The organism is Actinomyces sp. 2119 (assembly GCF_003591215.1).
Taxonomy (GTDB): domain Bacteria; phylum Actinomycetota; class Actinomycetes; order Actinomycetales; family Actinomycetaceae; genus Actinomyces; species Actinomyces lilanjuaniae.
The window spans coordinates 288356-346026 of the sequence record NZ_QYRR01000001.1 but is presented as its reverse complement, the minus strand read 5'-3'; the positions used below and the strand labels follow the sequence as shown (position 1 = coordinate 346026).

Below are 57671 nucleotides of genomic sequence, written 5' to 3'. Positions count from 1 at the left end.
CATCCTGGCCCGGCACCTGACCAGTGACCTGCCCCTGGCCCCGGCAGAGGTGGCTGCGCACGGCGGTGACAGGGAGGCGGCGGCTGCCGCGATGCGCCGTGCCACCGTCGCCGCCCTCTACGCGCGCACCCCGGCAACTGCGGTCCTGGAAGTCACCTACGCTGACGCCACCACCCGCACCCTCCACCTGGCAGACCTTGCCAGCGGGGCCATGCTGGCTGCCGTCGTGGCTGGCGCCAAGACGGCAGCCGTCAAGGACGAGCTTGCTGGCGGCCAAGGGGGGTTGAGCACGCAACGCCTGTTGGAGGCTGTCTCGCTGCAGGCACGTCACAGTGAGGAGACGACCGGTGCGGCGACCAGCCCGCAGGAGTGGGAGCGCCTCGTGGACCGTGACGGACGGGGAATCCGTCACGTGCGTAGGCTGATACCCTCTGCCCCCGCCCCCGGTGGTCTCGGGGCGGGGGTCAGGACCCGTGCACAGGCCTGGCCAGGGGCTCACGTGGCAGCGGCCGTGACGTCGGGGGGCCGTCTGGACGGCCAGAGACTCCAGGACTACCAGGACCGGGTGCCGGGGACCAGGACGGAGGCTGGTTGTGAGACCAGCGTCAGCGACTGACCCTGCGCCTGGGGCGCCGCAGCCGCAGGACCGGGAGGACCAGGACGGGGCGCCGGAGCCGGTGGAGCGTCCGGTCGGCCTGGAGACGGAGTACGGTGCTCTGTGCCCCGGCGCTCCACGGACCCACCCTGTCGCGGTGGCAACTAGGGTGGTCCAGGCCTACGCCGCCTCGTCCCGTCGCGGCCTGGTCGGTGCTGACGGGGCCGCCGCCCCGCCTGTGCGCTGGGACTACGAGGGGGAGGACCCTCTGGCCGACCTGCGGGGAGGGCGCCTGGACCGGGCTTGGGCGCACCCCAGCCAGCTGACTGACGACCCGTCTCATCCCGCGCCGTCGGGAGAGCGTGGCCCGGCCCCTGTAGGAGAGCCCGGAGGTGCTCGGACCAGGGGAGAGGAGGGCCAGGGGCAGCCTGTGCGTGGAACCTGGAGCAGCCGACCCCGGCCCAGCGCCCAGATGGCCACGCTGCCAGCGGCGACGAACCTGGTCCTGTCCAACGGCGCCCGCTTCTACGTCGACCACGCCCACCCCGAGTACTCTTCCCCGGAGGTCCTGACCCCCCGCCAGGCTGTGGTATGGGATCGTGCCGGGGAGGTCGTCGCCCAGCGTGCCATGGAGACGCTGGTCCGGACAGGTCCGGAGCCGCCCGGACCCTCCGGGGCACCTGGGCAGGCTACGGTGCTGTCGGCAAAGACCAGGCAGGCAGGCGGGGAGGTCGTCCTGTACAAGAACAACGTGGACGGGAAAGGCGCCTCCTACGGCTCGCACGAGAGCTACCTGGTCTCCCGTGAGGTTCCGTTCGCAGACCTGGCGGCAGCCCTCGTCCCCTTTCTCGTCACCCGCCCTGTCTACGCAGGCGCCGGGCGCGTGGGAATCGGCCAGCGCAGCGAGGTGCCGGGGTTCCAGGTCAGCCAGCGTGCCGACTACGTGGAGTCTGTCCACGGCCTGCAGACTACCTTCAGCCGCCCCATCGTCAACACCCGCGACGAGCCCCACGCCGACGCGCAGCGCTTCCGCCGTCTGCACGTCATCAACGGGGACGCCAACCGCTTTGACGTACCCGTCTACCTCAAGGTGGCGACCACCAGCCTGGTGCTGTGGCTGCTGGAGCGACAGACCCGGCTCGGCCAGGGCCTGGGCCGCCTGGCCGACCTCCAGCTGGTCGGAGACCCTGTGGAGGAGCACTGGGCCTTCTCCCACGACACCTCGCTGACCCACAGGCTGCGCACGCGAGGTGGACTCATGACCGCGCTGGACATCCAGGGAGACTACCTGGATGCTGTCAGGCAGGCCCTGACTGAGGATCTCGGGGGCTGTGACGCCGGGTCCGTCGGCCGACAGACCGTGGAGGCGCTCGACATGTGGGCGGAGGTCCTGGCGGCCCTGCGCCGGTGGGCACGCGACCGCAGCGGTAGTGCGGCGTCCCTGGTGGAGTGGGTCGCCAAGCTGGAGCTGTGTCAGGCGCTGCGTCGGCGCCACGGCTGCGGCTGGGAGGACCCGCGGCTGGCTGCACTGGACATCCAGTGGGCGGACCTGCGCCAGGGCCGCTCCGTGGTGGACCGGCTGGACGCTGCCGGCCGCGTGCACAGGCTGGCCTCCGCCGAGGAGGTGGCGGCGGCGGCGGACGCTCCGCCCCGAGGGACCAGGGCACAGGCCCGTGGGCTGGCTGTCGCCCGCTACCCGCAGGTGGTGGCAGCGTCCTGGACGTGCCTGGTCCTGGACCTGCCGGGACGCGAGGGCCTTCTTCGGCTGGACCTTCCCGGCGGCGTGCGCGCCGACGACGGTGAGACCCTTGCCATTCTCCAGGCCGTTGGAGAGGAGGTGGCTCCTGGGGGAGACTGGGAGCAGGCAGGCGCCCGCTGCCTGGAGGAGGAGCCTCCTCCAGGCAGGGGCCGCATCCGTCACGGGGAGGAGACAGGCACATGACATCGTCGCACACCGTCCACCAGCAGGTCGGGACAGCCGAGGTCCTAGGGGACCCGCAGGCGCAGGCAGGTCCGCGTACCGTCGGTACCCAGGCCCAGGTCACCGGTGTCGATGAGATCCTGGACGAGATCGACTCCGTCATCGAGACCAACGCGGCCGCCTTTGTCCAGGGCTTTGTGCAGAAAGGGGGCCAGTAGGGATGAGGGGCGCCCGCCCCCCGGCCCGTCGCGTCTTCGGGATCGAGACCGAGTTCGGCGTCACCTGCGCCTCCACCCGCGGGGGCCCGCCTCCCCTGGACGCCGACCAGGCTGCCCGCGAGCTCTTTGAGCCGGTGGTCCAGCGCGGGCGCTCCTCCAACGTGTTTACCCGCTCCGGGGGGCGTCTCTACCTTGACGTGGGCTCCCATCCCGAGTACGCCACCGCGGAGTGCGATCGGCTGGAGGACCTGCTGGCCCAGGACCGTGCCGGCGAGCTGGTCATGGCCGACCTGGCGGACCAGGCCACCTCGCGCCTGAGCCGGGCCGGCGTTGACGGGCGTGTCCACCTGCTGAAGACCAACAGTGACACCCGGGGCAACGGGTTCGGCTGCCACGAGAACTACCTGGTGCACCGTCGGTCCAGCTTTCTTGACGAGGTTCGCGCCCTGGTCCCGCACCTGGTGACCCGGCAGCTGCTGGTGGGCTCCGGGCACATCCTGCCTGCTGCTGGCGGTGCCCCAGCACGCTACGTCCTCTCCCAGCGGGCTGACCAGGTGTGGGAGACGGTGTCGTCTGCCACCACCCGCGCCCGCCCCATGGTGAACACCCGGGACGAGCCCCTGGCGCGCGCCGAGGACTACCGTCGCGTGCACGTGATCGTGGGGGACTCCAACATCGCGCAGGGCTCCACGCTGCTCAAGGTCGCCTCCGTGGACCTCCTTCTGGACTACCTGGAATCCGGGGGGGACCTGTCCGACCTGGCCCTGGCAGACCCGGTGAGGGCCGTGCGCGACACCTGCCGGGACCTGACTGGGGGAGCACTGCTGGAGCGAGACATGGGAGGCACCATCACGGCGCGCGAGGTGCAGGAGGAGCACCTTCGCCGTGTGCGCTCCCACGTGCAGTACCACCGTGACCTCACCGGACTGCAGGCAGCCGCCCTGGACCTGTGGGAACGGGGGCTGCAGGCTGTCGCCGCCGGGGACCCTGACCTCGTGGCTGATGAGCTGGACTGGGCTGCCAAGCTCAGGCTGCTCACGCGTCTCACCGAGCGCCTGGGCACCGACCTGAGTGACCCGCGTGCGGCTCGCCTGGCCCTGGCCTACCACGACGTCTCTGCCACCGCGGGGCTTCGTGACCGGCTGGAGGCCTCCGGGGCACTCCGGTGCTACGTGGACCGGGAGGCCTGCCAGGCGGCAGTGGACACGCCTCCGGCGACTACGCGGGCGCACCTAAGGGGCCGGGCGGTGGCGCTGGCTGAGGACACACGGCAGGATCTCACCGTAGACTGGGTCAGTCTCAGACTTGACGACGGTAGCCTGCCGGTGATCTCGTTACGTGATCCCTTTGCCTCGGCTGACGAGCGGGTGGATGCCCTTATGGCGGAGATGGAGTCTCGTTCCGGCAGGCTTTCCGCCGGAGTCTGAGCCGTCATAACCAGGAGAACCTATGAGCACACCGAGCACGCCGCGCCCTGGGGGCGGCACGACGCTGACCCGCCGTCAGCGTCGTGAGCGTGAGCGCGCCCAGGAGGCGGAGCGTGCGCGGCAGTCGGGGCAGGCACCCGGGACTGGCTCCCTCCCCGACCGAGCTGACTCAGTTCCCAACCGACCTGCTTCTGTGACGGCTCCCGCAGCGCCTGTGTCGCCGCCCCGGGCCTCCACGGATCGGTGGGCTGCTCAGACCACCTCCTTTGACCAGGTCGTCACCGGGTCGGTCCCTGCTGCTCCTCGATCGGCCCCTCCGGAGCGGTCTGCTTCTCCCAGCCAGGGGGGTTCCCCCGCTCAGGGGGCCAGGCGCTCCCTGGACGCTCGTCGGAGGGCGGGGACACCTCGACGGGGAGGAACCTCGGTCGCGCTGTCCACACCTGCCCCTGCGGCCGCCACTCCTCCCGGTGCCGACTCTGCTCCTCTGGCTCCGGCAGCCGCTGTTCACCCTGCGGAGCCGGGCGTGCGCGATCGCGGCGCCGAGCCCGGAAGCGCTGCTGACCCAGAGGACTCTGAGAACTCTGAGAACGCGGTAGCGGCCGAGCCTGCCCCGGCCACCGGCCCCCAGCGGGTGCTGGGTGCGGCACTGGGGCGGCGTCCCCGGGGGCTGGCTGCCCTGGCCCTGGGAGGTCTGGTGGTGGCCGCCATGGTTCTGATCCCGCTGGCGGTGACCCACCTGGGCCTGGGCGGGCAGGGGGCCTCCAGCTCCGCCGGTGCCGTGGAGACGGTCCTGCCTGGCGACGCCGAGCTGAGCACGGTGGCGGAGATCGCGGGAAGGCAGGGGACCGTGCCGGTGGTGTCGGTCAAGGGGGTCCTGGCCGCTCCCTCCTCCCTGGTGACTGACGTCCTGGTGGAGGGGACGGGCCGCGCTGTCGCTGAGGACGAGCCGGTCATGCTCTCGGTGTCCACCTTCTCCGGGATCGACGGCTCCAACACCACCGGGACGGACTCAGGGACCTACCTGTACACGGGCAGGCTCACCGAGGAGGTGGGCCAGGACATGGACGCCGCCCTCCGCGGCAGGACAGAGGGCTCGCGCGTCGTCCTGCGCGCGCCCGCGCAGGAGGAGGACGGCACCAGGACCACGGAGATCACCGTCGTGGACATCCTGCCCACCACTGCCACGGGGGAGGAGCAGACGGCAGCCGATAACATGCCCGCTGTCACGGTGGAGGACAACGGTACCGTGTCCGTCTCGGTCGATGACCTCCCCGCCCCTACGAGCGCGGCAGCCTCCACCCTGGTCCGGGGCGGGGGACGGCAGGTGGGGCCGACGGACCGCGTCGTGGCCAGGTACTCCATCGTGAGCTGGTCCACCGGTAAGGACGTCACGGAGTCGACCTACGGTGACGCCGTCCTCCCCCGCGTGATCGATATGACGGACACCATGGCGGGGATCTCCCAGCTGCTGGCCGACGTCACGGTCGGCTCGCGCGTGGTCATGGCACTGCCCCCCGAGCTGGCCCGGGGGGAGGACGCCGTCGTCGCCGTTATTGACGTCCTGGCGATCAAGGACAGCGCAGCCTCCGGCCAGGAGGCCCCTGGCGGGGCGGGAGCCAGTGCCGTGCCAACGCCGTCACCGGCCGCCACACCAGCCGCCGCACCGACGGCGGCGTCAGGCGCAGCACCAGCTGCCACAGCAGGTTCCCCGTCCTCCGCCTCGGCCCGACAGGGCTAGGCGGGACGGGCTACGGAGGAGAGAGCCATGTGTGTTGCCGTTCGAGTCATTCCCTGTCTCGACGTCAAGGACGGACGCGTGGTCAAGGGGGTCAACTTCCAGGGCCTGCGCGATGCGGGTGACCCCGTGGAGCTGGCCTCGCGCTACGACCTCCAGGGCGCTGACGAGATCACCTTCCTGGACGTCTCGGCCTCTGCGGAGGGGCGAGCCACGATGGTGGAGGTAGTCTCGCGCACGGCTGAGCAGGTGTTTGTCCCGCTCACCGTCGGGGGCGGGGTGCGTAGTGTCGAGGACGTGGACCGGCTGCTGCGGGCAGGAGCGGACAAGATCAGCGTCAGTACGGCGGCCGTGGCGCGCAGCGAGCTGCTGGCCGAGGTGGCTCAGCGCTTCGGCAGCCAGGTCCTGGTGCTCTCTCTCGACGCGCGCCGCTGCCCGCAGGGCGCGTCTACCGACTCCGGCTACGAGGTGACCACTCACGGAGGGACCCGCTCCACCGGTATCGACGCCGTGGCCTGGGCGGTGCGCGCAGTCGGGCTAGGTGTGGGGGAGGTCCTCCTGAACTCGATGGATGCTGATGGTGTCGCTGACGGATTCGACACGGAGATGATCGACGCCGTGCGCCGTGAGATCACGGTTCCGCTGATCGCCTCGGGAGGTGCGGGCAAGCCCGAGGACTTCGCCGAGGCGGCCGACCACGGCGCGGATGCCGTCCTGGCCGCTTCTGTCTTCCATTACGGGGCCATGACTGTGGCTCAGGCCAAGGAGGCGCTGCGCGAGGCAGGGCACCCGGTGCGCTGACGGGGCACAGTCGCACAGTCGGCTGCGGGGCGGTGGGACGATCCGAGGAGAGCGCTGCGACGAAGAGGCCTGACAGAGCCGGGTGAGGCCTGATGAAGTGCCCGAGGAAACTAGCCTGACGAGGTGGTCCGAGGAAGCAGCTCAAACTGAGCTTCGGTTACCGAAGCGCTGCGAGGCAGTCACGGGTCGTGTAGCCTCGCACCGCCCTGCCACGTGGCGGGCGCTGGCTGGGAGTGCCTGGTGGCTCTATCCGGCAGCAGTGACGAGTGACCTGAGGAGTCTGTCATCGTGAGCACCTATGACCCGAACCAGCCCGGCGGCTACCCTGCTGGTCAGCAGCCGGGGGGCTACCCTGCCCAGCCCGGCGGCTACCCCGGCCAGCAGCCCGGGGCGTACCCAGCAGGCTACGGAGCGTACGGGGCGCGGCCGAACCCGACGGAGAGCAACTGGATGGGGGGCTGGTCGCTCGGCCTGGGGCTCGCCTCGATCTGCTGCGGGATCACGGGCCTGGTGTCGATCGTCTTTGGTATCCTCGGCATCGTTGCGGCCAACCAGGGCCGGGCGACTAACAGGGGGATGTCCATCGCCGGCCTCGTCATCTCTGTGATCGTTCTTGTCGGCAATATTGTCTGGGCCCTGTCAGGTGGATACGCCGAGATGATGGACCAGCTCGACAGCCTGCAGTGACGTGAGTCCTCTGCCGGTCCTTGTGCGCCGCCGCGCCCGTAGTGGCGGTCCAGACGCCTGGGGGCGGTCCGCTCTGGCTGAGACGGCCGCCTCCGGCGCCGCTGCCCCGGCTCGTGGGGCCGGGCCGTGGCGCGGCCCCGGTCTGGTTGTCCTGGGCGTGCTGGCGGCGGTGCCCGCGCTGCCCTCCGTCATTGTCCTCATGACCTCGTTGGGCAGGCCTGCCGAGGAGATGGACGGGCCGGACCTGTGTATGCTCCACCGCACCACCGGCCTGTGGTGCCCCCTGTGCGGGGGGACCCGGGCCACGCGCGAGCTGCTGTCCGCAGACCTCTCCGGAGCCCTGTCCTACAACCCCTTCGCCGTGGCCACCGAGGTCCTCATCGTCCTGGCCCTCGTGCGTTGGCTCGTGGCCAGGTGCTCGGGCAGGAGCCGCCTCCTGGCCTCCTCGGGCGAGATGCTGGCCTACAGCCTCGCTGCGGTCCTGTTCGCGGTGGTGCGTAACCTGCCCGGGCTGTGGGCCTACCTGGGACCGAGCCTGGGGCCGGGGGTGCTGGGCTGAGGTGAGAGGATACGACAGTGACTCTGCGTCCTGACATTGCCTCCCGGCTCAGGCGGGACCCTGCCGGGCTCGTGTGCGCCGTAGTCCAGCAGCACGACACCGGGGAGGTTCTCATGGTCGGCTGGATGGACGACGAGGCCCTGGACCGCACCCTGAGGCAGGGGCGCGTCACCTTCTGGTCACGATCCCGCCAGGAGTACTGGCGCAAGGGGGACACCTCCGGCCACGTCCAGTACGTGAGGTCGGTGGCCCTGGACTGCGACGGGGACGCGCTGCTGGTCACGGTGGACCAGGTGGGCGCCGCCTGCCACACTGGGCGTCGTAGTTGCTTCATGGCTGGCGGCGACCTGGGTGCGGTCGTCGGCGCCGCCCTGCACCCTGGCGCCCATGAGGAGCCCGGATCGCCGGGGGAGGGCCGGGCTGGGGCTGACCAGGGCTGAGGTGCTGGCCGACGACCCTGCGACATGGTCGTAGCGGCGTCGTGACAGGCAGCAGGTCCTGACGTGTCCACACCTCAGCAGGACGCAGACCCAGGTGTCTGCTGCTACCCGGATGCTGCCCCTGGTACTCGTGCCGACGCCGCCTCCCACCGGCCAGCGGTGTCCAGGCCCTGGGAAGATTCGATGAGGATTTGCTCTCGGGCGCGCTCCCGGGGACGATGATGCAGGCGACCTAGGAGTCCTGTGAGGTCCTGCCCTGGATCGTGAGTGCTGTAAAGGAGGTGTACGGAGGCAGTGTTCGGTCACTTCGAGCAGCGTGCGGTCGAGGCGCGCCGGGCCGTGGAGGAGCGGGAGCGCCAGGTCCCGCTGGAGGCCGTCAAGGAGCTCTCCCGCACCGTTCCCGGGGCGATTGACGCCCGCACCGCGATGCGGGTGGCTGGCCGCGCCGTGACGGTCATTGCCGAGGTCAGGCGCTCCACGGCCACCTTTGCCGACCTCTCCGGTACCGGGGACCCGGGTGTCCTGGCCCGGTTCTATGCCGCTGGTGGCGCCGCCTGCATCTGCGTGGTCACCGGGCCCACCGCCTCCTACGGGTCCCTGCGCGACCTTGACGACGTCCGTGCCGCAGTCGATCTGCCTGTCCTGGTCAACGACATCATCGTCACTCCCTACCAGGTACACGAGGCCCGTGCCCACGGGGCGGACCTGGTGGCGCTTGACGCCCGTCTCAGCCCCCTGGTCCTGGAGGCCCTGGTGGAGCGTACCCATTCGCTGGGGATGACCGCCGTCATCAAGGTCCGTACCCGGCGCGAGGCACTGACCGCCATGGAGCTGGGGAGCCTGGTGGTCGCCGTGGACGCCCTCGACCTGCAGACCCTGGCTACTGACCGCACCCGCTTCGAGCAGGTCGCCGAGGTCCTGTCTCCCGAGGTCATCCGGATCGCCTGCGGGGGCGTGCGTACGCCCCACGACGTCATGGACTGCGCTCGCAGCGGGGCGGACGTGGTTGTGCTCGGCGAGGCGGTCATGCAGGCGACTGATCCTCAGCAGCTGGTGGCCGAGCTGGTGGCCGCTGGCGCTCATCCCTCCCTCCTTCACGCCGTCCACCGAGAGGCTCCCTGAGTGCACCTTCTGATCCCCGGCCTGGCCCACGTCCCTGTGCCCCGCGACCCTGTCGTAGCGGCCCCGGCCTCCATCCCCAGCCCTTCTTCCAGCGTGTGGCACCTGGGACCGCTGCCCCTGCGCGCCTACGCTCTGTGCATCCTGGTCGGCGTCGTCATCGCTGTGTGGTGGGGGGACCGGCGCTACCGGGCACGGGGCGGCCCCGGGGAGGTCGTGCTGGACGTCGCTGTCCTCGCTGTCCCGGCAGGCGTGCTGGGCGCCCGCCTGTACCACGTTGTGTCCTCCCCGCAGGCCTACTTTGGCCCTGGCGGGGACCTCCGGCTCATCCCGCAGGTCTGGCAGGGTGGCCTGGGCATCTGGGGCGGTGTCGCGGCGGGTGCGGCGGCGGCTGCCTGGATGGTGCGCCGACGGGGCCTGCGCCTGGCTCCCTTCGCTGACGCGCTCGCCCCGGCCCTGCTGGTGGCCCAGGCTGTCGGACGGCTGGGCAACTGGTTCAACCAGGAGCTCTTCGGCTCTCCCACCACCCTGCCGTGGGGCCTGGAGATCGACGACGCCCACCTTCCCCCCGGCTACCCCTCCGGTACCCTTTTTCACCCGACCTTCCTCTACGAGGCCCTGTGGAACCTTGCCGGGGCGGTGCTCCTGGTGTGGCTGGGCCACCGGCTGGCGGCTCGTGGGACTGCTGCTGGGGGGCGGCTCATGTGGGCCTACCTCATGGTCTACACCTCGGGCCGGGTGTGGATCGAGATGCTGCGTATCGACGAGGCCCAGACGGTCCTGGGCCTGCGGCTCAACGTGTGGACCTGCCTGGTGGTCTTCGTCCTGGGCGCAGCGGGACTCGTCCTGACCTCGCGCAGGACGCCGAGTGACGCGGTCTACGCCGTGCCTCAGGCCGTGCCCCGGGAGGACTCCGGGCGGGCCGCGGGTGAGGGAGAACCGGCACCAGGGGACAGCGACGTCAGCAGCGCGTCCTAAGACGGTGCCGTCCCGGTGGCGGCCCGGTAGGATTGGCCCATGCGCAGAGCCAAGACCGTATGTACCCTCGGCCCCGCCACGGACTCTCCCGAACAGGTGCAGGCGCTCGTGGACGCCGGCATGAACGTGGCACGTATCAACCGCTCCCACGGTCGGGCGGAGGACCAGGAGGAGGTCATTGACCGTGTGCGTGACGCCGCGCGGGCCTCGGGGCGGGCCGTGGCGATCCTGGTGGACCTCCAGGGGCCCAAGATTCGTCTGGGCAAGTTCGTCAACGACCAGAAGGTCATGCTCAACAAGGGGGACGAGTTCACCATCACCACCGAGGAGGTACTCGGTACGGTCAAGCGGTGCTCCACCACCTTCAAGGGTCTGCCCGGGGACTGCCGCCCCGGCGACCGACTCCTCATAGACGACGGGAACGTCGCCGTGCGCGTCGTGTCCGTGACGGACACCGACGTGGTCACCAAGGTCGAGGTCCCCGGCTACGTGTCCAACAACAAGGGCATTAACCTGCCTGGCGTGGCGGTATCCGTGCCCGCACTGAGCGAGAAGGACCGCGACGACCTGCGCTGGGCGCTGGGGATCGGTGCCGATCTCATCGCCCTGTCCTTCGTGCGCAACGCGGCCGACATCGAGGACGTCCACGAGATCATGGACGAGGTTGGCGTGCGCATCCCCGTCATCGCCAAGATCGAGAAGCCTCAGGCGGTGGAGAACCTCTTCGAGATCGTCTCCGCTTTTGACGGCATCATGGTGGCCCGCGGCGACCTGGGTGTGGAGATGCCCCTGGAGGCGGTGCCGTTGGTCCAGAAGCGCGCCATCGAGCTCGCGAGGCGCCAGGCCAAGCCGGTGATCGTAGCGACGCAGGTGCTGGAGTCCATGATCCAGAACCCGCGTCCCACCCGGGCCGAGGCCTCTGACTGCGCCAACGCGATCCTCGACGGTGCCGATGCGGTCATGCTCTCCGGAGAGACCTCTGTGGGCGCCTACCCCATTGAGGCGGTGCGCACGATGGCCAGCATCATCGAGAACGTCGAGGAGAACGGCGGGGAGCGTATCGCTGAGCTCGGCTCCTACCCGCAGACACGTGGCGGTGCTCTCACCCGTGCCGCCGCCGAGATGAGCGAGCAGCTCGACGTGTCCTGCATGGTGACCTTCACCCACTCCGGTGACACGGCACGGCGCCTGTCCCGGCTGCGCTCCCCGATCCCGTTGCTGGCCTTTACCCCCCTGGACTCCACCCGCAACCAGCTGTCGGTCACGTGGGGCGTGACCACCTACCGTGTCCCTGAGGTGCGCCACACTGACGAGATGGTCGCCCAGGTAGACGAGATCCTTCAGGAGAAGCACCTGGCCAACCCCGGCGACGTCGTCGTCATCGTGGCTGGCATGCCTCCGGGCACGCCTGGCTCCACCAACTCCATCCGCGTCCACACGGTGGGAGAGAAGGCGGACTACACGGTCTGACGGTGGCAGGAGGCCTGGTACCGGAGTCGGCCCCGATGTTGGTTGCGCCGCACAGTGTCATCCAGGTGTTCATGTAACCCTTGGTTGAGCCCATGCCCGCGTTGTAGCCCTCGTCTCCCGCCGAGCGCAGGACGAGCACCGTGGGGGAGGCGTCCTGCTCGGTGGCAAAGGCCTCCAGGGACGAGATCGTCTGGTACATCCGATCCAGAGTCTGCTCGCCACGCTCCTCCTGCCTCAGCAGGGTGGCAAACATCTGGATCCACTATCCACTCCTCCAGCATCTCCTAGGTTCCGTACGTCAGGCCGATGACGGGGTACCCCGCGGCCTCGATAGGCTCGATGTAGGTGGCGGCGTCACCCTGGTCAGCCCACCGGATGACCACGTCGGGATTGATGCTGGTGATCTGCTCGATATCGGGGATGACGTCGGAGTGGGCCACGGTCCTGCTGGATACTGCCAGGGACCACTCCTACAGGGCCAGCACCCGGCCCGCGACCACGGTGGACAGCGGTCGCACGGCGGCCAGCGCGTCGGCACCCAGCCTCAGCGGGTCCTTCTCCAGGACGACCAGGTCCGCGCGGGAGCCAGGGCGCACCGGCCCCTGCCCGTCCACGGAGGCCGCCAGGGCCTCCTCGGTGGTAAGCCGCTGGTCGGGCGACCACACCTGGTGGTCTGGGGTGCTTCTGCCGACTGCGACCGACATGGCCAGCCACGGGTCCAGCGGGGCCACTGGGGCGTCCGAGCCCAGGTGGAGCAGGGCGCCAGCCCCCACCATGTCGGCAAAGGCGTAGACTCGCTGCCTGCGTCCGGGCCAGACCCGTTCCACGGCCTGCCAGTCGTCCAGGAGGTGAGCGGGCTGAACGGAGAGCTCGACCCCGCACGCGACCAGGCTGGCCAGTGCCCCGGTCCCAGCCTGGGCAGCGTCGCGCGGCAGCAGCTGGGCGTGTTCCAGCCGACCCCGTGCACCGGAGGCGGCAAAGGCGGCGGCGACCTCGTCCACGGCGGCGTCCCCGATGGCGTGCACCGCCATGTCGAACCCTGCCCGTGCGGCACGGGTCATCAGGGCGCTCAGCTCCTCGCGGTCAATGTTGACCACGCCGTGGGTGTGGCTCAGCCCCAGGGACTCGGGGTAGGGGTCGTGCACGTGGGCGCTGGCGGTGCCCATCGAGCCGTCGGCGATGACCTTGAGCGGTCCCTGGGTAAGTAGCGGCGCTCCGTCCTCACCCACGGGAGAGCCCTCCAGCCCCTGCCCGGTACGCAGGCCTGCGGCGATCCACTGGTCCAGCCTGTCGCGGTAGACGGCGGTGCGGATACGCGGTACAAGCGCAGACGTCCCGTCCCCAAGCGTCGTGGTGGCGCCGGCCTCAGCCATGGCAGCCAGGCGCAGCGGCCAGTCCTGCGGACTGGGTGCCCAGCTCATGTCCACCACCCCGGTGACGCCCTGGCGCAGCAGGTTGTCCAGCACCTGACGGTATCCGGACTCGCGCAGCTGTCGGGTTGCGGGGATGAGGTCCAGGCGGTCCATGACGGAGAACCAGGCGTCCTCAGTCAGCGGGGAGCCCGGGTCGCTGGTGGTGGCTCCGGGCAGTCCGAGGTGGCGCAGGGCCGCCGAGCTCAGCCACCCGGAGTGGGCGTCGCCGGAGACCAGAACGACTGGGACGTCACCGCACACGGCGTCGAGCTCGGCGACGGTAGGTACCCGAGGCCACAGGGAGAGTCGGTGGCCGAAGCCCTGCACGCTGGCAGGCGGGTGCTCACGGGGGTGCTTCCGAAGCGCCTGGGCCACCAGGGCGAGCGCGTCCTGGGCGCAGGTGGTGGCGGAGGTGTCGATGCGTGCTCTCCTGGCCGCCTCCAGGTCCAGGTGGACGTGGGCGTCCCACAGTCCCGGGATGACGTATGCCCCCTGCACGTCCAGGACCTGCTCGCCGTGATAGGGCAGGCCGGGGCCTACCTGGGTGACGCGCCCCGCAGTGACACGGATGTCGGTAACCGGTGCGCCCTTGTCCGGGCGGGTCTGTGCGCTGGCCGCACCAGTGGCGCCTGGGGGCTGCGGAGGGCCGGGTCGGGGTTCCGCAGCCGGGGAGTGGAAGGGGCGCGGAGCCCGTGCACGCAGGGCGGCGAGCACGGGACGGGAGCGGAAGGCGACGATGCGCGCATTGCGGATCAGCAGGTCGGGCATGCATCACTGTAACTCGCCTGCCACGAAGGGCCGTAGCGGACCGGTGGGTAGCACAGTTGGGCGCCTTCACTGCCCTGGTGCACTGCCGTGACCTGTTTTGCTGGGCGGGCACCGCAACAACCGGGCGGTGGCCTCCTCGCCCCGACCGACTGGCCCGCACCGAGGTAGTGGCTATGGAGGTTGCCGAGCCTGCAGGGTGCTCGCTGTGTGGACCGGAACGGCTGCGGGAGCGAGGCTGCACTGATAGTACTAGTGACGCAAGTGCCTGCTGAAGGAGCCGACGTGTCCGCACCCTCCTACGACACCCCCTACGGCTCAGACCAGCCTGCCGGCCATCTGAGGGTCTTCGGCGGTGGCGACCCGGCTGGGCCGACCGACGTCGGCGTGGTCCCGCCTGTCCCGGGTGGCGCGTCTGCCGACCTGCCCGCCTCCCTGGTGCGTCGCTCCAGCCCGCTCTCCCTCCTTGGCGCCAGCCTGCTCCTCCTCGTGGGGGTGGCGCTGGAGGGTCGTGGTTTTACCTTGATCACCTACCGAGACCTGGTCGGAGGGGCCATCCTCGTCTCTCTCGGCCTTCCTTTCCTGGCCCTCGGCGTGGTGCCCTGGGGGCGACGCACCGTCTTCGACGCTGACGGGATCCACTCCTCCACCTTCTTCAGCCATGCTGATACCGCCTGGCCTGACTCGCGAGCCGCTTTCACGGTCAACGTGTCGCGCAGCGGACGCAGCTCGTGGGTGGCCACCATGGAGGTGCCCGGTAGGAGGGGGAGTATCCGGCTGGTGGCCCCGCGGGTGAGTGCTGACAGCGTGCAGGAGGCCCTGGTGCGGGGTGAGGCTGAGGTTGACGACCTCTGGGCGTGGGCGCTGGCGCGCGGGTACGCCCGAGAGACCGTCTTACAGCTTCAGGGCGAGCCCGACCGGGAGGGCCGCCAGAGCGACTCCGTGCCTGTCGACTACGACCTGCTGAGACAGGACTCGTTGGTCTTCAGGGCATGGCCCAGGGAGTGCGCGGATGTCACAGGGCGCCTCCTTCTCAGCCTCCTGTTCGGGGGCTACGGAGCCTACCTGGTCACTCACCCCTACGAACAGTCCTTTGGCCGCGGCAGGATCTTCATGGGACACGGCGCGCTGACGCAGGCCTTCGGGGCCGCCTGCCTGCTTGCTGCCCTTGGGCTCCTGGTGGGGGCCTGGAGCAGGGCGCGCGCCCGTCTGGTGGCCTCTCGTGAGGGCCTCACCTACTTCAACGGCTTGTGGTCCAAGCGGCTGGAGTGGCCGAGGTCTCGTTCCTCCATCTTTGTCACGGCGCTAAGGGCGCAGGCGCGGACGGTGGCGACCGTTCACGTCATTGGTGCGGACGGCGGCGGGTTGCGTGTCCCTGGCCTGAGGTGGCGTGCCAAGGACGAGCGGGCGGTGCTACGGGCGGCGCTGCAGGCGGCAGAGACCATCTGGGTATGGGGCACTTCCCGCGGGGTCACCGTTGAGGACGACGGCTACGACATCGACCCCAGGGAGGAGACCCAGTTTCGGCGGGTTGCCACCGCCAGGCGCCTGGAGTACCTCATGTCCCAGCCTGGAGGGCTGGGGTGGGGCTGACCGCCTGGGACGGGCAGTCACCTGTGTCTGCCAGGGGCGAGCGCGTAGTTCCAACGAAAAAGGTCACCGCCCTGTGGCCGGTGCCCGGTGCCTCCGGTGGGACTCGAACCCACACTGCTCCGATTTTGAGTCGGATGCCTCTGCCAATTGGGCTACGGAGGCGCGCCGTCCGCTCAGCTGCGAGGTGATCAGCAGGATCATACTAGGATTGCGGCTGTGAGCAACGAGCCAGAACCCACAGAACTCTCCAGGTCCCGCCGGGTCCTCGTCGCCGAGGACGAGGCCATTATCCGCCTTGACATTGTCGAGACGCTCACTGACGCAGGCTATGAGGTCGTGGCGGAGGCCTCTGACGGGGAGGAGGCTGTCCGCCTGGCGGAGGAGAACAGGCCGGACCTGTGCGTCATGGACGTCAAGATGCCCGTCATGGACGGCATCACCGCTGCTGAGCGCATTCTTGACAAGCACTCCTGCGCCGTTGTCATGCTGACTGCCTTCTCCCAGACCGACCTGGTCGAGCGCGCTGGTGCCGCAGGCGCCATGGCATACGTGGTCAAGCCTTTTACCCCGGCCGACCTCGTCCCAGCCATCGAGGTGGCCTTCTCTCGCCACGAGGAGATCGTGTCGCTGGAGAACGAGATCAGCGACCTCACCGAGCGCTTCGAGACGCGCAAGCGCGTGGATCGTGCCAAGGGCCTCCTCATGGAGCGTATGGGCCTGAGCGAGCCGGAGGCGTTCCGTTGGCTGCAGAAGACCTCGATGAACCGTCGTCTCACCATGCGTGAGGTGGCCGACGCCGTCGTGGAGCAGGTGGGTTCAGCCAAGGAGTCCTGATCCGCCCGGCTCCTGCTCAGGTGAACAGGCTGCGCAGGCTGCCGCGCGCCACCTGCCGCCCCTGGTCGTCGCTGATGCTCACCTCGTAGACCACGGTGTGCCGCCCTCGGTGGACAGGGACCGCCTGTGCCGTGACCCACCCCTCCTTGACTGGGCGCAGATGGCTAACCGTCAGTTCGGCTCCCACCGGGAGCCTGCCCTGGGGCGCCCCCGCCCGCGCAGCCACGGAGGCGGCGGTCTCAACCAGGGCGGCACTGGCACCTCCGTGGAGGAACCCGGCTACCTGGCGCGCCCCGTCCACGGGCATGCGGACCACCGTGTGCTCGGCACCGCGGACCAGGACCTCCATGGCCAGGGTGTCCATGAGCGTCCCGTCCTGCGACTCCTCCGGGAGCGGCTGCTGGGCACTGGCTGCGGAGACTGCCGAGCCCGCCGGGCGCGGGTCCGGGTAGGGGCGGGGAGAGGCTGTCGGGAAGGCGACCGGTGCCGCGCTCACCTCGGCCAGGCAGGCTCCGGTGTCCTGGCCTACCGGTCCGCTGGGGCCGACGACGGCGGGTGAGGCTGCCGCAGCGGTGCCCTGGGTGCCTCGCGGGGGCGTGCCGCGGGCCGGGGTGTCGTCATGATGCTCAGTCATAGGCCTAGGCTGGCACGGTGAGCACCACCGCCACCAGTCCTGACCATAGTCCTGACCATGTCGGCCGCCTCCTGCTCGTTGACGGCCACTCCATGGCCTTCCGGGCCTTTTACGCCCTTCCGGCTGACGGGTTTACTACCTCGACGGGCCAGGTCACCAACGCCGTCCACGGCTTTACCTCAATGTTCCTGTCTCTGCTTGACAGCGAGAGGCCCTCCCATGTCGCCGTCGCCTTTGACCTGCCCGGGGGAACCTTCCGCACCCGCGAGTACGCTGACTACAAGGGGACCCGGGAGGAGACCCCGCAGGCCCTGACCGGTCAGGTCGAGCTGATCCAGGAGCTGCTGGGCGCCATGAGGGTGCCCACCTTGACCGCGCCGGGTTACGAGGCCGACGACATCCTGGCCACCCTGGCGACCGCCGCCCAGTGGGAGGGTATGGAGGTCCTCATCTGCTCGGGCGACCGGGACTCCTTCCAGACGGTGACGCAGCACTGCACCGTGCTCTACCCGGTCAAGGGGGTCTCCACGCTGCGCCGGATGACGCCTGAGGAGGTCGAGGCCCGCTACGGTGTACCGCCCCAGCGCTACCCGCACCTGGCGGCCCTGGTGGGTGAGCCCAGCGACAACCTGCCGGGGGTTCCCGGCGTGGGGCCCAAGACCGCCGCCAAGTGGCTGACCGCATACGACGGCCTCGACGGTGTCATCGCCAGCGCCGACCAGATCAGGGGCAAGGCGGGGCAGTCGCTGCGCGACCACCTGGACGACGTGCTGCGCAACCGCCGCCTCAACCGGCTGCTGACCGACCTTGACCTGGGCGTGAGCCCGAGCAGGGACCTTCGCCTGTCCGGCAGTCGTCGTGGTGACCTCGCTCGGGTCTTCGAGGCGCTCGAGTTCCGCACGCTGCACCAGCGCGCCCTGCGTACGCTTCCGCTGGCTGACGACGACCACGACCGTGCTGACGGTGCTGAGGGTGTCGGCCCGGGAACCGGGAGGCAGGACCCGTTGGAGGCGCTCAGGGCGCTGGAGGTCTCGGTCCTGGGCCACGACCTGCCTGCGGGGTCGCTGGGGCAGTGGCTGCGTCAGCACCTGGGTGCGGGTGCTGATGATAGTGATAGCAGTGACGGCAGTAGCGACAGTGACGAGCAGCCCCGGGATGGTGTCGTGGGGGGCTCGGGGGTCGTGGGACTGGACGTCGTGGGCAGTCTGCAGCCGACGCTGGGGGAGACCACCCTGCTGTCGTTCAGCGACGGCCGCAGGGCCGTGGTGGTGGACCCGTCCCTGGTCACGCCGGAGGATGAGGCTGCCCTGGCCCGGCTGCTCGCCGATTCGTCACGACCCAAGGTCGTGGCTGACGCTAAGGGGTCCTGGCACGCGCTGGAGGCCCGCGGACTGCGTCTGGACGGTGTGGTGGCCGACCCGTCCCTGGCGGCCTACCTGTGCCGTCCTGAGCAGCGCTCCTACGCGGTCAAGGACCTGGCCCAGCGCTGGCTGGGCATCGACCTGGACTCCTCCCTGGACTCCCCGGATCCCCTGCCCCAGCCTGCGGGCTCGGGGCGCTCGCACCAGCCTGACCAGACCGCCCTGGACCTAGGCTGCCTGGACAGCCCCTTTGATGACGGCCACCTCCCTGAGGAGGCTCTGGCCAGCGCCCGCCGGGCGGGGCTCCTGCCACGCCTCCAGGAGGTCCTGGAGGCCCAGATGGCCCAGCGTGAGAGCACGGGTCTCTTTACCGGGCTGGAGATGCCTGTGGCTGCAACTCTTACGATGATGGAGCACACCGGCATCGCCGTGGACGACGCCGTCTTGGCCCGCCGGGAGATCGAGCTGGAGGCCCGGGTCACCCATGCTGCCGAGGCCGCCTTCGCCGCGGCTGGCCACGAGCTCAACCTCTCCAGTCCCAAGCAGCTCCAGACGGTGCTGTTCGACGAGCTCAACATGCCCCGTACGAGGCGGACCAAGACCGGCTACACCACAGATGCCGAGGCCCTGGCCGCCCTGTACGCCCGGACGGGGCACCCCTTCCTGGAGCACCTCCTGGAGCACCGTGACGCCATCAAGCTCCGTCAGACCGTGGAGGGTCTGCGCAAGGCGGTCCAGCCTGACGGTCGTATCCATACCACCTTCCAGCAGACGATCGCCGCCACCGGACGCCTGTCGTCGAAGGACCCGAACCTGCAGAACATCCCGGCGCGCACCGAGGAGGGGCTGAGTATCCGGGAGGCCTTCACCGTGGGGGAGGGCTACGAGTGCCTGATGACCGCGGACTACTCCCAGATCGAGATGCGGATCATGGCGCACCTGTCGGGGGACGAGGCGCTGATCGAGGCCTTCCGCAGCGGCGAGGACCTGCACCGCTACGTGGCTGCCCTGGTGCACGGCACCACGGTCGCCGAGGTCTCCTCCCAGCAGCGCAGCCATATCAAGGCCATGAGCTACGGGCTGGCCTATGGGCTGTCTACCTTCGGCCTGGCCCGTCAGCTCGGGATCGGCAACGCCGAGGCCGCTGCCCTGAGGGACGCCTACTTCGCCCGCTTCGGACAGGTGCGCGACTACCTGGAGTCCGTGGTCGAGCAGGCCCGCAGGGACGGCTACACGCAGACCATGTTCGGCCGCCGCCGCTATCTGCCCGACCTCACCAGCGACAGCCGTCAGCGCCGTGAGATGGCGGAGCGGGCGGCCCTCAACGCCCCGATCCAGGGCAGCGCGGCCGACATCGTCAAGAAGGCCATGATCGACGTGGACCAGGCGCTGGCTGAGGGGGGGCTCGCAAGCCGCCTGCTGCTCCAGATCCACGACGAGCTGGTGGTGGAGGTGGCTGCCGGGGAGGCTGACACCGTCAAGGAGCTGCTCCAGGAGCGGATGAGCCAGGCCGCCGAGTTGTCGGTACCGCTGGACGTCGCCACCGGCAGCGGGCTCAGCTGGCGGGCTGCCAGCCACTGACACGTGCTTCTACCGATACATACTGGCGTGACTGGCGGGCTGCCAGCTACGTCTCCGTGTCGCTTCTGCTGTCTTCCTCGCGCTGTTCCTGGCCGAGCAGGCCAGTAGACGTGAATGTGAGCGATTGCACGTGTTCGGAGGAGCGTAGACGGGAACAGTCCAGTCACGGCTCCGTCACGTGCTGATAGGGTACTTTCGTGCGTTCCTGGGCATCTTCTTTACTCCGGTCCCAGCCGCGTCGTGAGCCGGTCCGGGCCGGCGCAGGGCGCGGGGGACGCACGGTCCCTGTCAACCCGAACCACCTATCCGTATTCGGAGCAACCACTCAATGACCACCACTCCGCCCAGCCCCACCCCGGTCGCAGTCAACGACATCGGTGCGACCGAGGAGATCCTCGCCGCCGTCGACGAGACCATCAAGTACTTCGACGACGGTGACATCGTCGAGGGCACTGTCGTCAAGGTCGACCGCGACGAGGTCCTCCTCGACATCGGCTACAAGACCGAGGGCGTCATCCTGGCCCGCGAGCTGTCCATCAAGCATGACGTCGATCCTGACGAGATCGTCGCCGTCGGCGACCAGATCGAGGCTCTGGTCCTGCAGAAGGAGGACAAGGAAGGGCGTCTGCTCCTGAGCAAGAAGCGGGCTCAGTACGAGCGCGCCTGGGGTACGATCGAGCGCATCAAGGAGGAGGACGGCGTCGTCACCGGTACCGTGATCGAGGTCGTCAAGGGCGGCCTGATCCTGGACATCGGCCTGCGCGGATTCCTGCCTGCCTCCCTGGTCGAGATGCGGCGCGTCCGTGACCTCCAGCCCTACGTGGGTCGTTCGCTCGAGGCCAAGATCATCGAGTTGGACAAGAACCGCAACAACGTGGTCCTCTCCCGCCGAGCCTGGCTGGAGCAGACCCAGTCGGAGGTCCGCACCAACTTCCTCCAGACCCTTCAGAAGGGCCAGGTCCGCTCCGGCGTGGTGTCCTCCATCGTCAACTTCGGCGCCTTCGTGGACCTGGGGGGCGTGGACGGCCTGGTCCACGTCTCCGAGCTGTCCTGGAAGCACATCGACCACCCCTCCGAGGTCGTCGAGGTGGGCACCGAGGTCACCGTGGAGGTTCTGGACGTGGACTTCGACCGGGAGCGCGTCTCCTTGTCCCTCAAGGCCACCCAGGAGGACCCGTGGCAGGCCTTCGCCCGTACCCACGCTATCGGCCAGGTCGTGCCCGGGAAGGTCACCAAGCTGGTTCCCTTTGGCGCCTTCGTCCGTGTCGAGGACGGTATCGAGGGCCTGGTCCACATCTCTGAGCTGGCACAGCGCCACGTTGAGGTGCCGGAGCAGGTCGCCAAGGTCGGTGACGAGGTCTTCGTCAAGGTCATCGACATCGACCTGGAGCGTCGCCGCATCTCGCTGTCGCTCAAGCAGGCGAACGAGGGCGTGGACCCTGTCTCGGAGGACTTCGACCCGTCCCTGTACGGCATGGCGGCCGAGTACGACGAGGACGGCAACTACAAGTACCCAGAGGGCTTTGACCCGGAGACCAACGAGTGGCTTGAGGGCTACGAGGCCCAGCGCGAGGCCTGGGAGGCGGAGTACGCCGCTGCCCTGGCTCGCTGGGAGGCTCACAAGGCACAGGTTGCCAGGGCGATGGAGGAGGAGCAGGACTCGGCCGCGACCGCAGCGGCCGCCAGCACCTCCTATTCTTCGACACCGTCCGAGGCCTCGGGCACTCTCGCCTCTGACGAGGCCCTTGCTGCCCTGAGGGAGAAGCTGACCGGTAACTGACACTAGCGCTGCGAGGTTCTCACCGACGTTCTCGGCCGCTGGTGAAAGGCGTGTGGGTCCCACCCGACCAGGTGGGACCCACACGTTTCGTACTGCCTGGTTGCGGCTTATCTTGGTCCGTAGCTGACCGGGAGCCTGGTGGAGGGCATCATGGGTCTATGGCTCGTGGTATCCGTCCTCCTCACCCGCCGGGAAGAGCGCTGCGTGTCGGCCTGACCGGGGGGATCGGCACCGGTAAGTCCACGGTGGCCGATCTCCTGGCCGGGCACGGTGCCACAGTGGTCAGGGCCGATGACATCGCCCGTGACGTAGTGGAGCCGGGAACACACGGCCTGGAGGAGGTGGTTGCGGAGTTCGGCCCAGATGTACTGACCGCGGACGGGACGCTAGACCGCTCGGCGCTGGGTGAGGTGGTCTTTGCTGACGAGCTGCGACGTGCGAGGCTGGAGGAGATCCTGCTGCCGCTCATCGCTGCCGAGGCCTGGGCACGTCTGGAGGGGGTACCTGCGGGACAGGTGGCCGTCTATGATGTGCCCCTGCTTGTCGAGGGTCAGATGCAGGACATGTTTGACCTCGTCGTCGTGGTGGAGGCTGACCTGGACACGCGCCTGGAGCGGCTGGCCGAGCGTGGACTGGGGGCCGAGCAGGCGATGGCCCGCATCGCTTCCCAGGCGACCGATGCTGAGCGGCGGGCCGTGGCCGACGTGGTCCTGCTCAACTCCGCCACGCTGGAGGACCTGGTCGTTGAGGTTGACTCCCTGTGGGAGGAGCAGCTGGCCCCCTGACCTGCTGTCGCGGCACTCGCGTAGCCTTGGGAGCATGCGTCCTGTCACTGACCTGCACCGTGCCGTCAAGCCCTTCGAGGTCGTCAGCCCCTACACACCCAGCGGCGACCAGCCCACCGCCATCGCTGAGCTGGCTCGGCGCCTGGAGGCCGGCGAGAAGGACATCGTGCTGCTGGGGGCCACCGGTACTGGCAAGTCCGCGACGGCGGCCTGGCTGGTGGAGAAGGTCCAGCGCCCCACGCTCGTGCTGGAGCCCAACAAGACCCTGGCCGCCCAGATGGCCGCAGAGTTCCGTGAGCTGCTGCCGGGCAACGCGGTGGAGTACTTCGTCTCCTACTACGACTACTACCAGCCGGAAGCCTATGTCCCCCAGACGGACACCTTCATCGAAAAGGACTCCTCCATCAACGACGAGGTGGAGCGCCTGCGCCACTCCGCCACCAACTCCCTGCTCACCCGCCGTGATGTCGTCGTGGTCTCCTCGGTGTCGTGCATCTACGGCCTGGGTACGCCCCAGGAGTACGTGGACCGCATGACCCCCCTGGCCGTGGGGGACCGGGTGGACCGTGACGACCTGCTGCGCCGCTTCGTGTCCATGCAGTACACCCGCAACGACACGGACTTCACCCGTGGCACCTTCAGGGTCCGGGGCGACACGGTGGAGATCATCCCCATGTACGAGGAACTGGCTATCCGTATCGAGCTCTTTGGTGACGAGATCGAGGCCCTGGCCACCCTGCACCCGGTCACCGGTGATGTCATCGACACCGCCGACCAGGTCTTCGTCTTCCCCGCCTCTCACTACGTCGCCGGGCCGGAGCGCATGGAGCAGGCGATCCAGGGTATTGAGGCCGAGCTGGCCCAGCGTCTGGCCGAGCTGGAGCGTGACGGGCGCCTCCTGGAGGCCCAGCGCCTGCGGATGCGCACTACCTACGACCTGGAGATGCTTCAGCAGATCGGGACCTGCTCGGGGGTGGAGAACTACTCCCTGCACATCGACGGGCGCGAGGTGGGTACCCCGCCCAACACGCTGCTGGACTACTTTCCTGAGGACTTCCTGCTCGTCATCGACGAGTCCCACGTGACCGTCCCCCAGATCGGCGGCATGTTCGAGGGCGATGCCTCCCGCAAGCGCACGCTGGTTGACCACGGCTTCCGCCTACCCTCCGCACTGGACAACAGGCCTCTCACCTTTGACGAGTTCAGTGAGCGCATCGGTCAGACCGTCTACCTGTCGGCAACTCCTGGAGACTATGAGATGGACCTGTCCGACGGTGTCGTCGAGCAGATCATCCGACCGACTGGCCTGGTGGACCCCAAGGTGGTGGTCAGGCCCACCCAGGGCCAGATCGACGACCTGCTGGAGCAGGTGCGTCAGCGTACCGAGCAGGACCAGCGGGTCCTGGTCACCACCCTGACCAAGCGGATGGCAGAAGACCTGACCACCTACCTGGCGGAGCGGGGTGTGCGGGTGGAGTACCTCCACTCTGACGTGGACACCCTGCGCCGTGTCGAGCTGCTGCGCGAGCTGCGGCTGGGCAGTTTTGACGTCCTAGTAGGCATCAACCTGCTGCGTGAGGGTCTGGACCTGCCGGAGGTCTCCCTGGTCTCCATCCTGGACGCTGACAAGGAAGGATTCCTGCGCTCGACCCGCTCCCTCATCCAGACTATCGGGCGCGCTGCCCGCAACGTCTCCGGTGAGGTCCACATGTACGCCGACCACATCACCCCCTCTATGGCTGAGGCTATCGAGGAGACGGAGAGGCGGCGGGCCAAGCAGCTGGCCTACAACACCGAGCACGGGATTGACCCCCAGCCCCTGCGCAAGCGGATTGCCGACGTGACCGACATGCTGGCGCGTGAGGACGTCGACACCGCCGAGCTCCTCGCCGGGGGGTACCGCGGTCACGAGGAGGCTCAGGTGCGTACCCGTCGTAAGAAGGCGGCGGAGGCGACTGTGCGCGAGCGGCTGGCTGGCAGCGCCCAGCAGGACCTGGAGGCCCTGGTCGCTGAGCTGACCGAGCAGATGCACGCTGCTGCCCAGGACCTCCACTTTGAGCTGGCGGCACGGTTGCGCGACGAGGTGCAAGACCTCAAGAAGGAGCTGCGATCCATGCGCGCGGCGCAGTAGCGCGTACCAGAAGGCGTCGGGCGATTGCGGCGCGGTCCGGCAGCACTAGAAATAAATGTAGTATCCTGGAACTATTCATCATAGTATTCGTTGTCGTGGTTCTATATTCATGATTGTGTTGCGTTGCTTTTCCGTGGTTCTCTCCCTACAATGATTTCTGCCACACGGTTGCCGGGTCGAGGTCGAGACTGGTAGAGGAGCGGAAGCGCGCATGAGCCCACACAGTACGCAGGAGTCTTCTGCCGCGGAGAGCCGTTCCCCCGCCCAGAAGGTTCCTTTGACGGCGCTGACGGCGCTGGTCGTCGGGTCGATGATCGGGGGCGGGATCTTTGGCCTGCCCCAGCAGATGGCCAGTGCGGCCGCCCCGGGACCCCTTGTCATGGGCTGGGTCGTCACCGGGGTCGGCATGCTCATGCTGGCCTTCGTCTTCCAGCGCCTGGCGCTGAGCAGGCCGGACATTGACGCCGGGATCTACGGGTACGCCAGGGCCGGATTCGGCAACCTGGTGGGGTTCTCCTCGGCGTGGGGGTACTGGGTCTCGGCGTGGATCGGAAACGTCGGCTATCTGGTCCTGCTCATGGCGTCCCTCGGTGTCTTTTTTCCAGGTTTCGGGGACGGAAACACGGCGCAGGCCATTATTATTGCCTCTGTCGTTATGTGGTTGTTCCACGTGCTCATTCTGCGGGGAATACGTGAGGCATCGATCGTGAACGCGGTCGTGACGGTCGGCAAGGTCTTGCCCCTGGTCGTCTTTGTCGTCATCGGTGTGTTTGCCTTCCGGCTTGACGTCTTCACCCAGGACTTCTGGGGTGCCGCCGACCCCTCTCTGGGCTCAGTGCTGAGCCAGGTCCGGGGCATGATGCTGGTCACCGTGTGGGTGTTCATCGGCGTGGAGGGGGCCTCTGTCTTTTCTGAGCGCGCCCGCTCCCGCACCGACGTGGGGCGGGCTACCATCCTCGGCTTCGTCTCCGTGCTGGCGCTTCTGCTGGCCATCAACATCCTGTCCTACGGGATCATGCCACGTACTGAGCTGGCCGCCCTGGGCGATCCCTCCCTGGCCGGGGTGCTGGAGGCGGCTGTCGGTCCCTGGGGCGCACGGCTCATCGCCCTGGGCCTGGTCGTCTCCCTGGTCGGGGCGCTGCTGTCCTGGTTCCTCATGTGCGCCGAGATCGTCCGAGTCCCGGCCCAGGAGGGCCTCATGCCCAGGATCTTCGGCCGGGAGAGCAGCAAGGGCGTGCCTGCTGCAGCCCTGTGGCTGACCATGGGGCTGGTCCAGCTCTTCCTGGTGTGGACCTACTTCAACGCCTCCACCTACACCACCCTTATTCTTCTGGCCTCCTCGCTCATCCTGCTGCCCTACCTGCTCTCCGCCTTGTACCAGGTCATGGTGGCGTTGCGGGCGAGGCGGGCCGGGAACGGGGCCTGGAGGGACCTGCTCGTCGGGCTGGGCGGAACCCTGTACGGGGTGTGGCTCCTCTACGCCGCCGGCCCGGTCTACCTGTTGTACACCGCGATCTTCTACGTTGTCGGCCTGCCCTTCTTCGTCGTGGCGCGTCGTGAGCGCGGGGCACCTGTCCTGACCCGGGCGGAACAGGTCCTGGTGGCCGTCCTGGTGGCGGCGTCGGCCTACGCGGTCTACGGCCTGGCTCGCGGGACCCTGTCCTTGTGAGGTGCCTGTGAGTTGTGCGGGGGAGCCGACCCTGGTGCCGGGGTACCGGGAGAGGACGCGCAGGTGCGGGGGCCGCTGAGCCACGGTTGCCGAGTCACGGTCCCGGGAGTGCACGAAGACGCCACAGACAGACACAGACAGACACAGACAGACACAGACGCTGACCGCTGCTAGCCAACAGACAAGAACCGAGAGGGAGAATCATGGCGACTGCTGCAACTACCGTCAGCCACGGAGTCTGGTCCGAAGTCGGCACGCTCAGACGCGTCATGGTGTGTCGGCCGGGCCGTGCCCATGAGCACCTGACCCCGACCAACTGCCACGACCTGCTCTTCGACGACGTCCTGGACGTGCCCAGGGCCCAGCGCGACCACGACCTGTTCGTCAGCCTCATGCGTGAGCGGGGCGTGGAGGTCCTGGAACTGCACGACCTGCTTTCCGACGTCCTGGACATCCCCGAGGGACGGGCCTTCGTACTGGACCGTAGGGTCAACCACGCTGCTATGGGGGTCGGGGTGGCCGAGGACCTGCGTGCCTGGATGGAGGAGATGCCCTCCGACCAGCTCGCCGACCTGCTCATCGGCGGGCTGGTGTCCGACCAGGTTCCCTCCGACGTGTTCGGTACGTGCATCGACCCCTACCACGTCAACAGCGACGACCCTGAGCTGCTGATCGCTCCCTTGCCCAACACCCTGTTCACGCGGGACAACTCGGCGTGGATCTACGACGGCGTGGAGCTGTCTTCCATGTTCTGGGAGGCCCGCCAGCGCGAGGTGCTCCTGCTGGCCGCGGTCTACAGGTTCCACCCGCTGTTCGACTACACCTACCGCACCTGGCTGAACACGCTGGACGAGGACACGGGCTACACCTTTATCGAGGGCGGAGACATCATGCCGGTCGGCAAGGGGGTTGTCCTGGTCGGAATGGGAGAGCGCTCCACCTTCCAGGCGGTCAGTCGGATCGCCAGCTCGCTGTTCCAGGCCGGCTCGGCGCAGCGCGTCATCGCCGCCCGCATGCCCAAGGAGCGCGCCGCCATGCACCTGGACACCGTGTTCACGCTGTGCTCGGAGGAGGTGGTCAACATCTACGAGCCCGTGGTCAGGGAGATGGAGGTCTTCTCCCTGCGTCCCGACGACTCCCAGCGCGGCGGCATCCGGGTCACCCACGACGGCGGGGACTTCGTGGGTACAGTCTCCCAGGCGCTGGGCGTCCACCTGCAGCCGGTCACCTCTACTGCAGGCCGCTACGGCGCAGAGTGCGAGCAGTGGAACGACGGCAACAATGTCGTGGCCCTCTCCCCGGGCGTGGTGGTGGCCTATGACCGCAACTACTCTGTCAACGCCAACTTGCGAGCCGCCGGTATCGAGGTCCTGGAGGTCCCTTCCTCCGAGCTCGGTCGTGGACGTGGTGGCAGCCACTGCATGACCTGCCCTATCGACCGCGACCCGGTCTACTGAGCGGCATGCGTGGGGCTGGCTGCGGTCTCCCGGCTTCATCCCGGCCTCACTGCCTGTGGGCCTCGCGTGAGGTGCCCGCGCGTGCGGCACAGGACACCTCGGCGTCGTGCACCCCACACTCCCTGTCCCCACGGTGGCGGGTACATCGAGGAGACGGCGGCTAGACTACGGCAAAACCATGCGGAGGGGAGTACTCCCACTAACGGCGACGTCGTCACCACGGGCGATCGGATCAGGTCCCGGCCCCGGCGTCGCAGGCCTCCCCGGGGGCACGCTGTCCCTAGTGAGGCGGGAGGAGACCTCTGGTACCCGATCCGTACCGGAGGTGCATTCTGTGGATGTCCACGCTCTTGGGTGGCTGGCTCTGGGAGCCGTTATTCTCGTCATGATCGCGATCGACATCGTCGGTCACGTGCGTACCCCTCACGAGCCCACGATAGGGGAGGCTGCCCGGTGGTCAGTGGCCTACATCGCCATGGCCCTGGTCTTCGGCCTGGTGGTGTGGGCCGTATGGGGAGGTGACTACGGCACGGAGTACTTCGCGGGCTACATCACCGAGAAGGCGCTCAGTATCGACAACCTCTTCGTCTTTGTCATCATGATCTCCTCCTTCCGGGTCCCCCGCAGGTACCAGCAGGAGGTACTCCTGGCAGGTATCGTCATCGCCCTGGTACTGCGACTGGTGTTCATCCTGGCCGGGGCCGCGCTCATCGAGAACTTCTCCTGGGTCTTCTACTTCTTCGGCGCCTGGCTCCTGTGGACGGCTGTCTCCCAGGCCCGCGAGGGCGTGGAGGACCCGGAGGACTCCTCGGCCACTGAGGAGTACCGGCCCAGCGGGTTCGTGCGGGCCGTGGCCCGGGTGGTACCCATGACCGATGGCTTTGTGGGCGGTAAGGTAGTCCACCGTCACGCCGGACGCACCATGATCACCCCCATGATGCTGTGCATCATCGCTATCGGGACCGCTGACGTCATGTTCGCGGTGGACTCGATCCCTGCTATCTACTCCCTGACCAGGCAGCCCTACCTGGTCTTCGCCGCCAACGCCTTCTCGCTCCTGGGTCTGCGCCAGCTCTACTTCCTCATCGACGGCCTCCTGGACCGCCTGGCCTACCTCCACTACGGCCTGGCCGCCATCCTGGGCTTCATCGGCCTCAAGCTGATCGTGCACGCGCTGCACACAAACGAGGTGCCCTTCATCAACGGCGGACGGGAGGTGGACGTCGTGCCCGAGCCCAGCATCCAGGTGTCCCTGGGGGTCATCGTCGTCGCCGTCCTGGTCACCGTGGTCGCCTCCGCCGTCCGGTCTCGTACCGACTCCAGGCAGGTCCAGGCCACGACTTCCTCGACCCAGCAGGACAACCTGGACCACCGGCAGGCCTCGCGCACCGCCGACCCAGCCGCCCCAGCGGAGGCGACCAGTCGCGCCCAGAGCGCCAGGAGCGCGCAGTGACTTCCAGGGCGGCCGGGCCAGGACCCTCCGCCACCACGGCGCGCGACAATGCGGCTGCGGGCCCCGGTGTGGGTGCCGGCGCCTCTACCATGACGGGAGCACAGGGACTGAGCGCCGCTGAGGTCTCCGACAGGGTCCGTCGCGGCCTGACCAACGCCTACGAGGAGAAGACCTCCCGCAGCGTGGCCCAGATCCTGCGCGCCAACCTCTTCACCGTCTTCAACGCGATCCTGGGGGTGGCACTGGTCCTGGTCCTCGTCTTCGGCCACTGGGCAGACGCCCTGTTCGGGATCGTGCTCCTGCTCAACACGAGCACCGGGACCGTCGCGGAGATCCGGGCCAAGCGCGCGCTGGACCGGCTTGCCGTGCTGGAGACTCCCCACACCACGGTGGTGCGCGATGGCGAGCAGCAGGAGGTGCCCGTCGCGCAGGTCGTCCTCGACGACGTCGTGCGGCTGCGGTCGGGAGAGCAGGTCCCTGCCGACGGCACCGTGCTGTCCTGCGAGGGGCTGGAAATCGACGAGTCCATCCTTACCGGTGAGTCCGCTGCGGTGCGCCCGGCCACCGGGGACCGGGTCATGTCGGGAACCACGGTGACTGCCGGGACCGGCCTGTTCCGGGCCACGGCGGTGGGGGCCGATGCCTACGCCCACCGTCTGGCCCGTGAGGCACGCCGGTACTCCGTGGCTGTCAGCGAGCTCCAGGCGGGCACCAACCGGGTACTGGGATGGATCTCCTGGGTGATCGTGCCTGTGGCCCTGCTGCTGGCGTGGTCCCAGCTGCGCGGGGAGGAGGGAGGTCTCGCCCATGCCCTTTCCTCCGGATCCTGGAGCGCGGCAGTGGTTCCTGCGGTCGCGGGAGTAGTCGGTATGGTGCCTCAGGGCCTGGTGCTGCTGACCTCGGTGAACTTTGCCACCGCTGCCCTGGCCCTGGCCCGCCGCAGCGTCCTGGTTCAAGAGCTGCCAGCGGTGGAGGTCCTGGCCCGGGTCGACACCCTGTGCCTGGACAAGACTGGCACCATCACGACCGGGCGGATCCGCCTGGAGCAGGTCTGCGACCTCCACGACCTTGGCGCCCCCAGGTCTGAGGTGCACGAGCCCGCTGCCGAGGTTCTGGCGGTCCTGGCCCGGCTCAGCGGGGGAGAGGACCCCAACGCCAGCGCCACCGCCATCAGCGAAGGCCTCAGCAGGCCCGAGCTGCTGGGACCCCGGGGTCTGGAGGTCGCCCGGGCTGCCCGTCCCCAGGCCCAGGTTCCCTTCTCCTCACGACGGAAGTGGTCGGCTCTGCGGGAGGAGGGGACGACCTGGGTCCTGGGTGCTCCGGAGATCCTCCTGGACGCAGCCCAGGTGGACTCCCCGGGACCACTGGTGGAGCAGGTGCGTCAGCAGGTCCGCCAGGCAGCGACGACCGGGGCCCGTGTGCTGGCCCTGGCCTCCAGCCCTCACCTGTGGGGTGATCAGCCCGGCGTGCCCGGTCAGGAGCCGGCGCTGCCTGCGGGCCTGTGCCCGCGCGCGCTGGTCGTCCTGTCGGAGGAGGTCCGCCCTGATGCCGCCCAGACCCTGGAGTACTTCCGGGATCAGGGCGTGGAGGTCAAGGTCATCTCTGGTGACAGCCCGGCCACGGTGGCTGCGGTGGCCCGTAGGGCCGGGGTGAGGGGACCAGGCGGAGAAGAGCTGGTCGCCGTGGACGCCCGGGACCTGCCGGAGGTAACGGGTGCCGGCCAGGACCCGGGTGCCCAGGACGGCCAGGACTCTGCGGAGGACCTGGGTCACCTGGCGCAGCTGGTGGAGCCGGTCACCGTCTTGGGACGGGTGACTCCGGAGCAGAAGCGCTCCCTGGTGCGGGCGCTGAGGTCGCGCGGGCACGTCGTGGCCATGACCGGTGACGGTGTCAACGACGCCCTGGCGCTGAAGGAGGCCGACCTGGGCATCGCCATGGGCAACGGGGCACCAGCGACCAGGGCGGTGGCCCGCCTGGTGCTGCTGTCCGGGGAGTTCTCCGCGCTTCCGGGAGTCGTGGCCCAGGGGCGGCGCGTCATGGCCAACACTGAGCGCATCGCCTCCTTGTTCCTGGCCAAGACCGTCTACGCCTCGCTCATAGCGGTGGTGGTCTCAGCGCTGGCGATCTCCTACCCCTTTGCCCCGCGCCAGCTGACGATCGTCTCCTCACTGACGATCGGGGTCCCTGCCTTTGTCCTGGCCCTGGCACCCAGCCACCAGCGTTACCGGCCGGGCTTCCTGGGGCGGGTCCTCACTCTGGCGGTTCCGGCGGGGCTGGTGGCGGGCACCGTGACGCTGCTGACCTGGACCTGGTTGACGCTGACCGGTGCTCCTGAGGCGCAGGTGACCACCGGGGTCACGCTGGTGCTGGTTGCCTCCGGGCTGTGGCTGCTGACGCTGACGGCCCGCCCGCTGCTGGGGTGGCGGCTGGGTCTGGTGCTCCTCATGGGCGTGGCGGCGGTCCTGGGGGTGGTCCTGCCTGCGGTACGTGCCTTCTTCCTCCTGAGCTGGCCCCAGCCGGGCGTGTGGTGGGTGACCGCAGCCATGGCGGCGCTTGCCGTGGGCGGTATCGAGGCGGTGTACCTGGTGCGTCAGCGGGTGGCTCGCGCGGTGTGAGCGGCTGGTGCGCTCAGCCTGGCCCCAGGATGAAGCCTGCTCCGGGAGCCACGTCTGTCCCGGCAACTGGGTCCAGGCGCTAGCTGGTGGGGGAGAGCACCCCGATGACCGGGTTCCACTGGCGCGCGACGCGCTCGGCGATAAAGCCCGCCTGGTAGAAGGGGTCGTCCTCCAGGAGGGCCAGCGCGTCCGCCTCGTCCTGGGCGCGCACAATGATGAGGGCCTCGTGGGTACCCACGTAGGGGCCTGCGGCAAGGAGCCGGTCCTGGCTCGCCAGCTCGGCGTTGAAGGCGCGGTGGGAGGGGCGCAGCTCGCCCATGGCCTCGTCCTGGTCGGTGACGTAGTGGTACTCAACGGTGAAGATCCTGCTCATGGCACCAGGCTAGACCAGCGGTCCCGCCGGCACGTGGCCAAGACCTCCCACGCCGTGCTCGAACGCGTGTTTGAAGACCGTGTCTGCCCTCCTAGACTGCCGTCCCGTGAACGACTCTCTCATCATCCGTGGAGCCCGGGCGCACAATCTCAGGGGCGTGGACCTCGACCTGCCTCGGGACCAGATGATCGTCTTCACCGGGCTGTCCGGGTCGGGTAAGTCGTCCCTGGCCTTCGACACGATCTTCGCCGAGGGGCAGCGTCGCTACGTGGAGTCCCTGTCCTCCTACGCCCGCCAGTTCCTGGGTCAGATGGACAAGCCTGACGTCGAGCTCATTGAGGGCCTGAGCCCGGCGGTGTCCATCGACCAGAAGTCCACCTCCCGCAATCCCCGCTCCACGGTGGGCACGGTCACCGAGGTCTACGACTACCTGCGTCTGCTCTACGCCCGGGCAGGCACCCAGCACTGCCCCGTCTGTGACGCCGTCATCTCCTCCCAGACCCCTCAGCAGATCGTCGACCAGGTCCGTTCCCTGCCGGAGGGCACCCGCTTCCAGGTACTGGCCCCAGTGGTGCGCGGGCGTAAGGGGGAGTACACCGAGCTGTTCGAGGAGCTGCGCGGGCGCGGCTTCAACCGGGTCCGGGTGGATGGGGCCACGCAGCGCCTGGACTTCCCGCCAGCTCTCAACAAGCGCCTCAAGCACGACATTGAGGTCATCGTGGACCGCCTGGTGGTGCGTGAGGGCATCCGCCAGCGCCTGACCGACTCGGTGGAGACCGCCCTGGCTCTGGCCGAGGGCCTGGTGATTATCGAGCGGGTAGACGCCGAGGCGGAGGACCCCGCCCGCGAGCAGCGCTACTCTGAGAAACGGGCCTGCCCCAACGAGCACCCTCTCCAGCTCGACGAGATGGAGCCGCGGACCTTCTCCTTCAACGCCCCCTACGGGGCCTGCCCGGAGTGCACGGGTATCGGCACCCACCTGGAGGTCGACCCCGAACTCGTCGTGCCCGACGAGGAGCTGACCCTGGCGCAGGGAGCCGTCGCCCCCTGGTCCAGCCACCAGAAGTACTTCACCCGCCAGCTGGCCGCCCTGGGGGAGGACCTGGGCTTCGACGTCGACACTCCGTGGCGGGCGCTGCCGCAGCGGGCCAGGGAGGCGATCCTGCGGGGCAAGGACTACGAGGTCAAGGTGCGCTACCGCAACCGTTGGGGCCGGGAGCGGGTCTACGCCACCGGCTTCGAGGGCGTCATGGACTACGTCATGCGCAAGCACCAGGAGACCGAGTCCGACTGGTCCCGGGAGCGCTACCAGGGCTACATGCGGGAGGTCCCCTGTCCGGCCTGCCACGGCACCCGACTCAAGGCCGAGGTGCTGGCGGTGCGCGTGGGCGGGCTGTCCATCGCCGAGCTGTGCGACCTGCCTATCAGCGATACCCGGGACTTCCTGGCCCACCTGGACCTGTCCGGCCAGGCCCGTCAGATCGCGGGCAGCGTGCTGAGCGAGATCGCCGCGCGCCTGGGGTTCCTGGTTGACGTCGGCCTGGACTACCTCAGCCTGTCCCGGGGTGCAGCCACCCTGTCCGGGGGCGAGGCACAGAGGATCCGCCTGGCCACCCAGATCGGCTCGGGCCTGGTGGGTGTCCTCTACGTGCTGGACGAGCCCAGCATCGGGCTGCACCAGAGGGACAACGCCCGGCTCATCACCACCCTCCAGAAGCTGCGGGACCTGGGCAACACGCTCATTGTCGTGGAGCATGACGAGGACACCATCCGTGCCGCGGACTGGATCGTGGACATTGGACCCGGGGCGGGGGAGAACGGTGGGCAGGTCGTCCACTCCGGGCCGCTGAGCGCCCTGGTGGAGGCGGAGGGCTCGGTGACCGGTGACTACCTGGCACGTCGCCGCCGCATTGAGGTCCCCCGGTCACGTCGACCCCGTCGCAAAGGCCGGGAGGTTACTGTGGTCGGTGCCCGGGAGAACAACCTTAAGGATGTCACCGTCACCTTCCCCCTGGGGCTGCTTACTGCCGTTACCGGGGTGTCCGGGTCGGGCAAGTCTTCCCTGGTTAACTCTATTCTCTACCAGGTCCTGGCCAACCGTCTCAACCGGTCCCGGGGTGTGCCCGGGCGGCACCGGACCGTGCGGGGGGTGGACAACCTGGACAAGGTGGTCCACGTCGACCAGTCGCCCATCGGGCGCACGCCGCGCTCTAACCCCGCGACCTACACCGGTGTGTGGGACCACATCCGCAAGATCTTCGCCTCGGTACCGGAGTCCAAGGTGCGTGGCTACGGCCCTGGCCGCTTCTCCTTCAACGTCAAGGGCGGGCGCTGCGAGTCCTGCAAGGGGGACGGCACCCTGAAGATCGAGATGAACTTCCTGCCGGACGTCTACGTGCCCTGCGAGGTCTGCCACGGTGCCCGCTACAATCGCGAGACCCTGGAGATCCGGTACAAGGACAAGACGGTGGCCGACGTGCTGGATATGACCATCCACCAGGCGGCGGACTTCTTCTCAGCCTCCGGCGTCATCTCCCGCCACCTGGGCACTCTGGTGGAGGTGGGCCTGGGCTACGTGCGCCTGGGCCAGGCGGCCACGACCCTGTCCGGTGGCGAGGCACAGCGCGTCAAGCTGGCTACCGAGCTCCAGCGTCGCTCTACCGGGCGGACCGTCTACGTCCTGGACGAGCCCACCACCGGTCTGCACCTGGAGGACATCCGTAAGCTTCTGGGTGTGCTCCAGGGCCTGGTGGACAAGGGCAACACCGTGGTCGTCATCGAGCACAACCTGGACGTCATCGCTCATGCCGACTGGATCATCGACATGGGACCCGAGGGCGGCAAGGGCGGTGGCACGGTGGTGGCCACCGGCACCCCGGAGCAGGTGGCCGCGAACACCTCATCCCACACGGGACAGTTCCTCAGCGAGGTCCTCCAGGGGCAGCGGGCCTAGGCGAGACGCCGACGGGACCGCGGCAGTGGGTGGAACGGCGGGTAGCAGCGGGCACGCCGTGGCTGCCGCGTGACTCCGCCGAGGGCGGGATACCCTCCTGCCATGAGCGAGAACGGACTCACCCTGGCCCAGGCCAAGATGCGCGACGCCGGCGTCGCCCAGCAGGCCATCGACGTCTTCAGCTACTACTACAGGACTCTTGAGGAGGGAGCGACCGGGCTGGTACCGGAGGAGAGCATTGAGCCTCTGACGGACATCAGCTCGATCAGCGACGTGGAGGTCAGCCCCGAGCAGGCCAGGGACGCCCTGAGCCGTACCGTCATGATCAAGCTTAACGGGGGTCTGGGGACCTCGATGGGGCTGGACCGGGCGAAGTCCTTGCTCCCCGTCCGGGGCGGAAAGACCTTCCTGGAGCTCATCGTGGACCAGGTCCTGGCCGCCCGCAGACGCTATGACGTGACCTTGCCGCTGGTCTTCATGAACTCCTTCCGCACCCGTGAGGATACCTTCGAGGCCTTGGAGTCCTGCCCGCCGATCGGGGTGGAGGGGATCCCCCTGGACTTCCTGCAGAACCGCGAGCCCAAGCTGCGCGCCGACGACCTGACCCCAGTGACCTGGGAGGCCGACCCGGAGCTGGAGTGGTGCCCGCCCGGGCACGGGGACATCTACACGGCCCTAACCGCCTCCGGAGTCCTGGACGCCCTGCTGGAGCGGGGCTACCGCTACGCCATGACCTCGAACTCGGACAACCTGGGGGCTGCCCCCTCGGCCCGCATCGCCGGGTGGTTCGCTGCCTCGGGAGCCGCCTACGCCCCGGAGATGTGCCGTCGCACGCCCGCCGACGTCAAGGGGGGGCACCTGGCGGTGCGCCGCAGTGACGGGCGGATTATCCTGCGCGACACCGCCCAGACGCCTGCCGACCAGATGCACTACTTCACCGACCAGTTCCGCCATCCCTTCTTTCACACCAACAACCTCTGGTTCGACCTGGAGGTGCTGCGGGACACGCTGAGCCAGCGCCAGGGGATCCTCGGGCTGCCGCTGATCAGGAACACCAAGACGGTTGATCCTTCCGACCCCGCCTCCACCCCGGTCATCCAGATGGAGACGGCCATGGGTGCGGCCGTGGAGGCCTTCGAGAAGGCAACGGCTGTAGAGGTGTCTCGCAGCAGGTTCCTCCCAGTCAAGACTACCAACGACCTGTTCCTGCTGCGCTCTGACGTCTACGAGGTTGACGAGGACGGCCTGCTGGTGCAGGTGCCGCAGGAGGCCTGCACGGTGGTGCTGGACCCTCGTTACTACAAGACCATCCGGGACTTCGAGGCACGCTTCCCTGAGGGTGTCCCCTCTGTGCGCGGGGCGAGTTCGCTGACCGTGGAGGGCGACTGGACGTTCGGTGCTGACGTGGTAGCGACCGGGGACGCCGTGGTGAGGGAGGAGGGGTCGCCGGGGATTGTTCCTTCTGGCACCCGGATCTGAGCGAGGCATTTTTACAGCGTTCTGTGTCGTGACCCGTGAGCTGCTGTTAAGGGTACTGCTTCGGAGAGTTATGCAGCGCATGGCCTATGTGGCCGCGCAGTCTGCCAATCGCCTGGTAGTGGGTGGATGCTCGTAGCCGACGGGTGCGCGTAGATGCTCGGAGGCCGTTGTTCCCACCCACCATATGGGCGCTTGGTTCATTTCCCCGCGTATGCGGGGAGCACGCGTTGGCGGGCACGACCCAAGCACGGCCGACCGGCTCATCCCCGCGTATGCGGGGAACACGGAGATGAGGACGCACGGCCGGTGGGACGGAGAGGCTCATCCCCGCGTATGCGGGGAACACGGTCAGCCAGAAGCTGTCCAGTCCGTGCGGCAGGGCTCATCCCCGCGTATGCGGGGAACACCTGAACGTCCCCTCCCAACAGGTGCTGGACCTCGGCTCATCCCCGCGTATGCGGGGAACACTGGCCATCTCTGCTCCTTACTCTAGGCCAAGTAGGCTCATCCCCGCGTATGCGGGGAACACGACGTCTGGCAGACGTACATTCGCAGCACCAGGGGCTCATCCCCGCGTATGCGGGGAACACATGATCAACGAAGGTGCACTCGCGCGTGTTGGCGGCTCATCCCCGCGTATGCGGGGAACACTGGACTCGGGTACGGGTGCGCGCACGCAGCCTCGGCTCATCCCCGCGTATGCGGGGAACACCCTCCGGAGCCTGAGGGTGGGGCGTCTGATCTGGGCTCATCCCCGCGTATGCGGGGAACACCCCATCACCGGGACAACCCGGCACACGGTCCGGGGCTCATCCCCGCGTATGCGGGGAACACAGTTTGATCCACTTCTGCTTCGGGAACACGGCCGGCTCATCCCCGCGTATGCGGGGAACACTGGCCCGATCATGACTCGCGATGAGGCGCGGCGGGCTCATCCCCGCGTATGCGGGGAACACGGGCACAGGGCGAGGTGTGGCGCGTGCGGGGTAGGCTCATCCCCGCGTATGCGGGGAACACGACCGGTAGTGGCTTGACAATCCTGATGGTCATGGCTCATCCCCGCGTATGCGGGGAACACACAACTCAAGGAGAGTCATGGCTACTACTGCCGGGCTCATCCCCGCGTATGCGGGGAACACCGACGTTCGGTATGCGGGTGCGTGAGACGCCGGGGCTCATCCCCGCGTATGCGGGGAACACACGCTGATCTCCTGCAAGCGCGGTCCGTGGGAGGGCTCATCCCCGCGTATGCGGGGAACACGGGCGCCACCCAGTGTGAGATTGAGTTGACTGAGGCTCATCCCCGCGTATGCGGGGAACACCCAGACCATCGAGGGGAACACCTCCCCTGGTTCGGCTCATCCCCGCGTATGCGGGGAACACCCAGACCATCGAGGGGAACACCTCCCCTGGTTCGGCTCATCCCCGCGTATGCGGGGAACACCCCGGGTACACGCCCGGCCGGGACGTGTACAACGGCTCATCCCCGCGTATGCGGGGAACACTACATCTTCAGCTCCGGCAGCGATGCGCCGACCGGCTCATCCCCGCGTATGCGGGGAACACCCCGGTGGGTTGGGTGATGTGGCCGCTGCGGAGGGCTCATCCCCGCGTATGCGGGGAACACGACCGGCTGGTGCTGCTACCAGGAGGGCGGTGCGGCTCATCCCCGCGTATGCGGGGAACACCCTGATGTGGCTGACCGGTGGGCCTGGGTGACCGGCTCATCCCCGCGTATGCGGGGAACAGTGTGGGACGCGATCACCACATGGGCTTCCTCGGGGCTCATCCCCGCGTATGCGGGGAACACCCACCGGTGACCGCCTACGGGCTGCGTACCAGCGGCTCATCCCCGCGTATGCGGGGAACACCTGACCGCCATCGAGGTCCTCCCCACCACCATCGGCTCATCCCCGCGTATGCGGGGAACACCTGGCCTCAGCCAGCAGCTGAACCGGGTCCTCGGGCTCATCCCCGCGTATGCGGGGAACACACATCCAGGCACAGGCCGGTGACCTGTCCGTCGGGCTCATCCCCGCGTATGCGGGGAACACCGGCTGCCCACTAGCTGCGGGATCACGGCGGACGGCTCATCCCCGCGTATGCGGGGAACACAACGGTGGGTTCTACCACGCCCACATCGACCCGGGCTCATCCCCGCGTATGCGGGGAACACCTCCCCGATGACTGGGAGGGCGACGATGAGGAGGGCTCATCCCCGCGTATGCGGGGAACACGCATCACGAGAGCCAGGAAAAAGTCCATCGAGGGGCTCATCCCCGCGTATGCGGGGAACACACAACGAGACGTGGGACAGAATCACCGAAGAGCGGCTCATCCCCGCGTATGCGGGGAACACGTCTGACGGGCGGAGAGTCCGTCTCGTCTACTGGGCTCATCCCCGCGTATGCGGGGAACACACAACTCAAGGAGAGTCATGGCTACTACTGCCGGGCTCATCCCCGCGTATGCGGGGAACACTTCACGATGGGCCTAGGCCTGCTGGTACTCCCGGGCTCATCCCCGCGTATGCGGGGAACACACCGTGTCCCACGTGCGGCTGATGGCGGCCCAGGGCTCATCCCCGCGTATGCGGGGAACACTGGGTGTCGTCAGCCTCCTGCGCGATGGGAGATGGCTCATCCCCGCGTATGCGGGGAACACGAGCGGTGGTGATGTAGCGTGTATCTGCCCGAGGGCTCATCCCCGCGTATGCGGGGAACACGGCCGTTGGTATGCCCAGAAGTATGGCGAGTACGGCTCATCCCCGCGTATGCGGGGAACACCTCGACGTGGGCAGGCCCACAGGGGCGGCCCACGGCTCATCCCCGCGTATGCGGGGAACACGATGACCCAGCCGTCCTCCAGCAGCCTCGCGAGGGCTCATCCCCGCGTATGCGGGGAACACGCTCATTTACGGGGGTAGTGTCAGGGGTCCCGGGGCTCATCCCCGCGTATGCGGGGAACACAGGGTGGGTGCGCCGTCGCACAGGAGGGGGTTGGGCTCATCCCCGCGTATGCGGGGAACACACGAGGGCCTGGCACAGTGCTGGGAGGGGTTGGGGCTCATCCCCGCGTATGCGGGGAACACCAGGCTCACGCCTACACCGCCATGGCAGAAGAGGGCTCATCCCCGCGTATGCGGGGAACACGCGTACCAGCCCAGGAGCTTGGTGTACTCGTCCGGCTCATCCCCGCGTATGCGGGGAACACGGCATGGTCCCCGGTGTGGGACACCTCAAGGGCGGCTCATCCCCGCGTATGCGGGGAACACTGCTTCCACTGCCTGGTAGCCCTCCGCAGGGCCGGCTCATCCCCGCGTATGCGGGGAACACTGGGCTACCGGGAACCTCAGGACGTGTGTCCACGGCTCATCCCCGCGTATGCGGGGAACACCAGCGGAGCGTCAGGGGGTGGTAGGTCTCTGTCGGCTCATCCCCGCGTATGCGGGGAACACAGGCAGGGGCGCGCCAGTTACCAAACCGACACCGGCTCATCCCCGCGTATGCGGGGAACACGGCATTGTCGGTGCGGGCGACCGCATCGCCGGGGGCTCATCCCCGCGTATGCGGGGAACACTGTCCCGACTCCCCTCGGTGTCGTGTGCACGACGGCTCATCCCCGCGTATGCGGGGAACACACCATTCTCCGGGGCGACAAGCCGCCCCGGAAGGGCTCATCCCCGCGTATGCGGGGAACACAGTCGGCCGTGAGGGATCTTTTAGCGTGGACTCGGCTCATCCCCGCGTATGCGGGGAACACCACGTAGACCGTGACATACGGTCCGTCACCTAAGGCTCATCCCCGCGTATGCGGGGAACACCAGACGTCGGGTATACGATCGGGACGGCATGGAGGCTCATCCCCGCGTATGCGGGGAACACCTCACAGCGGACGCCTCCAGGGCCGCGATCTCCGGCTCATCCCCGCGTATGCGGGGAACACTGGGCTACAGGGAACCTCAGGACGTGTGTCCACGGCTCATCCCCGCGTATGCGGGGAACACACCAGGTCCGTGGTGACCTCACGGCGGAGCGCCGGCTCATCCCCGCGTATGCGGGGAACACTCGCTGATCAGATTGAGGCGGGGACAGTCCTGGGGCTCATCCCCGCGTATGCGGGGAACACCTGGACCCAGAGACTTTCGTAGACTTGCGAAAGGGCTCATCCCCGCGTATGCGGGGAACACCGCGTCATATACCGAGTCGCACAGGTCTGCGACGGCTCATCCCCGCGTATGCGGGGAACACTGGCGTGGGATACGCGAGCTAAGAAAACGATGAGGCTCATCCCCGCGTATGCGGGGAACACTGGAACTGCGTCTTGTTCGTGTTGGCCATCCAGGGCTCATCCCCGCGTATGCGGGGAACACGAAGGAGATCACCCGCGAGGTCGGTAAGTGGGGGGCTCATCCCCGCGTATGCGGGGAACACGATATGCGAGAGGCCCGCAAGGTCTTGGAGGGGGGCTCATCCCCGCGTATGCGGGGAACACGCGATCACGATCGGTAATTGGCTGTGGGACACGGGCTCATCCCCGCGTATGCGGGGAACACGGATCTAGGAAAGTTTTAGAGAGTGCTCCGTAGGGCTCATCCCCGCGTATGCGGGGAACACAACTGGGTGCCCCGGGAGGAGAACCGGCCGGTGGGCTCATCCCCGCGTATGCGGGGAACACCAGTGCATGTCCGCTACCCGGCAGTAGGACCGCGGCTCATCCCCGCGTATGCGGGGAACACCGTGTCACGTCAGCCGCGACACCGGCTGACAGCGGCTCATCCCCGCGTATGCGGGGAACACTCAACCTCGTGGATATACACCGCCCCCTCGACCGGCTCATCCCCGCGTATGCGGGGAACACAGGTCCAGGTACACCAGCGACTCGGCCACGGAGGGCTCATCCCCGCGTATGCGGGGAACACTGCTCCACCCCACCGATGACCGGGTGGACCCCCGGCTCATCCCCGCGTATGCGGGGAACACAGGGCCTTCCTAGCGGCTTTCTGCTGTTCCTGCGGCTCATCCCCGCGTATGCGGGGAACACTGCTTGCGCTCCTCATGCAGTTCCGACTCCAGGGGCTCATCCCCGCGTATGCGGGGAACACGTCTGGTCGGGAGATCTACAAGTACTCCGGCCGGGCTCATCCCCGCGTATGCGGGGAACACGCGTACCAGCCCAGAACCCGGGTGTAGTCGTCCGGCTCATCCCCGCGTATGCGGGGAACACTGGGTGGCCAGGACCTCCCGGCAGCGCGTGAACGGCTCATCCCCGCGTATGCGGGGAACACTCACCCTTGTGCAGGTACCCGAGACGGGCCAGGGGCTCATCCCCGCGTATGCGGGGAACACAAGTCCTGCCACCTGTCACACACCCGGACCCCCGGCTCATCCCCGCGTATGCGGGGAACACGCGTCGGTTACGATCCCGGCTGGCAGCACGCACGGCTCATCCCCGCGTATGCGGGGAACACGGTACAGGTCGGCGATTGCGTCGTAGGGCATGAGGCTCATCCCCGCGTATGCGGGGAACACTCATAGACAACATGCTGTACCCAAAAACCCACAGGCTCATCCCCGCGTATGCGGGGAACACCCCCGGCCCTGGAACTGTCTGCGCACTGCACGGGGCTCATCCCCGCGTATGCGGGGAACACGTGAACACGGTCCGCAATATCGTCACCAACGTGGGCTCATCCCCGCGTATGCGGGGAACACTTCTTGATAACGGTGCCCGGCACCTCCTCGTCCGGCTCATCCCCGCGTATGCGGGGAACACGTACCTGGACTACCGCAGGAGGGAGTTCTTCGGGGCTCATCCCCGCGTATGCGGGGAACACGCCGCTCAGTCGCGGCCGTCCTTGTCCTCCCCCGGCTCATCCCCGCGTATGCGGGGAACACCACGCCGGGGACTATGCCAGTGCGACGGTGTACGGCTCATCCCCGCGTATGCGGGGAACACGCGGTCAACTACCTGGGCGTCATGTCCAACTCGGGCTCATCCCCGCGTATGCGGGGAACACTGAATCGTCTCAGCCGTGTGAGTAGCCACCGTGGGCTCATCCCCGCGTATGCGGGGAACACGGTCCCCACCTGCTCCGCAACGACGAGAGGAGCGGCTCATCCCCGCGTATGCGGGGAACACACTTCCTGACCTGCGAGTTTACCCTGGATCCGGCTCGTTCTGGTACGACTTGGTTGCGTCGGGACGTGGTGCTGCCCACCGCGGGCGCCGAGAGCGCTGCTGGGCTCGGGCAGTACTCCAGCCCGTGCGTCTTACCTGCCTCTTCGGCTGGAGCGGCCTGCGAAGCAACAGCACCCCATCGCAGTCCACCGGTTCCCACTCGTGGTTGTGGGTCCGGTAGGCAAACCCCTGTTCCGTGGCCGCGCTGAAGATCAGCAGAGCCCGACCGTCCTTGCACAGCGCCACAGTCCTTTCCCACAGCAGGTCACGCACGCGAGCACTCACCTGCCCGACGAACACACCCGGACTGATCTCCAGCAGCCACTTGGTCAAGTCGCCTCGAAGTCCTGCCGGGCAGGCACTAAGGACTAAGGTCATCATTCCTGCTCGGCCTCCGCGTAGTTGACGCCACTGCTTACCGTGCCCAGCTCGGACCACAGCACCAGGTCACCTATGTCCGGTGCCTCCAGGTCATCCACCTGCAGCAGGTCGCAGACGTCTCTCACCATCCGTGGCAGGAGTCGCTCGCTTACCACCGCGTCACGGACCCGACGACGGGCAGCCGTCTCCGGGTCGTCTCCACCGGCTGCACTGGCTGCAACGGATTCGAAGGCGGCAGGAATCGCGACCTCGGCCTTGTAGAGGTCGGCGACATCGTAGACGAAGGCTCTATCCGTACCCTGGTGGACGAAACCGAGGGAGGGGATGCAGCCCAAGGACACCACGACGGCATGTGTCACCCCGTACAGGCAGGCGTTAGCAGATGTCAACGCCTTATTGATCGGGTTGCTGGCCTCGAAGTCCTCTACCTGGTAACTACGGCGGTCCCACTCCACGCCGGTGCGCCGGGACAGGTCCCGGTACACTTTTTTCATCCTCGCCCCTTCCCGGCCCCGCAGCTGGGACATGGTCAGCCTGCTGACGTCCTCGCCCTCGAACCTCATGCGGTACATGGCGCGCGCAACCTCTAGGCGGGAACGCTGGTTGGTTACCAGTCGTGCCTGAGTCATCGCCATCTGGGAAGACTTCGCTAAGGGCCTGCCGTGGGCGTAGTAGCGCACGCCCATCTCCCCGGTCCACACAGTTGTCACACCGGCGTCGCCGAGCAGGCGCATTGCGCCGTGGGTGACTCGGGTGCCCGGCCCCAGCAGCAGCGCACCGAGCGTCGCCGCTGGGGCGTGCACCACGCCCTGCTGATCCGTGAGAGTCAGCGCGTTGTCGTCGCGGTGTACCGTGCAGTGCTCCGCGTACAGGAAGGACAACCGATCCTCTACCCTGACCAGCTCTTTGCGCTCCGGGGGCGGAGCGCCCTTGGGTGCAGCCACGGGGTCACACCTTTGAATGTGCCAGGGTTAGTAGTCCGCAGCCGTAGGCCTTACCCCGCCCGATGCCGTTGACGAGTGCTGCGCGCAGTAGTCCCGCGTCCGTCACCCGCAGCACGCCGTCGAACTGTGCCTGGCGGAGCGTGACGTGGCCGTGCCTGCCATGCTTCGAGTCATAGCGACGGAAGCGCAGGTCCCTACGTTCCGTAACGGCTACTTGGTGCACGACTACTTCATCATCCCCCTCGGAGGAGAACTCGCTGTGAGACAGCACCTCGAAACCATGCTGGGCACTCTTGCCCACCAGCCACCGTGTCTGCTGGGCAACAGTGACATGAGGCAGCACCTTGCCTCGCGGGCCCTGAGTATGAGGCTCGCTGTGTACCGGGTTGGCGCGCAGCCGGAACTCCCACTCCTGACCCGTGCGCAGCCTGTCCAGCATCGGCTGGTAGTCCACTGACTGTGCTGGGCGCGTGACCCACCCCGCACGCTCTACCAGGTCGGTGGCATCTGGTGCCTCTGGTGACACGATGTACAGCAGGTGCGTGTGCTCCGTGGACGAGTCGAGCCGCCACAGCACCCGGCCCTCATCAGTGCGGAGATCTGGCGGGAAGAGTGCTCTGACCGTTGCATGCATTGCCTGCGGGTCGAGCAGGAGCTCCCGTCCTCGCCTCTTACCAGGATTGAGCAGAACTCGCGTGAATATTGTCATGCGGACACCACCGCGGAGAAGAACGGGTCCGGCACTGCCGATCCCTCGGGGTTACTGACGTCAACGGGATCTGCGGCGATGACGTCGCGCCATCCGTAGTCCCTGCGTGCCGGGTCGAAGCTCAGGGGGACGTCGCGACGGCGCGCGTAGGCCGCCTCCTGCTCACCGGGCAACCTGTCCCGGAAGATTGACAGACTCATCCGCTGAGGCACGCTGCGGCGGTAGTTCTGTGAGGCATGCCAGGGCTCGGCCCGCAGCACGGTATCGACGTCGCCCTCACGCACGCCGATGGGCAGATCCGTGCCCGCCGGGCAGGAGCGCCGCCCCAGGAACAGAGGGAACCGAGGACGCTTCAGGGCGTCCTCCAGTGCCTTGAGGAGAGGCTTCTCCCCACCCACGGCGGCCACAAAAACCGCATCGGTGAGGTAGTAGCGACTCACCAGCGCCAGCGGAGTAGACTCGCCTTTCTGCCAGGCCGTTGAGGTCTGAAACTCTTTGAGGACGCGCCCTGGCTGGTCCACGCGCACCCCGAAGGACAGGCGCGCCAGATCCTCTACCGGGTCGGTACGTCGGCGTCCCTGAGCGGCTGCCAGCAGACCCAGCACCCCCGACTTGCCCGGATAGGAGCGCGTCTGCCGTATCGTGTAGCGGCTGTCATCTCCCCAGGACTGCAGCGGTCCCCGCAGCAGTAGCAGCAGTGAGTGGGTCATGCCTGTGATCCCTCGCTGAGCCTCTGACGTACAACTGATGTCACCCGGTCCAAGAGCTCTGAAAGCCTCACCCTCTCACCCAGGCCATCCATCTCCTCTCCCAGGTCACTCAGGGACACGATGAACGAGGCCAGAGGTAGCATCTCATAGACCTCGCTGACGGAACGGGCCTCCTCGGCCAGTGCCCGGGCTGCTGCGCGCCGTCGGCTCGTGCCCTCGTCCCCGCGTACCGGATTCTCGAAGGCATTGACCAGGGACACGGGGCGGTCGTCACGTACGGTGACGTACACCAGCTCGGGAAGGGTATTGTTAGCGAAGGTGGTGATCTTGCCTGTGGGCAGGGAGCGGATAAAGCTGCGCAGGAAGCTGCTCGCGGCCGTCAGCGTCGCCTCCGAGTCACCCCCGAGGTTCTCCCGCAGGGACAGCACGTCAATGGTGGCGAAGCGGTAGAGCGTGGAGGACATCATCTGGATCGTCCCGATCATCCCCGCGCCGGTCTCCTCCCCACCCCGCTGTACCTCATCGTCCACTGCGGTGAAGTAGTCGAACTCGGGCTCGGACTCGTGCACGCCGATGGCGTGAGCGACCTGGACGGCGGCATCCACGTTGTAGTCCGGCGCGTCAGCCACCATCCGGCCGAACATGGCCACGTCGATGCTGTGACCCTGGTCGAGGATATCCTTGGCCTGCTTCTTGGACGGGGCCTTGCCCCCGTTGTCCAGGATGAAGCGGGCGGCCTGCTCCACCTGCCTGTCGGACAGGAACAGGAGGTAGCCGGTCTCTGGTGCGCGAGGCTCCTCATCCTCACGCACCTTGGGTTCCACCGTCTTGATCCCAGCGGCCTTGAAAACGGCCTCAGCGGCCTTTAAGGCCGTCTCGCGGCTGTAGCCCTCATCCAGCAGGCACACGCGCTTGGCTACCAGGTCCACCACACGCTTGGAGCGGGTTCCCAGGTCCGCCTTGCTGAGGTAGGAGTCGAAGTCCTTGCGGATGGCCCGCTTCCAGGCCTGGGAGGACACACGCTGCCGCACCGCCCCGCCAAAGACTGCGGACTTCGGAGCGCCGGTGTCATCACGGTTGATGTTGCTGGGCGGCAGGGACTGCAGAGCGTGGATATCGATGGTCAGGGCCATGGTAGAAGTATCCTTTCGTGGGGAGGGTGCTCAGCGGTTGTCGGCTGTGGTGGTGTCGGCAGTGCTGGTCTGCGACGGTGTCGTGTAGTGGCCGGAGGAAAAGTCCCGCCCCCAGCGCAGCAGCACCCGGTTGCGGTCGGGAAGCTCCAGCAGGCGCAGGTCCACGGCCAGGCGCCCGTAATCGGCTCCGATGTGCTCGGTGCGCAGCAAGGTGACCAGGTTCCGCAGGTGGTGCAGGCGCGTCACCGGGTTGCGGCAGAGCAGGACGGCGTCGAAACGGGGCTTGATAGAGCTTGACTCCCGACGGGTGTCAAGGTGCCCGACAGCCCGGGCCAGGCTCTGACCGGTCACATGCATGGGTGCGGTCTGGGACTGCATGTGCAGGGCGAACAGGCACAGTGCCGCAAAAGCGGCACTCTCATAAGGGCTGACCTCATCGCCTCCGAGAAGGTCCTCATCCAGGTTGGGCAGGAGCTCCTCCAGCGCCGCCTGCCACGCTAAGGGGTCGTTGTCAGCCGTCATACCTGCCCGGCGACGGAGCGTGGCCAGAATCCGCCGGGCCTCGGCCTGCTTCTGCTGGGTGCGACGGCCCAGGTAGGCATCCTGGAGGCCTGAGGCTGCTGCCGCGACAGCCGACGCAAGCCGTTCTCCCTTTCCTCTGGGTCGTTGAGGAGGTGCCTGTGGTGGGGTGGTGCTGTCAGCAAGGACGGGTGCCTCAGTCATGTGCCTTCTCCTTGTTCAGGACTGGTTGGGGAAGAAGCGCGTGCAGGTCGTGCTGGAGGCGCTGGAAAGCGGTACCTGCGGAGATGATGCGCGAGGAGCCACCCTGGTCCACCACCCGGCCTGCCAGTGCCTTGGGGCCCGCGCCACTTAGACGCGTGGCTGCCATGTCCAGGACCTGGTGCTCGACCAGCCGGAACCAGGTGGCGAGGGAGCCGTCGGGATCCTGGGTGTCAACAGTGACCAGCCATGAGCGGAAGGCAGGCTCCAGGGTATCAAGCACGCCTGCGGCGGCCTCGGCCTGGTAGACGTAGTCCCCGCCTGCGGCTGTCAGGAGGTTGCCGACGTAACGGCCGTAGCGCACAGACGCCTCCCGTGCCCCCCGGCCAGCGGAGAGGAGAACCTCCGTGAGCTGGGGACTGCGTGAGGTCAGGACGGAGCGGGGCAGTTCCAGGAGGGTGCTCACAACGTGGGACACTGAGGCTGCCTGGGGCCCGTAGTGCACGGAGACGAGCTCGACGGTCAGGGGCTCCTCGGTGAGGAGGCCCTCGTTCCTCAGCTCGGTCAGGGCGGTGATGGTAGCCGGGGCCTTGGGGGGCTGAGCCCCCTTGGCCCGTCCGCCGCCCGGCAGGTCGACGATGACACCCTCACGGACCAGCAGGGGCTCCAGGCTGCGCCACACGGTCTGCTCGGCGTCGTGGGGCCGGGGGTAGAAGACAGGGGAGCCTTTCTTGGACTTGTTGGCTGAGTACCGGTAGGGCGTCATGGGGTCAGCCAGGATGTTGGCTCCAGCCTCCGGGATCTTGTCCCCGTTGCTGACCAGGACGGAGGTGACGCGGCCATCCTCCACGAACAGCCGGAGCCGACGCGACTGCCAGGTCAGCAGGTCACAAGGGCCGGTGGGCGCCGTGCTGGGACGCTCGGTGGCGTCATCGGGCTGGCGCTCCCACGCGGGGAGATCAGCCGCTGTGTCAGTGGACATCACCAGCCGTGCTGGGGTGTTGAGGACGAGCGTCTCACGCAGGCTGCGTCCGTGGACGACCACCCCGCCGGTCAGTCCCGTCCAGCCCTGGCCAATGGGATAGCCCCTGCCTCCCTTGACCCTCGGGTCACCCAGCGCTCCGGACTTGATGCCCGAGTAGTCATAGGCCTGCAGGTGTACCGACCAGCGAGCCGCCTCAGCCAGTGTGAGGCTGTCCAGCTCGTGCCCGGCGCGCGTGGTGAAGTAGTCCTGCTCGGCCTCCGGGACGATCCTACGCACTGGAAGCCGAGTGCTCTTGGCCGTGTCCAGGTCTGGCACCTGGAGGAAAGGGGTCTGCGGGTGGAGCAGGTCGAAGCGCTCGGCGTGCTGCTCCAGGTACTCCAGCACCACCTCGTCCCTGGCTCCCGAGCGCGCCTGGGCGAAGGTCTCCTCCCACCAGTCGTCGAAGCGGTAGGGGTCGTGAACGTCGGCCAGGACCTCGTCCGTGCGGTGGGCGCGCCAGGTGATCGCCAAGACCAGACGCAGGACCGCGTAGTCCTGGGTGGGGGAGTCCCCGCGCACGCGCAGGGCGTGGTGCTCGCCGTCGAACAGTTCTCGCAGGGACAGCTCCTGGGAAGAGCCGTCGGGCATGTCGCAGCGGATCCAGGGCTGGGATAGGAGTGAGAAGAAGGATGAGGAGGACACAGCGTCTCCTGGATGTGAAAGATGTAGTCACTGAGTGTCGAGCGTAACATGCACCAGTGACATGTGTCCCTGCTCAAGTTCCTCTTTGCTCTTGGGTCTCCTGGAGGCCGAGCTCGCGCTCATAGCGCAGGCGGCGCTCCGAGACCTCACAGGTCAGCTCGCTGTCGAGCCGCAGCGCCACCAGCCCGCGCAGCAGACCGTTAGCAGCCCAGCCGATGGGTGTGGCTCGCTCCAGGGCGTCGATCGTGGTGTCAAAAGTTCGCCCCAGGCACAGTGACCTGGGCAGGCGAACCGTTGAGCGCGCCAGCACACGAGCCGTGGTCCACCCGGGATCCTGGTCGTCAACCAGGGTCCGCGTCGCACCACCGCGTACCAGCCACGGTAGGGGCGTGTAGCCTCCCGGGCGGTCAACGATGACGACGGCCTCGATCGTCGGGTCGGAGTCGCGCACCTGGGCCAGTCCCGAGGCCTCCGAGCGGGCTGAGTCCGCGATGTCCCGGTCCTGGGCGGTAAAGAGGTCACTGAGTCGCCTCGCGCTGCCTGCCGGGGGGAAGACAAAGGTGGAGGCTCGGGACTCGGAACGGTCTCGGTCCCGCCCCCGCGCCACCACGGCCTCCTGCCATATCTTCTCCCACGCGGCAGGGATCGGGGGAGCGGGGGAGTAGGTGGTCTGCACCAGGTGGGGGACGTCGTCAGGGCGGGTCAGGACACCGCCGCCCAGGGGGCCCTCCAGCAGAGTGGCGTAGGTGGCCAGGAGAAGCGCCTCGTCGTAGACAGCTGTCGATGAGGGGTCGAAGAGTTCCTCGGAGCCGCTAAGCTGCGTGGCAGCGTCGGTCTGCGGGTCGGCTCCCACCAGGCCCCGCAGGATCATCCGGGGGTGGCGCAGCCCCTCTGGCCTGTCCCCCTCAGGGCGTGCATGCCGGTGCAGGCGCCCCAGGCGCTGAAGGATGAGGTCCATCGGCGCGATATCGGTGATGAGCAGGTCGACGTCGATATCCAAGGACTGCTCGGCAACCTGGGTTGCTACCACCACCCGGCGGGCTGGTCGGCCTGAGCCACGGTGGGCGCGCGGTCCCATCTCAGCCACCAGCTCCTTCTCCAGGCTCACTCTGTCCCCGGCGACGAAGCGTGCGTGCAGTAGCCTGACGTCCTCGCCCATCTCCGTGCGCAGGGCTGTGTAGGCGTCCTGCGCACGGGCTACCGTGTTGCACAGCACCAGGACGCATCCGCCCTTCTCAGTGCTCTCCAGGACCGTGCTCACCAGGGTGGCTACGTCGTCGGCGATGGTGGACACGGCAGCGTCGATGTCCGCAGGCCGTGGCGGTACTGCCAGCTCCCGTGAGCCCGGCCGACTGAGCGCCGTCACCAGTGGGTAGGCGCTGGAGAGTTCCCCCAGCGGCCGCTGGGCGTGCAGGCCGCGCGCGTAGGCCTCCATCAGGGTCCGTTTGATCTGCACCGGTAGGGTCGCGGAGAGCAGGACCACCGAGGTGCCGTACTCTGCCAGCCACTCGATGGCCCGTGCCAGGTAGACGTTCATGTAGGCGTCGTAGGCGTGCACCTCGTCGATGACCACAACCTTTCCTGCCAGGCCCAGGTGGCGCAGCATCGCGTGCTTGGCCTGCAGGGCCATGAACAGGACCTGGTCCACGGTGGAGACCACCACTGTGGACAGAACTCCCTTCTTGCGTCCCGACATCCACTGTGATGCCACCACCTGGCCGCGGTCGGTATCCTCATGGTGGTCGGCGGTCTCGTCGTAGACCTGGGCGGCGCGCAGGCGCTGGTAGTCCTCGTTGAGCGCGTTCCTGGAGTGGCCCAGGAACATGGACAGCACCTCCCCCAGGTCCTCTGAGGAGCTGGCTGCCCACTCCCGGGTGCGGCGGAACAGGGAGTCCGAGGTGGACATGGTCGGGGCGGCCAGCAGCACGCCGCCAGTCGGGGCGCCTGAGGACCCCAGGACCTCTGCGGCCAGTAGCGCAGCCTCCGTCTTGCCCTCGCCGGTGGGCGCCTCCAGGATCAGCAGTGTCGGACCCTCGGCCTCCTGGCAGGCCTGAGCGACCACCCGCTGGCACGGACGGGCCGAGGCGTCCTCGGGCCAGGAGAATCGGTGCCGCAGGAAGGCGTCCAGGTCGCTCAGGTCTGGTGGCTCCGGCTCCCAGGGTGCGGTGAGGTCCACTGCCGCACAGCCTTGCTCCACACGCAACTCCTGGTCAGGGATGACCTCCATAGGGAAGTTCTCCGCGTCGGAGGCGATCCAGTCGCTCATGATGACCAGTCCGGTCGCCAGCATCTGTCCCGCAACCGGTACGGGCCGGTTCAGGCGCTCCAGGACCGGCCCCGCCTGCGTGTACTCGGTGATGAAGGCCAGCAGCTCGTCCCACACCTGGCGCCAGGACTCGCCGTAGGAGTCGAGCACCGCGCTGGCCGTCTTCTCCAGGTGGGAGCCCGGCGGTACCCCGTGGTGGCACCCCGCCACTGCGGACAGTGACCGTGCCACTCTCTTGTTCAGCCCCCGTGTAGCAAGCCACCCGTCAAGGATGACCTGGCTGGCCACGGAGTGGGGTAGCGGAGAGGACTCCTCCAGAGTAGAGGGCTGCGGATCCAGACCCGCCTCACGGACCCGCTGGGCGAAGGCAGTATATTCCGGGCTGCTGTCCAGCTGGTTCTGGAACTTTCTGCACGCCTTGCCGATGTCGTGGGCGCCAGCGAGCCAGGAGATCAGGGTGCCTGTGTCCCTGGTGCTCAGGCCACAGGCCCGGGCGCAGGAGTCTTGTAGGGCGGAGGAGACCCAGCGGTCCCACAGGCGGGTGGCCACGCCTGCCGAGTCGAGCATGTGCTGGGGCAGGCAGAGCCACCCGGTCTCGTCCCCGGACTTGGCCCACAGGGAGCGGGCGCTGGGGGACAACGTCCTCAGAGGGGACGTGGTAGCGGTGGAACCTGGGTGGCTGGCTGGGGAAGTAGACATGGAAGTCCTTCGGTGTTGATGGCACCGAGGAGTCTGCCACGACCCACTGACACGAATGGCCGGTCCCTGACTGATGCGCCAGCGCGCCCTGGCCCCGACCCGTTAATGAGGCCCGTCAGTACCCAAGCACTGACGAAGGATCCTGCTTCGTGGTGGGCGATACTGGATTCGAACCAGTGACCTCCTCGGTGTGAACGAGGCGCTCTAACCCCTGAGCCAATCGCCCTGCGCGGCGATAACCATAGCCAGCCGGGGGCGCCAGGGCAAGCTCGGTGCCCCCACAGTCTCGGTGAGGTGAATCACCGGCTGCTGGTTTGCTGCGGCCCGCACCCCGGGTGCTATGGTTTCACCGCAGCCAGTGGTGTGGCGGGCATCGGATGTCCCACAGCAGACGTAGTGGGGAGGTCTGTCGCGCTGGTGGTGGAACTGCGGATGTGGCTCAGTTGGTAGAGCATCACCTTGCCAAGGTGAGGGTCGCGGGTTCGAGTCCCGTCATCCGCTCGGAGGAGCCGGGAGCGGCCAGCACCCTGCCTCTCACGGTGGGTTGGCCGAGAGGTTAGGCACCGGCCTGCAAAGCCGTTGACACCGGTTCGAATCCGGTACCCACCTCGGGCGATTGGCGCAGCGGTAGCGCGCTTCCCTGACACGGAAGAGGTCACTGGTTCGAACCCAGTATCGCCCACCAGACTCGGCGGGCCGGAAGGTACAACCAAGAACGGTCGGCCGATTCAACGGCGCGCCTGCCGCTGGTGGCTGGCTTGTGCGGACGGCAGGACGGCATCCGGCTATCGCCCGTGCCTGCCGTCCTGGCACAAGCGCTCAGCCCAGCAGCCCCAACCGGTCAAAGGCCTTGGCGAGGCCGTCCTCCTCGACGTCGTCAGTAACCAGGTTGGCAGCCGCCTTGACCTCCCTGCTGGCGTTACCCATGGCCACCCCGGTCCCGCAGTGCTCGATCATGTCCAGGTCCACCGTAGCGTCACCGACGGCGATCGCGTCCTCCAGACTGGCGCTCAGGTGCTCCAGGAGCACGTCAGCGGCGTGTGCCTTGGAGACTCCGGCCACGCCGACGTCACCGAAGAGGGCGTCGTGCCCGCGCCCGCCCCAGCTACCGTGCCTGAGCCAGGGGAAGGCCTGGCGGGCAGCCTCCAGGTCCTCAGGACCGGACAGCAGGTAGCTGATCTTGTTGACGTCGTCACGCACCAGGTCAGCGTCGTAGATAAAGTTCGGGAAAACTTCCTCCACCGTCACTGAGTCCGCGCCCGCGTGGCCCCTGCCAGCGGCGTAGGCGCGCACGGCGGGCAGGGCGGCATCGCGAAAACCGGGGGAGGGGAAGAGCCCCGAGTTCGCCTCCAGGTAGAGCTCCAGGCCCCGACCCGACAGCCAGGCCACCAGGGCCTGGCAGTCCTCGCGGCTGAGGTGCTGGTGCAGGAGCACCTCCCCCTGGTGCTCCACGTAGGAGCCGTTGCCCCCGATCATCCCGTCAAGGCCAATGTCCCAGAGATAGTCTGGCATCTCCGCCCTGGAGCGGCCTGTCGTGGGATAGACCCGGTGACCCAGGCGGCGGGCGCGGCGTATAGCCTCTACCGCCGAGGAGGGCAGCTCGTTGGCGTAGGTGACGAGGGTGCCGTCGACGTCGACCAGGACGATGCGGGGGCGGGAGGAGGGGGAGTTCATAATAAAGCGCCTTGGGAGAACGGAGATCGTTGGCTCGTGGTCCGGGGACGGCAGACCACCAGAAATGACCTTTTATTTCGTGTTTTGCGTCTCTTGCGTGCGGTGAAGGTTATGGAGTATAGCATGAGTCATGGTCTTGATTGGCTGTCGCGGGGCGGTTGCGCGAACCGGGTCTGTGACGTCCAGGCTGGCGGGGCTGCCTACCTGATGATACTCCCGACCAGCAGAATCTGTGTCATAAGGAACCGAATAGTTACTTTACTGTTGAGCCGAACTCTGAGGGAGGGCGATCGCATATGTGACTTTTGGCGAGGTGGCGTGCTGGATCGGCAGCAATCTGGAGGTGCTCACTACTGCCCTCGGTGGTCACCGGCCCACGATTTGACCTCGTAGATCCCTGGCAGGTAGAGGCCTTGTCTCAGCCCTGGTTAATTCCCTCGACCGCCTGACCTGTTGCCTCGCCACCGCCCCATATCAGGTAGGATGTGCGGGGCACGGTCCGACGATTCGTCTGGTATACGACTCAATAAGGACCGGGCCTATACTTCCTAGTCGAATGACATGGCAAATGATGAATAGTAAGGAACTTGCAACGATCACTCAACGCCTGCTTGCCGCAGGACGTCGGCATACGGTTGGCCTGCGTAAAGATGGCACAGTTGTGGCTGTTGGCGCCTCTACCGCCGGAGAGTGCCGAACTTCGGCCTGGCGCGACATAACTGAAGTTGCGGCCGGGAACGTGCATGTCGCTCGTAATACAGGTAAGTCACACACGCTAGGTCTCAGATCTGATGGACTTGTTGAAGCCTGTGGTTGGAATAAGCATGGGCAGTGTAAGGTACAGGACTGGCGCGAGATAGTTGCTGTCGCTGCGGGCTGGAGATTCAGTGTTGGTTTGCGCAGTGACGGAACTGTTGTGACAACTGGGCGCTTCGCTTCGGACTCACTGGCCCGCTGGCGGAAGGTCGACAAGCTTACGTGCGGGGACTGGCACGTTGCAGTTCGAATATCTGATGGGACCGTTCGAGCTTCGGGCAACAATACATGCGGACAGTGTGAGGTCCACGCCTGGCGCGAGATTGAGTTCCTGGCAGCTGGATATCTCCACACCATCGGTCTCACAGTCGATGGCAAGGTACAAGCAACCGGGCAATCAGAATTCTGGCGAGGTTGCGAGAAGTGGAGGGAAATTGTCGCTGTGGCTGCCGGTAGTTACCATACTGTTGGCCTTACTGCCCAGGGTACCGTTGTCGCCGCAGGAAGATCTGACTTTGGACAGTGTGACGTGTCTGGATGGAAGGATGTCGTGGCCATTGCAGCGGGAGGTGTTCACACAGTCGGGCTGCGATCTGATGGCTCGGTTATTGGTGTCGGTGCTAATGAGTTTGGCCAGTTAGATACCTCGAACTGGATTCTATTCTGACAAGGTGCTTTTCCTTATTTATGGGACGAGGTTCTTGATGTTGGATCAGGACTTGGTCTTGGGTGGAGTGCGCAGTCGAGTACTGGTGAAGTGCACCTTATAGTCCGTGGCTCACTCTGGGGCTCTTCACGGATAGTTAAGTGGCCCTGGGCAGGAACTGAATTTATCCGCGATACGGGCTGAAACATCATTCCAATGCTTATTTCGGTAGACTCACTTGAGGAAGGTTTGGATAAGGGTATCAGGCCGCTAATGCGCAAGGTGGAGGACAACGTCGGGTGTGACCGCTGTGCGTATAGTGTATAAAAGGGTTGTCCCGGACTTGGCGGCTCTTTACATGTCTGAGAACCGGTCGGGTTGTTGGTGGCGTCCAAGCAACTACCGGGCAATTTAGTGAGTAAGGCTACGTAGGTTAGGGTGCTGCCTCGTAGGGGTCCCAAGCTGCCTTGACTTCGCCGGTCATCGCGTAACAGGTCGCTGAGATTATGTGGTGCATGTCAACTTCATTCTGCGTCACGCCATCTGCTCCTTCTAGCCGGTAGATATGTAGGCGCCTACCTTCGGCCTGTAGCGTTTCGTCGGCGGTGTTCCAAACTACATTTGAGAGGCAGTAATTCGGGTCATTGACAGGCAGGTGACCATGAGCAATTTCAGCGCTCAGTGGAGCGTCCTCCTGGCCACCTTGACGATCAGGACAGCGCCGCACCCGCCAGGTCTTGGTGCCAGACGAAGGGCACCGATATGTGCGCGATCGAGTTAGAACGGTCGTGGGACGCAAGCCATGCGTCGTACGGTCTTACTGAAGTATCGCGTGCCCGGCTTCGGCAACTACAGCGTTGGCACTAGTAGCCTGGCTCGACAGAATACCACAACGATGTCCTGCTGCCGGAAACTGGCTGAGGACGGTCAGCCCGAGGCCGTCAAGGTAGCGTAGCGTGACCAGTTCAGGTGAGGATGACGGAGGGCAGGTCAATGTATTGGTGAGCTGTGTAGGAGTTCCAATATCCACACCTTGGCCACATCCATACCTAGTTGTATTTTCCTGTGAGACTGTGTACGTGTTGTGCCGGGGGTCTGGCCGTCGATGCTGGTGTGGGGTCGGTGGTGGTTGTAGTAGCGGAGCCAGTCGTTGTAGGCGACGGCTGGTTCGGCCTCAGTGGTGTAGGCCCACTTGGTCGGTGGTGAGGGTGCGGTTGGGGCGCTATTTATGACGCTTGTTACTGCGTTTCTGTCGGCTACGCTTGTGTAATTATTTGTAATTACTGCCCACAGTGGTGTCGCTATTAAGTCGGAGTTCTAGTCTGCTGGGTGCTATGCGTCGCCTGGGGGTGATATTTTTCGATGAAAAACTCGATTGTGACTGATGTTGGTCACTCGTAAAATAGATATCAGGTGTCGGGTTATAGTGGGGAGACTAGCGGGACTCTGATAGAGGCTGTCGCGAGCCCGAATTGGGCCTTAGCAGAGTACTGTGGGGGTGATAGAGGGCGGGCAGCAGAGACTGTGCTAGACAGCGGTGCTGGCACACAGTTGTCCGCGCAGTGTTCTTCCGGCCGTACTACTACCTATGATGTTGCCTTGTCTTTCCAGCAGGAGATTGCTGTGCCACCTTACTACTATAAAACGCGTCGATGGCGCCCAGGCCAGCGATGAATCGCTCCCTGGCGTACTGCATGTGGTTGCCGGGTCCCACCTCGAAGCGGGTCTCGCAGCCGGCCTGGTGCAGGATCCCCGCACAGGCCTCCATGTTGTCCTGCACGCGGTGCAGGATCTTCTCAGGGGCTTCACGCTCCTGGCTGCCGATGGACAGGAAGGCGAACTTTCCCGAGAGCTCCAGCGGCAGCGAGCGCAGGTGGTCGAGCCACCCCTCGTACCACACCGAGGCCGACAGGCAGCCTGCCGCCGCAAAAGTGTCCGAGTGCACGAAGGCGTACATCGCGAACAGCCCGGCCAGCGAGTAGCCGCAGATGGCGCGCTGGGAAGGAACCAGCCCAAAGTGGTCGTCCACAACGGGAAGGGCCATGTCAAGAAGCTCCTTGAGGGTCCTGTCCGCGTCCCCGGCAAAGTCGGGGTCTCCCGGGTACAGGCCCGGTGCAGGCCAGGGGGTGAGGCTGTCATCCCACTCCTCGACCGGGATCGCCACGACAGTGGCGGCGAGGCCCGCGCACAGGTCATCGATCTCGAACGGGCGCCCGCTCATGTCAATGACGTAGATGACCGGGCCGGTCCTGCCGACCGTGCCCTCGTAGCAGACTGCGAGATCCGGTCTCACATACTTCATGTCACGCTCCATGACAGTGTCCTCACAGTCCTCAGGCTCTGGTTGCAGGTTGACGTGATT

At 67.3% G+C, this 57671-nt stretch carries 40 protein-coding genes, 5 tRNA genes, 1 pseudogene and 1 CRISPR repeat array (2 of these 47 running past the window's edge); of the genes and pseudogenes, 28 read left to right on the top strand and 18 right to left on the bottom strand.

All coding sequences use genetic code 11. The features are described 5' to 3' along the window. The 12 genes from arc to pyk form a co-directional block, all read left to right on the top strand. Window positions 1-616, top strand: the final stretch of a protein-coding gene (gene arc / locus D4740_RS01365) for a proteasome ATPase (RefSeq protein ID WP_119835125.1). It extends 1313 nt beyond the left edge of the window; 616 of the gene's 1929 nt are visible here — the last part of the coding sequence; its start codon lies off the left edge, out of view; the stop codon is at window positions 614-616. Between the two features lie 61 nt (window positions 617-677). Then, entirely contained in the window at window positions 678-2537 is a 1860-nt protein-coding gene (locus tag D4740_RS01360) for a proteasome accessory factor PafA2 family protein (RefSeq protein WP_220475006.1), read from the top strand. Further along, window positions 2534-2734 (top strand): ubiquitin-like protein Pup, encoded by a 201-nt coding sequence (locus D4740_RS13075; RefSeq protein ID WP_259390579.1) that lies wholly within the window; start codon window positions 2534-2536, stop codon window positions 2732-2734. Before D4740_RS01360 ends, D4740_RS13075 begins: the two co-directional genes overlap by 4 nt. Window positions 2735-2736: 2 nt before the next feature. Next, the gene (gene pafA, locus D4740_RS01350) at window positions 2737-4161 is read left to right on the top strand and encodes a Pup--protein ligase (protein WP_119835123.1); all 1425 of its coding nucleotides are present in this window, start codon (window positions 2737-2739) and stop codon (window positions 4159-4161) included. 22 nt (window positions 4162-4183) lie between these two features. Further along, on the top strand, window positions 4184-5899 hold the full coding sequence (locus D4740_RS12790; protein WP_182911298.1) for a hypothetical protein: 1716 nt from the start codon (window positions 4184-4186) through the stop codon (window positions 5897-5899). 27 nt (window positions 5900-5926) lie between these two features. Further along, window positions 5927-6697: an imidazole glycerol phosphate synthase subunit HisF gene (hisF, locus tag D4740_RS01340; RefSeq protein WP_119835122.1), complete on the top strand. Its 771-nt coding sequence runs from the start codon at window positions 5927-5929 to the stop codon at window positions 6695-6697. Window positions 6698-6985: 288 nt separating this feature from the next. Next, the gene (locus D4740_RS01335; RefSeq protein ID WP_119835121.1) at window positions 6986-7384 is read left to right on the top strand and encodes a hypothetical protein; all 399 of its coding nucleotides are present in this window, start codon (window positions 6986-6988) and stop codon (window positions 7382-7384) included. 1 nt (window position 7385) lies between these two features. Further along, window positions 7386-7943 (top strand): DUF2752 domain-containing protein, encoded by a 558-nt coding sequence (locus D4740_RS13070; protein ID WP_259390578.1) that lies wholly within the window; start codon window positions 7386-7388, stop codon window positions 7941-7943. A 17-nt stretch (window positions 7944-7960) separates the two neighbouring features. Continuing rightward, complete coding sequence (hisI, locus tag D4740_RS01325; RefSeq protein WP_119835120.1) at window positions 7961-8383, top strand: phosphoribosyl-AMP cyclohydrolase; 423 nt, start codon at window positions 7961-7963, stop codon at window positions 8381-8383. Between the two features lie 294 nt (window positions 8384-8677). After that, complete coding sequence (locus tag D4740_RS01320; protein WP_119835119.1) at window positions 8678-9505, top strand: indole-3-glycerol-phosphate synthase; 828 nt, start codon at window positions 8678-8680, stop codon at window positions 9503-9505. A gap of 9 nt (window positions 9506-9514) precedes the next feature. Next, window positions 9515-10480 carry a prolipoprotein diacylglyceryl transferase gene (gene lgt / locus D4740_RS01315; RefSeq protein WP_396027214.1) on the top strand — a complete coding sequence of 322 codons (966 nt, stop codon included), beginning with the start codon at window positions 9515-9517 and terminating at the stop codon, window positions 10478-10480. 39 nt (window positions 10481-10519) lie between these two features. After that, window positions 10520-11950, top strand: coding sequence for a pyruvate kinase (gene pyk / locus D4740_RS01310; RefSeq protein WP_119835118.1), 1431 nt, complete (start codon window positions 10520-10522; stop codon window positions 11948-11950). A 284-nt stretch (window positions 11951-12234) separates the two neighbouring features. Here the strand turns inward: pyk and D4740_RS12785 are convergent, their stop codons facing one another. Both D4740_RS12785 and D4740_RS01305 read right to left on the bottom strand, forming a co-directional pair. Next, the gene (locus D4740_RS12785; protein WP_182911297.1) at window positions 12235-12390 is read right to left on the bottom strand and encodes a hypothetical protein; all 156 of its coding nucleotides are present in this window, start codon (window positions 12388-12390) and stop codon (window positions 12235-12237) included. A 30-nt stretch (window positions 12391-12420) separates the two neighbouring features. Then, entirely contained in the window at window positions 12421-14130 is a 1710-nt protein-coding gene (locus tag D4740_RS01305; RefSeq protein WP_119835117.1) for an amidohydrolase, read from the bottom strand. A gap of 282 nt (window positions 14131-14412) precedes the next feature. Between D4740_RS01305 and D4740_RS01300 the strand changes: the two genes are divergently transcribed. After that, window positions 14413-15720: a hypothetical protein gene (locus D4740_RS01300; RefSeq protein ID WP_119835116.1), complete on the top strand. Its 1308-nt coding sequence runs from the start codon at window positions 14413-14415 to the stop codon at window positions 15718-15720. A gap of 88 nt (window positions 15721-15808) precedes the next feature. On the opposite strand, the gene D4740_RS01295 is transcribed toward D4740_RS01300, so the two are convergent. Then, a tRNA-Leu gene (locus tag D4740_RS01295) sits at window positions 15809-15882 on the bottom strand. A gap of 54 nt (window positions 15883-15936) precedes the next feature. Between D4740_RS01295 and D4740_RS01290 the strand changes: the two genes are divergently transcribed. Beyond that, window positions 15937-16554, top strand: coding sequence for an ANTAR domain-containing response regulator (locus D4740_RS01290; protein WP_119835115.1), 618 nt, complete (start codon window positions 15937-15939; stop codon window positions 16552-16554). A gap of 16 nt (window positions 16555-16570) precedes the next feature. On the opposite strand, the gene D4740_RS01285 is transcribed toward D4740_RS01290, so the two are convergent. Beyond that, window positions 16571-17188 carry a PaaI family thioesterase gene (locus D4740_RS01285; protein ID WP_119835114.1) on the bottom strand — a complete coding sequence of 206 codons (618 nt, stop codon included), beginning with the start codon at window positions 17186-17188 and terminating at the stop codon, window positions 16571-16573. A gap of 17 nt (window positions 17189-17205) precedes the next feature. Here D4740_RS01285 and polA point away from each other — a divergent pair, with 17 nt between their 5' ends. The 8 genes from polA (at window position 17206) to D4740_RS01245 (ending at window position 32020) form a co-directional block, all read left to right on the top strand. After that, window positions 17206-20130, top strand: coding sequence for a DNA polymerase I (gene polA / locus D4740_RS01280; RefSeq protein WP_119835113.1), 2925 nt, complete (start codon window positions 17206-17208; stop codon window positions 20128-20130). A gap of 328 nt (window positions 20131-20458) precedes the next feature. Continuing rightward, window positions 20459-21910 (top strand): 30S ribosomal protein S1, encoded by a 1452-nt coding sequence (rpsA, locus tag D4740_RS01275; RefSeq protein WP_119835112.1) that lies wholly within the window; start codon window positions 20459-20461, stop codon window positions 21908-21910. A 158-nt stretch (window positions 21911-22068) separates the two neighbouring features. Next, window positions 22069-22695 (top strand): dephospho-CoA kinase, encoded by a 627-nt coding sequence (gene coaE / locus D4740_RS01270; RefSeq protein WP_119835111.1) that lies wholly within the window; start codon window positions 22069-22071, stop codon window positions 22693-22695. 34 nt (window positions 22696-22729) lie between these two features. Continuing rightward, a complete protein-coding gene (gene uvrB, locus D4740_RS01265; protein ID WP_119835110.1) occupies window positions 22730-24826 on the top strand; it encodes an excinuclease ABC subunit UvrB in 2097 nt (698 codons plus the stop codon). Window positions 24827-25037: 211 nt separating this feature from the next. Further along, window positions 25038-26495 (top strand): arginine-ornithine antiporter, encoded by a 1458-nt coding sequence (gene arcD / locus D4740_RS01260; RefSeq protein WP_119835109.1) that lies wholly within the window; start codon window positions 25038-25040, stop codon window positions 26493-26495. Between the two features lie 203 nt (window positions 26496-26698). Next, on the top strand, window positions 26699-27952 hold the full coding sequence (locus D4740_RS01255; protein ID WP_119835108.1) for an arginine deiminase: 1254 nt from the start codon (window positions 26699-26701) through the stop codon (window positions 27950-27952). 334 nt (window positions 27953-28286) lie between these two features. Then, window positions 28287-29405, top strand: a complete 1119-nt coding sequence (locus D4740_RS01250) for a TerC family protein (protein ID WP_119835107.1) — start codon at window positions 28287-28289, stop codon at window positions 29403-29405. Window positions 29406-29494: 89 nt separating this feature from the next. Next, entirely contained in the window at window positions 29495-32020 is a 2526-nt protein-coding gene (locus D4740_RS01245) for an HAD-IC family P-type ATPase (protein ID WP_119835253.1), read from the top strand. 79 nt (window positions 32021-32099) lie between these two features. On the opposite strand, the gene D4740_RS01240 is transcribed toward D4740_RS01245, so the two are convergent. Further along, complete coding sequence (locus tag D4740_RS01240; RefSeq protein ID WP_119835106.1) at window positions 32100-32393, bottom strand: YciI family protein; 294 nt, start codon at window positions 32391-32393, stop codon at window positions 32100-32102. 106 nt (window positions 32394-32499) lie between these two features. Here D4740_RS01240 and uvrA point away from each other — a divergent pair, with 106 nt between their 5' ends. Beyond that, entirely contained in the window at window positions 32500-35346 is a 2847-nt protein-coding gene (gene uvrA, locus D4740_RS01235) for an excinuclease ABC subunit UvrA (RefSeq protein ID WP_119835105.1), read from the top strand. Window positions 35347-35448: 102 nt separating this feature from the next. Next, the gene (locus tag D4740_RS01230) at window positions 35449-36825 is read left to right on the top strand and encodes a UTP--glucose-1-phosphate uridylyltransferase (protein WP_119835104.1); all 1377 of its coding nucleotides are present in this window, start codon (window positions 35449-35451) and stop codon (window positions 36823-36825) included. 196 nt (window positions 36826-37021) lie between these two features. After that, a CRISPR array of direct repeats spans window positions 37022-42966; the repeat unit is 28 nt; unit sequence GGCTCATCCCCGCGTATGCGGGGAACAC. An 18-nt stretch (window positions 42967-42984) separates the two neighbouring features. Here D4740_RS01230 and cas2e read toward each other — a convergent pair. The 9 genes from cas2e to D4740_RS01185 form a co-directional block, all read right to left on the bottom strand. Continuing rightward, the gene (gene cas2e, locus D4740_RS01225; RefSeq protein ID WP_243107053.1) at window positions 42985-43383 is read right to left on the bottom strand and encodes a type I-E CRISPR-associated endoribonuclease Cas2e; all 399 of its coding nucleotides are present in this window, start codon (window positions 43381-43383) and stop codon (window positions 42985-42987) included. Continuing rightward, window positions 43383-44330, bottom strand: coding sequence for a type I-E CRISPR-associated endonuclease Cas1e (gene cas1e, locus D4740_RS01220; RefSeq protein WP_119835102.1), 948 nt, complete (start codon window positions 44328-44330; stop codon window positions 43383-43385). Before cas1e ends, cas2e begins: the two co-directional genes overlap by 1 nt. Before the next feature lie 4 nt (window positions 44331-44334). After that, the gene (cas6e, locus tag D4740_RS01215; protein ID WP_119835101.1) at window positions 44335-45039 is read right to left on the bottom strand and encodes a type I-E CRISPR-associated protein Cas6/Cse3/CasE; all 705 of its coding nucleotides are present in this window, start codon (window positions 45037-45039) and stop codon (window positions 44335-44337) included. Further along, window positions 45036-45749, bottom strand: a complete 714-nt coding sequence (gene cas5e, locus D4740_RS01210) for a type I-E CRISPR-associated protein Cas5/CasD (protein WP_119835100.1) — start codon at window positions 45747-45749, stop codon at window positions 45036-45038. The genes cas6e and cas5e overlap by 4 nt, the downstream gene beginning before the upstream one ends. Continuing rightward, window positions 45746-46882: a type I-E CRISPR-associated protein Cas7/Cse4/CasC gene (cas7e, locus tag D4740_RS01205; protein WP_119835099.1), complete on the bottom strand. Its 1137-nt coding sequence runs from the start codon at window positions 46880-46882 to the stop codon at window positions 45746-45748. The genes cas5e and cas7e overlap by 4 nt, the downstream gene beginning before the upstream one ends. A 30-nt stretch (window positions 46883-46912) precedes the next feature. After that, a complete protein-coding gene (gene casB / locus D4740_RS01200) occupies window positions 46913-47605 on the bottom strand; it encodes a type I-E CRISPR-associated protein Cse2/CasB (protein ID WP_119835098.1) in 693 nt (230 codons plus the stop codon). Continuing rightward, window positions 47598-49268 carry a type I-E CRISPR-associated protein Cse1/CasA gene (casA, locus tag D4740_RS01195; protein ID WP_220475000.1) on the bottom strand — a complete coding sequence of 557 codons (1671 nt, stop codon included), beginning with the start codon at window positions 49266-49268 and terminating at the stop codon, window positions 47598-47600. Before casA ends, casB begins: the two co-directional genes overlap by 8 nt. Window positions 49269-49341: 73 nt before the next feature. Further along, complete coding sequence (cas3, locus tag D4740_RS01190; protein ID WP_119835097.1) at window positions 49342-52233, bottom strand: CRISPR-associated helicase Cas3'; 2892 nt, start codon at window positions 52231-52233, stop codon at window positions 49342-49344. Window positions 52234-52383: 150 nt separating this feature from the next. Continuing rightward, window positions 52384-52459 (bottom strand) — tRNA-Val (locus D4740_RS01185). Window positions 52460-52661: 202 nt separating this feature from the next. Here D4740_RS01185 and D4740_RS01180 point away from each other — a divergent pair. The 3 genes from D4740_RS01180 (at window position 52662) to D4740_RS01170 (ending at window position 52918) form a co-directional block, all read left to right on the top strand. Next, window positions 52662-52734: transfer RNA gene (locus tag D4740_RS01180), tRNA-Gly, on the top strand. 37 nt (window positions 52735-52771) lie between these two features. Beyond that, a tRNA-Cys gene (locus D4740_RS01175) sits at window positions 52772-52842 on the top strand. Between the two features lies 1 nt (window position 52843). Then, window positions 52844-52918, top strand: a tRNA-Val gene (locus tag D4740_RS01170). Window positions 52919-53052: 134 nt separating this feature from the next. Here the strand turns inward: D4740_RS01170 and D4740_RS01165 are convergent. Continuing rightward, window positions 53053-53907 carry a Cof-type HAD-IIB family hydrolase gene (locus tag D4740_RS01165; protein WP_119835096.1) on the bottom strand — a complete coding sequence of 285 codons (855 nt, stop codon included), beginning with the start codon at window positions 53905-53907 and terminating at the stop codon, window positions 53053-53055. A gap of 556 nt (window positions 53908-54463) precedes the next feature. On the opposite strand from D4740_RS01165, the gene D4740_RS01160 reads away from it, so the two are divergent. After that, window positions 54464-55330: a chromosome condensation regulator gene (locus tag D4740_RS01160; protein ID WP_310732059.1), complete on the top strand. Its 867-nt coding sequence runs from the start codon at window positions 54464-54466 to the stop codon at window positions 55328-55330. Window positions 55331-56299: 969 nt separating this feature from the next. Here the strand turns inward: D4740_RS01160 and D4740_RS13065 are convergent. From D4740_RS13065 to D4740_RS01145, 3 genes and pseudogenes are all read right to left on the bottom strand, one after another. Beyond that, window positions 56300-56506, bottom strand: a pseudogene (locus D4740_RS13065) (integrase core domain-containing protein); the annotation flags it as partial. A 385-nt stretch (window positions 56507-56891) separates the two neighbouring features. Then, window positions 56892-57611 (bottom strand): alpha/beta hydrolase-fold protein, encoded by a 720-nt coding sequence (locus D4740_RS01150; protein ID WP_119835249.1) that lies wholly within the window; start codon window positions 57609-57611, stop codon window positions 56892-56894. A 58-nt stretch (window positions 57612-57669) separates the two neighbouring features. Continuing rightward, window positions 57670-57671, bottom strand: a 2-nt sliver of a protein-coding gene (locus tag D4740_RS01145; RefSeq protein ID WP_119835095.1) for a GNAT family N-acetyltransferase. It continues 493 nt past the right edge of the window; only 2 of the gene's 495 nt are visible here; the start codon falls outside the window, past its right edge — the gene reads right to left on this strand; the stop codon is cut by the window's right edge — 2 of its three bases fall inside, at window positions 57670-57671.

Bases quoted from the DNA above. Each gene is read 5' to 3' on its own strand.
- pafA (WP_119835123.1), top strand. From the start codon at position 2,737: ATGAGGGGCGCCCGCCCCCCGGCCCGTCGCGTCTTCGGGATCGAGACC.
- D4740_RS01305 (WP_119835117.1), bottom strand. From the start codon at position 14,130: ATGCCCGACCTGCTGATCCGCAATGCGCGCATCGTCGCCTTCCGCTCC.
- D4740_RS01165 (WP_119835096.1), bottom strand. From the start codon at position 53,907: ATGAACTCCCCCTCCTCCCGCCCCCGCATCGTCCTGGTCGACGTCGAC.
- cas3 (WP_119835097.1), bottom strand. From the start codon at position 52,233: ATGTCTACTTCCCCAGCCAGCCACCCAGGTTCCACCGCTACCACGTCC.
- cas2e (WP_243107053.1), bottom strand. From the start codon at position 43,383: ATGACCTTAGTCCTTAGTGCCTGCCCGGCAGGACTTCGAGGCGACTTG.
- casB (WP_119835098.1), bottom strand. From the start codon at position 47,605: ATGACTGAGGCACCCGTCCTTGCTGACAGCACCACCCCACCACAGGCA.
- coaE (WP_119835111.1), top strand. From the start codon at position 22,069: ATGGCTCGTGGTATCCGTCCTCCTCACCCGCCGGGAAGAGCGCTGCGT.
- uvrB (WP_119835110.1), top strand. From the start codon at position 22,730: ATGCGTCCTGTCACTGACCTGCACCGTGCCGTCAAGCCCTTCGAGGTC.
- hisF (WP_119835122.1), top strand. From the start codon at position 5,927: ATGTGTGTTGCCGTTCGAGTCATTCCCTGTCTCGACGTCAAGGACGGA.
- D4740_RS13075 (WP_259390579.1), top strand. From the start codon at position 2,534: ATGACATCGTCGCACACCGTCCACCAGCAGGTCGGGACAGCCGAGGTC.
- rpsA (WP_119835112.1), top strand. From the start codon at position 20,459: ATGACCACCACTCCGCCCAGCCCCACCCCGGTCGCAGTCAACGACATC.
- D4740_RS01230 (WP_119835104.1), top strand. From the start codon at position 35,449: ATGAGCGAGAACGGACTCACCCTGGCCCAGGCCAAGATGCGCGACGCC.
- D4740_RS01255 (WP_119835108.1), top strand. From the start codon at position 26,699: ATGGCGACTGCTGCAACTACCGTCAGCCACGGAGTCTGGTCCGAAGTC.
- D4740_RS01160 (WP_310732059.1), top strand. From the start codon at position 54,464: ATGACATGGCAAATGATGAATAGTAAGGAACTTGCAACGATCACTCAA.
- cas7e (WP_119835099.1), bottom strand. From the start codon at position 46,882: ATGGCCCTGACCATCGATATCCACGCTCTGCAGTCCCTGCCGCCCAGC.
- D4740_RS01245 (WP_119835253.1), top strand. From the start codon at position 29,495: ATGACGGGAGCACAGGGACTGAGCGCCGCTGAGGTCTCCGACAGGGTC.
- D4740_RS01150 (WP_119835249.1), bottom strand. From the start codon at position 57,611: ATGAAGTATGTGAGACCGGATCTCGCAGTCTGCTACGAGGGCACGGTC.
- arcD (WP_119835109.1), top strand. From the start codon at position 25,038: ATGAGCCCACACAGTACGCAGGAGTCTTCTGCCGCGGAGAGCCGTTCC.
- pyk (WP_119835118.1), top strand. From the start codon at position 10,520: ATGCGCAGAGCCAAGACCGTATGTACCCTCGGCCCCGCCACGGACTCT.
- D4740_RS01285 (WP_119835114.1), bottom strand. From the start codon at position 17,188: ATGACTGAGCATCATGACGACACCCCGGCCCGCGGCACGCCCCCGCGA.
- D4740_RS01240 (WP_119835106.1), bottom strand. From the start codon at position 32,393: ATGAGCAGGATCTTCACCGTTGAGTACCACTACGTCACCGACCAGGAC.
- cas6e (WP_119835101.1), bottom strand. From the start codon at position 45,039: ATGACAATATTCACGCGAGTTCTGCTCAATCCTGGTAAGAGGCGAGGA.
- D4740_RS12790 (WP_182911298.1), top strand. From the start codon at position 4,184: ATGAGCACACCGAGCACGCCGCGCCCTGGGGGCGGCACGACGCTGACC.
- cas5e (WP_119835100.1), bottom strand. From the start codon at position 45,749: ATGACCCACTCACTGCTGCTACTGCTGCGGGGACCGCTGCAGTCCTGG.